The organism is Streptomyces anulatus (assembly GCF_000721175.1).
Classification (GTDB): Bacteria; Actinomycetota; Actinomycetes; order Streptomycetales; family Streptomycetaceae; genus Streptomyces; species Streptomyces anulatus_C.
In genome coordinates, this window is sequence record NZ_JOEZ01000005.1 from 1 (window position 1) to 57,390 (window position 57,390).

A 57,390-nucleotide genomic window follows, 5' to 3' on the forward strand; every position below is an offset into this window, starting at 1 on the left:
GACACGGCGTTCGTGATCGGACAGCTCCAGCGGCAACGGCTTCGGACCAGGCATCAGCCCACCCTACAACCGCGCGCGAACTAACGACTCAGGACACTAAGTACATCAGCGCTGATCACGGCCCCGGCCTGTTCATGCTTCAACGCCGACAAGGCCTTTCGGACGTCCCCTGCCAGTTTGCCGACGCTCTCGCCCGCCCGCGTCCAGGAAACCTTGCTCGATTGGACTCCCCCGAGGCCCCCATCAGAGTTCTCGCCCACCTGGTTGAGCCGCACCTGCACCGTGTGCCGCTCAGCGGCCTCGGCCTTGAGCTGTTCCCACTCGTCCCACGCCATCCCCGTACCCCCCTGACCCCATCGCGGCCCTCGAGCTCCTCAAAGGCAAGGCACACTCATGCACCGCCTCTGATTTTCCTCACTCGGACACACGTCGCACGACGAACGACCGAACATTGTCCAAACGTGGAGCATTGCCCAGGGCGACGAGGTCCCCGCGCACCAGCACCTCGTCACCCCGGCGGTGAGCCTCGGCGGCCTTCCCGTAGTCATGGTGGTCCAAGGTCATCCTGACGCGGCGAGGCCTGCTGTCGTCCCGGTCCTCGAAGTACCACGCGACCGTGACCGCACCCGCGCCGTAAGGAAGCTCGCGATGCAGGCGCACCACGGATCCCAGCAGCGTCATGTCCTTTCGGCCCAGCTCGCGCCCGTAGGTCCTTGGCCCCCGCGTCCAGGGTCGCGAGCTGGGGCGGGGCCAGCCTGATGCGACGGGTCGGCTGCTCCACCGGCAGGTCGGGGGACCATGTGAAGTCGAAGGAGAACCCCGGTCCGTCCTCCCCTCCGATCTTGACGAGCGCCTCGCAGAGATTGGCCGAAAGCCCGCCAAGAGCGAAGCGGGTGAAATCGGCCAACTCGTCATCCCGGATGCTGAGGTCGGCCGCCTCACGGGAGTCGTGGTCGAACAGGGAGCCCTGGGCCGGCCCTCCGGGCAGCGGGGTGTACACGGCGACGACGTAGCTGCCCACCCGCGTCTGGTCCAGCCGTACGGAGGACACGTGGTCCTTGACCACCTGGGTCTTGTTCGCGGGCTGGACGGGCTGGGGCTCGGGAGCGGCCTCGGCGGCCGCCGCAGCGGTCATCAGGTCGCGCAGTCCGGCCAGAGCGGGCACCAGCTCGACCAACGGCGCGGTCCCGGACGGGCCCGGCGGGGTCAGGCGGAGGAACTTCCAGTCGGCGGACGGCAGGAACATCTCCCGGAGCACTGGCGAGCCTTGCGTGCCGCGTGCGCAATCCCACCTCCCGCCGGGCAACCTCTCCGCCCCGATCCCCGTCTAACCCCCCGCAGGTACGGCTCGACCAGCCGCTGACCTGCGCACAGAGCCAGGGAGTACGCAGGCCAGGGCGGCCGGTCGCCCGCTGCGGGGGAAGCGGGAGCGGACGGGGTGCGCGGCGTGGTGGATCGATCTGTCCTGGCCCGGATACGGATGCCCCGGCGCGCCGTCCTCCTCGCGGCCGCCGCGACCGCCGCCACCGCCGGATGTGCCGTACCGGTCCCCAGGCGTCGGGGGCCGGTGCCGGACCCGGCCCCGGGCCTGGCCATAGCGAGCAGCCGGCAGGCGCTGCTGATGCAGGTGCTGGCACATCCCGACGACGATCTGTACTTCATGAACCCGGACACCCGTGAGGCCCTCGACGCGGGAACCCCGCTGGTCTGCGTCTACCTGACCGCGGGCGAGGCGGACGGCGTCAACAAGATCCCCGGCGCGCCCCGCCCGGCCCCCGACCGCGCCGCGTACTCCGCCTCCCGCCACCAGGGCCTGCGCCAGGCGTACGCCGAGCTGCTCGGACTCGACCGGTTCACCCCCTGGCAGAAGTCCGTGCTCACCCTGCACGGCGGCCACCGGGCCGAGCGAAACGTCCTGGCCGAGGGGGTGCGCCGGGTCGAACTGGTCTTCCTCAACACCGCGATGCACACCGGGCGCGGCCGCCTCGGGCTCCCCAGCCTCTGGCAGGACCGGCGGCTCGTGCTGCGTACCGTCGTCGCCGACGGCTCCCCGCTGGCGAAGGCTGGTTCGTATACGTACGACGGGCTCGTCGACGTTCTCGTGGGGCTCCTGGAGCAGTACCGGCCGACCGTCGTGCACACCCTCGACCCGGACCCCGACCTCCAGTTCAGCAGCGAGTACGAACGCCGCCGGGACAGCGAGCAGCACGGGTACTCCGACCACGCCGACCACACCGCGGCCGGCTGCTTCGCCTGGGCGGCGCTGATCCGCTGGGTGGCGACGACCACGGCGGCCGGGGAGCCCGTGCCCGGGTTCGTCGTCGCCTCCTTCCGGGGCTACTACAACCGGCACTGGCCCAGGAACCTGCCGCCCGAGGTGCTGGAGCGCAAGGCCGCCCACCTCGTCCCGTACGGCGGCGCGCCCGACTGGGAGTGCGGCAATGCCTCGGGATGCGGCGACTACAACGTCGGTGGCGACAGGCCCCTGACCAACCGCAAGGGGTGGGTCCGCTCCACCCACCACCGCTACCCGGGCCCCCGGCCCCAGGTCGCCTCCGGGGCCGGCGGCCGGCTCACCGCGTACGGGGTGCTGGGGCTGCGCGCCGTGCGGTGGCGCGAGAGCGCGCCCGGCAGCGGGGTCTGGGACGCGCCGGACGACCTCGGGGGCGGCCCGCTCGCGCCGGTGCTGGGGTCGGCGGTGACGGCGGACGGGCGGCAGTTGCTGTTCGGGCTGCGGTTCGCGGCGCTCGGCGGGCACGGCTCGGACAACCAGCGCGAGATCGTGGTGCTGGAGCAGCGCGCGCCGGACGGCCCCTTCCGCGCCTGGCGAGGGCTCGGCAACCCTGCCGCGGGCCGCGACCACGGCCGCCGCATCGGGATACCGGTCGCCGTCACCGCGCCGGACGGCCGCGTCCACCTCTTCGTGCGCAACGCGGAGAAGGGGCTCAGCACCCGGGTGCGCGAGGCGGCCACCGGCCGCTGGAGCGCCTGGCGCGACATGGGCGGCGGCGAGGTGCAGGACGGGCTCACCGCGGTCGTCGACACGGCGGGCCTCGTCCACGTGTACGCCGCCGGGCACCATGCCGTGCACCACTGGACCCAGGACGCCCCGGACACGGACGTCACCGCCCGTACCCAGCTCACCGGCTCCCCCGTCCCCGCGCACGCGCCCGGCGCACTCCCCGCGCCCGACGGGTCCGTGGAGCTGTACTACCGGCCGGCCGCGCGGGAGCGACTCGTCGCGGTACGGTCCGACCCCGCGCCCGCGCCCCACTTCGGCGGGTACGGTCCGGTGACCGCCGCCGCCTCACCGAGCGGCCCGGTCCTGCTCGGCCGGTCCGCGGAGGGCCGGATCCAGGTGCGTACCGCCGAGGGCACCGCCGTACGGTCCCGTGGCCCCGTCGCCCTGGACGGCGTCGCCCTCCACCTCGGGACGGCGGGCGGGCGGCCCGTCGTCGTGGGGTTCGGGCCGGACGGCGCCCCGTGGGCGTGGCGGCCGTAGAAGCGGCCGCTCTCGGCCCAACTGCCGCCCCATAACGCCGTGTTATGCCCAAACGTTAGTACCCCGGCCTCGTCGCGCTCGGGCACCCTGTTGCCCACCATCCCCCACGGACACGCACCCCCAGCGTGTCGCGCGAAACGAGGAACCATGCGTATATCCAGGCTCGTGCCCGCTGCCGCCGCCGCAGCGGCCTGCGTCATCGCCCTCTTCGCACCGTCCGCCTCGGCCGCCCCCGAGCCCCCGCTCCAGGACTCCCCGCCCCCGACCACGCAGATCATCGGCGGCGGCTACGCCCAGAACGCTCCATGGGCCGCGCGCCTCTTCTCCAACGGCAGAGAGACCTGTTCGGCCACGATCATCGCGCCGACCTGGATCCTCACCGCCCGCCACTGCGTCTCCGGCGGCGGCCTGTCGTTCCGCATCGGCAGCCTCGACCAGCACAGCGGCGGCGTGGTGGCCAACGGCGTCCAGACGTACAACCACAGCGCGGACATCTCCCTGGTACGTCTGGACCGCTCCGTGCAGACGACCTACTCCCGCCTCGGCCAGCCCGGCACGGTCCGCGTCGGACAGAACGTGCAGGTCTGGGGCTGGGGCGCCACCTCGCAGTGCGGCTCCGAGGCCAACTGCCAGTCCCGCTACCTGAAGGTGGCCAACGTGACGGTCACCGGCGGCTGCGGTGACGCGTACGGCGGCTCGGCGATCTGCGCCCGCCGCGGCGACGGCATCACGGCCGGCGGCGACTCCGGCGGCCCGATGACGTTGAACGGCATCCAGGTCGGCGTCGCCTCCACCAGCGACCGGCAGACCACGACGGCGTACACGAACGTCACCGCGTACCGGTCCTGGATCCAGTCGATCGCGGGCGTCTGACCGGCCCCACCGCCCGGGACGGCGGGCGCCTGACGGACCCGCCGTCCCGTGAACCGTAGGGCCCCCTTACCTCGCCGCCCTGAGGTACCGGGGCCCTACATCCATGAGGGCCCGGGCCATCCGTCCCGCCGCCGGAAACGCCGTGCCTCCGGCTCCGTACGCCCGAAGCTTTCGGACATGACGAGGGCCCCGCACCTCTCCCCGCATCATCAGTCCTCCGAAGGTCGGGATTCCCTCGGCTCCCAGAGGACCGGCAGCAAGAACGGTGAGAGCAGGCAGAACACCGCCGACGCTCCCAGAAGCGTGAGGCCGCCGCCGGAACGGAGAAACTCGGGCAGCAGGGCGCCCGGGGACACGCCGCCGAACCAGGACGCCAGCACCACCGCGAGGATCGTCACCCCCCAGTGGAAGACGAGACAGCGCAGCCGGTCGGAGAGCCGACGTGGTCGGACCCTCACATCGGCCGATATGAGGGCAGGCCACACAACGGGCGAGAAAGCGCAGTACAGCATGACCACGGCCATCGGAATCGGGGCCGCGGTCGCCAGTACGTCGAAGTATCCCTCGGTCTCCCCCCGCCCCCGCGCCTTCACTGTGTCGATGCCGCAGAAGAAGGCGTAGAGCGCCGCCGCCGTGCCCGCCACCGCGATGCGATTGGCGGGCCTGTTCCCGTTCCTCAAGGGTCTTCCTTCCTGCCTCAGGGCCGTGGCGCCACGGCCCCGAGGGGGTTTCGGGAGACATGACGAAGGGTCCCGCACCTCTCGCGAGGTGCGGGACCCTTCCTGCGGCTCAGCGAGCCACCAGGTCAGTGATGACCAAGCAGAGAACTACTTGATGATCTTGGTGACCTGGCCGGCGCCCACGGTCCGGCCACCCTCACGGATGGCGAACTTCAGGCCCTCTTCCATGGCGACCGGCTGGATCAGCGAGACGTCCATGAGGGTGTTGTCACCCGGCATGACCATCTCGGTGCCCTCGGGAAGGGTCACAACGCCCGTCACGTCCGTGGTACGGAAGTAGAACTGCGGGCGGTAGTTGTTGAAGAACGGGGTGTGACGGCCACCCTCGTCCTTCGACAGGATGTAGGACTGCGCCTGGAACTCGGTGTGCGGCGTGACCGAGCCGGGCTTGATGATGACCTGGCCGCGCTCGACGTCCTCGCGCTTGATGCCACGGAGGAGCAGACCGACGTTCTCACCGGCCTGGCCCTCGTCGAGCAGCTTGCGGAACATCTCGATGCCGGTGACCGTGGTGGTGGTCTTCTCGGTCTTGATACCGACGATGTCGACGGTCTCGTTGACCTTCAGGACACCACGCTCGATGCGGCCGGTGACGACCGTACCGCGACCGGTGATCGTGAAGACGTCCTCGATCGGCATGAGGAACGGCTTCTCGACGTCACGCTCGGGCTGCGGGATGGACTCGTCGACGGCCTTCATCAGGTCGAGAACGGTCTGGCCCCACTCCTTGTCGCCCTCGAGCGCCTTGAGCGCCGAGACCTTGACGACCGGAAGGTCGTCGCCCGGGAACTCGTACTCGGAGAGGAGCTCACGGACCTCGAGCTCGACGAGCTCCAGGATCTCCTCGTCGTCCACCATGTCGGCCTTGTTCAGCGCGACGACGATGTAGGGGACGCCGACCTGGCGGGCCAGGAGGACGTGCTCCTTCGTCTGCGGCATCGGGCCGTCGGTGGCCGCGACCACGAGGATGGCGCCGTCCATCTGCGCCGCACCCGTGATCATGTTCTTGATGTAGTCCGCGTGACCGGGGCAGTCGACGTGCGCGTAGTGACGCGACTCCGTCTGGTACTCGACGTGCGCGATGGAGATGGTGATACCGCGCTGGCGCTCTTCGGGAGCCTTGTCGATCTGGTCGAAGGCCGAGGCCTCGTTCAGGTCCGGGTACGCGTCGTGCAGCACCTTGGTAATGGCGGCCGTGAGGGTCGTCTTACCGTGGTCGATGTGACCGATGGTGCCGATGTTGACGTGCGGCTTAGTCCGCTCGAACTTTGCCTTCGCCACTGGGGTCCTCCTGAGTGGATCTGTACGCCTTGCTTCATCGGCGCCAGGTGATCTTTGCTGGGGTGCCGGCGCCGGGGGCATTCCGCACAGTGCTGACGCGCTGTGCGAGATGCCCGCCCGGCTCCGGTGACAAGCCTAAAGCGTGAGCTCGGGAGAGTTACTCGCCCTTGGCCTTCGCGATGATCTCCTCGGCGACGTTCCGCGGAACCTCGGCGTAGGAGTCGAACTGCATCGAGTAGCTTGCGCGACCCGAGGTCTTGCTGCGGAGGTCTCCGACGTAGCCGAACATCTCCGAGAGGGGCACGAGGCCCTTCACGACGCGAGCGCCGCTGCGCTCCTCCATGGCCTGAATCTGACCACGGCGGGAGTTGAGGTCGCCGATGACATCGCCCATGTAGTCCTCGGGCGTGGTGACCTCGACGGCCATCATCGGCTCGAGGAGCACGGGAGAGGCCTTGCGGGCACCCTCCTTGAACGCCTGCGAACCGGCGATCTTGAAGGCGAGCTCCGAGGAGTCGACCTCGTGGTAACCACCGTCGAGAAGGGTGACGCGGACGCCGACCATCTCGTAACCGGCCAGGATGCCGAACTGCATGGCTTCCTGAGCACCCGCGTCCACCGAGGGAATGTACTCACGGGGGATGCGGCCACCGGTGACCTTGTTGACGAACTCGTAGGAGGCGTCGCCACCCTCGATGGGCTCGAGGGCGATCTGCACCTTCGCGAACTGGCCGGTACCACCAGTCTGCTTCTTGTGCGTGAAGTCGATGCGCTCGACGGCCTTGCGGATCGTCTCGCGGTACGCGACCTGGGGCTTGCCGACGTTCGCCTCGACGCGGAACTCGCGCTTCATGCGGTCGACGAGCACCTCGAGGTGAAGCTCGCCCATACCACCGATGATGGTCTGGCCGGTCTCCTCGTCGGAGTGCACCTGGAAGGAGGGGTCCTCCTCCGAGAGGCGCTGGATGGCGACACCCAGCTTCTCCTGGTCACCCTTGGACTTCGGCTCGATCGCGACCTGAATGACCGGCGCCGGGAAGTCCATGGACTCCAGGATGACCGGGTTCTTGTCGTCGCAGAGCGTCTCACCGGTGGTGGTCTGCTTGAGACCCATGACGGCGATGATGTCGCCGGCGCCCACCGATGCGATCTCCTCACGCTTGTTCGCGTGCATGCGGTAGATCTTGCCGATGCGCTCCTTCTTGCCCTTGACGGAGTTCAGCACCGCGGTGCCGGCCTCCAGGCGACCGGAGTAGATCCGGACGAAGGTGAGCTTGCCCAGGTGCGGGTCGCTCGCGATCTTGAACGCCAGGCCGGAGAACGGCTCGTCGTCCGAGGGCTTGCGGGCGATGACCTTCTCCGGGTCCTTCACGTCGTGGCCCTCGATGGCCTCGACGTCCAGGGGGGAAGGCAGGTAGCGCACGACCGCGTCGAGCAGGGGCTGGACGCCCTTGTTCTTGAACGCGGTGCCACAGAACACCGGGGTGACGGTGATGGAGTCGGCACTGCCCTTGGACGCCAGGGTGATGCGGCGGATCGCCTCGTGCAGCTGCTCCTGGGTGGGCTCGTCGCCCTCCAGGTACAGCTCCATCATGGCGTCGTCGTTCTCGGCCACGGCCTCGAGGAGCTTGCCGCGCCATTCGGCGGCGGACTCCTTGAGGTTGTCCGGGATCTCGACGACGTTGTACATCTCGCCCTTGGCGGCCTCTTCGGGGTACACGAAGGCCTTCATCGACACGAGGTCGACGACACCCGTGAAGTCGGCCTCCGCCCCGATGGGGAGCTGCATGACGATCGGGGTCGCGCCGAGGCGGTCGATGATCATCTGGACGCAACGGAAGAAGTCCGCGCCGGTGCGGTCGAGCTTGTTGACGAAGCAGATACGCGGCACGCCGTAGCGGTCCGCCTGACGCCAGACGGTCTCGGACTGCGGCTCGACGCCGGCGACGCCGTCGAACACGGTGACAGCGCCGTCGAGGACGCGGAGCGAACGCTCCACCTCGACGGTGAAGTCGACGTGACCCGGGGTGTCGATAATGTTGATGGTGTGGTCAACATCGTTGAGCGGCCAGTGGCAGGTCGTCGCGGCGGACGTGATCGTGATGCCGCGCTCCTGCTCCTGCTCCATCCAGTCCATCGTGGCAGCGCCGTCGTGGACTTCACCGATCTTGTAGCTCACACCGGTGTAGAAGAGGATCCGCTCAGTGGTGGTCGTCTTCCCCGCGTCGATGTGGGCCATGATCCCGATGTTGCGGACCTTGGCCAGGTCAAGCGAAGTGGTGGCCATAAGGCTCAATCTTCTCTCGGTCTCGATGGGGGTAGCGACTACCAGCGGTAGTGCGCGAAGGCCTTGTTGGACTCGGCCATCTTGTGGGTGTCCTCACGCTTCTTGACCGAAGCGCCGAGGCCGTTGGAGGCGTCGAGCAGTTCGTTCATGAGGCGCTCGGTCATGGTCTTCTCGCGGCGGGCGCGGGAGTAACCGACGAGCCAGCGCAGGGCGAGGGTGGAGGCGCGACCGGGCTTGACCTCGATCGGCACCTGGTAGGTGGCGCCACCGACACGGCGGGACTTGACCTCGAGCGAGGGCTTGACGTTCTCAAGCGCGCGCTTCAGCGTGATGACCGGGTCGTTGCCGGTCTTCTCGCGGAGGCCTTCCATGGCGCCGTACACGATCCGCTCGGCGGTGGAACGCTTGCCGTCGAGGAGGATCTTGTTGATCAGCGAGGTGACAAGAGGAGAGCTGTAGACCGGGTCGATGATGACCGGGCGCTTCGGGGCGGGGCCCTTACGAGGCATTCTTACTTCTCCTTCTTGGCGCCGTAGCGGCTGCGGGCCTGCTTGCGGTTCTTGACACCCTGGGTGTCAAGGGAGCCGCGGATGATCTTGTAACGAACACCCGGCAGGTCCTTCACACGGCCACCACGCACGAGCACGATGGAGTGCTCCTGCAGGTTGTGTCCCTCACCCGGGATGTAGGCCGTGACCTCGATGCCGGAGGTCAGACGCACACGCGCGACCTTACGGAGCGCCGAGTTCGGCTTCTTCGGGGTGGTCGTGAACACACGCGTGCAGACACCACGACGCTGGGGCGAACCCTCGAGCGCGGGCGTCTTGTTCTTCTCGACCTTGTCCTGCCGGCCCTTCCGGACCAGCTGCTGGATCGTAGGCACTACTTCTCCGGTTTCTGTGTGCCGTTCGTGAAACTAACCTGGAACATCGCCGACCCACGCGGTCGGGTGTGTCGAATACTGCGGACTTCCGCCCTGAGGACGGGAGGGGCGCAGATTGCGGTGGCTACTGACGGACCCGCGATGCGGTTGAGGACACGCACACGAGCCCAGGCACACCCCAGGCACAAGGCTTGAGCGTACCTACCTCACGGAGCTGGGTCAAAACAAATGCGGTCCACGCGGACACGCCGGCCCCCCGGACCACCCGGGAAGGACCGCCAGACCGTCCGGCAGAGGGCATTCACGCTTGCCGGATCCCGGCAATCAAGCGGCGCGGAAACAGCGTGCTCACGCACTGCCGCCGTACCCCACCCTGCCGGAAACTGCGGTCAGCCGACCGCCGGGACCCCCGCGTTCCCTGTGCGGGGGCGCCTCTCGCGCTCACGGGCCGGGCCCCAGGTCCGGTGGACCCCGCCGGTGAAGGTCAGATGGCGCGGGGCCCTCGTACGGGGCGGCAAGCCCCCGCACACGCCGGAGGGCGGCCACCCCGTTGCGTACGGGGTGACCGCCCTCCGGCGTTCAAGCGAAAGCCACTCGCCTACTGGTTGTACGGACCGTAGTCGTAGTCCTCCAGCGGGACGGCCTGGCCGGAGCCGGTGCCGAACGGCGAGTAGTCGATGTCGTCGTAGCCGACGGCCGAGTACATCGCGGCCTTGGCCTCCTCGGTCGGCTCGACCCGGATGTTGCGGTAGCGGGACAGACCCGTACCGGCCGGGATGAGCTTACCGATGATGACGTTCTCCTTGAGGCCGATCAGGGAGTCCGACTTGGCGTTGATCGCCGCGTCGGTCAGGACCCTGGTCGTCTCCTGGAAGGACGCCGCCGACAGCCACGACTCGGTGGCCAGCGAGGCCTTGGTGATACCCATCAGCTGCGGACGGCCGGAGGCGGGGTGACCGCCCTCGGTGACCACACGACGGTTCTCGGTCTCGAACTTCGACCGCTCGACCAGCTCGCCCGGAAGCAGCTCCGCGTCGCCGGACTCGATGATCGTCACACGGCGGAGCATCTGCCGGATGATGATCTCGATGTGCTTGTCGTGGATCGACACGCCCTGCGAGTTGTAGACCTTCTGGACTTCGCCGACCAGGTGGACCTGGACCGCACGCTGGCCGAGGATGCGCAGCACGTCGTGCGGGTTGGTGGCACCGACGGTGAGCTTCTGGCCCACCTCGACCGGGTCGCCCTCGCCCACGAGCAGACGGGCACGCTTCGAGATCGGGAACGCCGTCTCGTCGCTGCCGTCGTCCGGGGTGACGACGAGCTTCTTGGTCTTCTCGGTCTCCTCGATCCGCACGCGGCCCTTGGCCTCGGAGATCGGGGCGACACCCTTGGGCGTGCGGGCTTCGAAGAGCTCGACGACTCGGGGCAGACCCTGGGTGATGTCGTCACCGGCCACACCACCGGTGTGGAAGGTACGCATCGTCAGCTGGGTGCCGGGCTCACCGATGGACTGGGCGGCGATGATGCCGACCGCCTCACCGATGTCGACCAGCTTGCCGGTGGCGAGCGAGCGTCCGTAGCAGAAGGCACAGGTGCCGACCGCGGACTCACAGGTCAGGACCGAGCGGGTCTTGACCTCCTCGACGCCGGCGCCCACCAGGGCGTCGATCAGGACGTCACCGAGGTCGACGTTGGCAGGCGCGATGACCTTGCCGTCCACCACGACGTCCTCGGCGAGCATGCGGGCGTAGACCGAGGTCTCGACGTCCTCCGTCTTGCGGAGCACGCCGTCGGCGCCCTTGACGGCGATCTTCAGCTTGAGGCCGCGGTCGGTGCCGCAGTCCTCCTCGCGAATGATCACGTCCTGCGAGACGTCCACCAGACGACGGGTCAGGTAACCCGAGTCGGCGGTACGCAGGGCGGTGTCCGCCAGACCCTTACGGGCACCGTGCGTGGAGATGAAGTACTCCAGAACGGTGAGGCCCTCGCGGAAGGACGCCTTGATGGGACGAGGGATCGTCTCGTTCTTGGCGTTCGACACCAGACCACGCATACCCGCGATCTGACGCATCTGCATCATGTTTCCTCGGGCGCCCGAGTCGACCATCATGAAGATGGGGTTCGTCTTCGGGAAGTTCGCGTTCATCGCCTCGGCAACCTCGTTGGTCGCCTTGGTCCAGATCGCGATGAGCTCCTGCGTACGCTCGTCCTTGGTGATCAGACCGCGCTCGTACTGCTTCTGGACCTTCTCGTCCTGCTCCTCGTAGCCCTTCACGATGGCCTTCTTGGCCTCGGGCACGACGATGTCGGAGACGGCCACGGTGACGCCCGAACGGGTCGCCCAGTGGAAGCCCGCCGCCTTCAGGTTGTCGAGCGTCGCCGCCACGATGACCTTGGGGTAGCGCTCGGCCAGGTCGTTGACGATCTCGGAGAGCTGCTTCTTGCCCACCGAGTAGTCGACGAACGGGTAGTCCTCGGGCAGCAGCTCGTTGAAGAGCGCGCGGCCCAGGGTCGTCCGCAGCCGGAAGGTGTCGCCCGGCTGGTACTCCGGCTCGCCTTCCTCGGCGACCGGCGGCACCCAGCCACGCGGCGGCATGGTGCCGACCGGGAAGCGGATGTCGACCTTCGCCTGGAGCGACAGCTCGCGGGCGTCGAAGGCCATGGTGGCCTCGGCCGTGGAGCCGAACGCGCGGTCCGTGCCCTTGACGTTGCGGCCCTCTTCGTCCGTGGTGAGGAAGAAGAGGCCCAGCACCATGTCCTGGGTCGGCATGGTGACGGGACGACCGTCGGCCGGCTTCAGGATGTTGTTCGAGGACAGCATCAGGATGCGGGCCTCGGCCTGCGCCTCCGCGGAGAGCGGCAGGTGCACGGCCATCTGGTCACCGTCGAAGTCCGCGTTGAACGCGGTGCAGACGAGCGGGTGGATCTGGATGGCCTTGCCCTCGACCAGCTGCGGCTCGAAGGCCTGGATGCCCAGGCGGTGCAGGGTGGGCGCACGGTTCAGCAGCACCGGGTGCTCGGCGATGACCTCTTCGAGGACGTCGTACACGACGGTGCGGCCACGCTCGACCATGCGCTTGGCCGACTTGATGTTCTGCGCGTGGTTCAGGTCCACCAGGCGCTTCATCACGAACGGCTTGAAGAGCTCCAGCGCCATCGCCTTCGGCAGACCGCACTGGTGCAGCTTGAGCTGCGGACCGACGACGATCACGGAACGCGCGGAGTAGTCCACACGCTTGCCGAGGAGGTTCTGACGGAAACGGCCCTGCTTGCCCTTGAGCATGTCGCTCAGGGACTTCAGGGGCCGGTTACCGGGACCGGTGACCGGGCGACCGCGGCGGCCGTTGTCGAACAGCGCGTCGACGGCCTCCTGCAGCATCCGCTTCTCGTTGTTCACGATGATCTCGGGGGCGCCGAGGTCGAGGAGACGCTTGAGGCGGTTGTTGCGGTTGATCACACGGCGGTACAGGTCGTTCAGGTCGGAGGTCGCGAAGCGGCCACCGTCCAGCTGCACCATCGGACGCAGGTCCGGCGGGATGACCGGCACGCAGTCGAGCACCATGCCCTTGGGCTTGTTGCTGGTCTGCAGGAACGCGGAGACGACCTTGAGGCGCTTGAGCGCACGGGTCTTCTTCTGGCCCTTGCCGGTACGGATGATCTCGCGGAGGCGCTCGGCCTCCTCGTCGAGGTCGAAGGACTCCAGGCGCTTCTGGAGCGCCGCGGCGCCCATGCAGCCGTCGAAGTACGTGCCGAAGCGGTCACGCAGCTCGCGGTAGAGCAGCTCGTCGCCCTCCAGGTCCTGGACCTTGAGGTTCTTGAAGCGGCTCCACACCTCGTCGAGGCGGTCGATCTCGCGCTGCGCACGGTCGCGCAGCTGCTTCATCTCACGCTCGGCGCCTTCGCGCACCTTGCGGCGCACGTCCGCCTTGGCGCCCTCGGCCTCCAGCTCGGCCAGGTCGGTCTCGAGCTTCTTGGCGCGGGCCTCCAGGTCGGAGTCGCGGCGGTTCTCGGTCTGCTGGCGCTCGACGGAGACGTGAGCCTCCAGGGACGGCAGGTCGCGGGTACGACGCTCCTCGTCCACGAACGTGATCATGTACGCGGCGAAGTAGATGACCTTCTCGAGGTCCTTCGGCGCGAGGTCCAGCAGGTATCCGAGGCGCGAGGGAACGCCCTTGAAGTACCAGATGTGGGTGACGGGAGCGGCAAGCTCGATGTGGCCCATCCGCTCACGACGCACCTTGGCGCGAGTGACCTCGACGCCGCAGCGCTCACAGATGATGCCCTTGAAGCGGACACGCTTGTACTTGCCGCAGTAGCACTCCCAGTCCCGGGTCGGACCGAAGATCTTCTCGCAGAAGAGTCCGTCCTTCTCGGGCTTGAGCGTGCGGTAGTTGATGGTCTCCGGCTTCTTCACTTCGCCGTGCGACCAGGTCCGGATGTCGTCCGCGGTGGCAAGGCCGATCCGCAGCTCGTCGAAGAAGTTGACGTCGAGCACTTGTCGTCAATCCCTCTTTCGGGGTCTCGTCTCAATCAATGGTCTGAACGGGTCCGGGGAGGGCCGGCCGCCTCGGGATGAGGCGGCCGGCCGGCCCGTCAGACCTCTTCGACGCTGCTCGGCTCGCGCCGGGACAGGTCGATACCGAGTTCCTCCGCCGCGCGGAAGACGTCCTCGTCCGTGTCGCGCATCTCGATGGACATGCCGTCCGAGGACAGCACCTCCACGTTGAGGCAGAGCGACTGCATTTCCTTGATGAGCACCTTGAAGGACTCGGGAATGCCGGGCTCGGGGATGTTCTCGCCCTTGACGATGGCCTCGTAGACCTTCACGCGGCCGGTCACGTCGTCGGACTTGATCGTCAGGAGCTCCTGGAGGGCGTATGCGGCGCCGTAAGCCTCAAGGGCCCACACCTCCATCTCACCGAAGCGCTGACCACCGAACTGTGCCTTACCACCCAGCGGCTGCTGGGTGATCATGGAGTACGGGCCGGTCGAACGCGCGTGGAGCTTGTCGTCGACCAGGTGGTGCAGCTTGAGGATGTACATGAACCCGACCGAGACCGGCTCCGGGAACGGCTCGCCGGAGCGGCCGTCGTACAGCTGGGCCTTGCCGGAGGGCTGCACCAGGCGGTCGCCGTCGCGGTTGGGGATCGTGGCCTGGAAGAGGCCGGTGATCTCGTCCTCGCGCGCACCGTCGAAGACGGGCGTGGCGACGTTGGTGCCGGGGGCGACCTGGTCGGCGCCGATGGACTGCAGGCGCTTGGCCCACTCGTCACCGAGGCCGGAGACGTCCCAGCCGCGGCTGGCGAGCCAGCCGAGGTGGATCTCCAGGACCTGTCCCGGGTTCATTCGGGACGGGACACCCAGCGGGTTGAGGATGATGTCGACCGGGGTGCCGTCCTCCAGGAACGGCATGTCCTCGATCGGCAGGATCTTCGAGATGACGCCCTTGTTGCCGTGACGGCCGGCGAGCTTGTCACCGTCGGTGATCTTGCGCTTCTGCGCGACGTAGACGCGGACCAGCTGGTTCACGCCCGGCGGCAGCTCGTCGCCCTCTTCGCGGTCGAAGACGCGGACGCCGATGACCTTGCCGATCTCACCGTGCGGCACCTTCAGCGAGGTGTCGCGCACCTCTCGCGCCTTCTCACCGAAGATCGCGCGGAGCAGACGCTCCTCGGGGGTCAGCTCGGTCTCGCCCTTGGGCGTGACCTTGCCGACGAGGATGTCGCCGGCGACGACCTCGGCACCGATCCGGATGATGCCGCGCTCGTCGAGGTCGGCGAGGACCTCTTCGGAGACGTTCGGGATGTCCCGGGTGATCTCCTCCGGGCCGAGCTTGGTGTCACGGGCGTCGACCTCGTGCTCCTCGATGTGGATCGAGGAGAGGACGTCGTCCTGCACGAGGCGCTGCGACAGGATGATCGCGTCCTCGTAGTTGTGACCCTCCCACGGCATGAACGCCACGAGCAGGTTCTTGCCGAGGGCCATCTCACCGTTCTCGGTGGCCGGTCCGTCGGCGAGCACCTGGTCGGCCACGATCCGGTCGCCCTCGGAGACGACGACCTTCTGGTTGACCGAGGTGCCCTGGTTGGAGCGCATGAACTTGGCGATGCGGTACGTGGTGTACGTGCCGTCGTCGTTCGTGACGGTGATGTAGTCCGCGGAGACCTCCTGGACCACACCGTCCTTCTCCGCCTTGAGGACGTCACCGGCGTCGGTGGCGCAGCGGTACTCCATGCCGGTGCCGACGAGCGGGGCCTCGGACTTGATGAGCGGCACCGCCTGCCGCATCATGTTCGCGCCCATGAGGGCACGGTTGGCGTCGTCGTGCTCCAGGAACGGGATCATCGCGGTGGCGACGGACACCATCTGGCGCGGCGAGACGTCCATGTAGTCGACGTCCGTGCCGGGCACGTAGTCGACCTCTCCGCCACGACGGCGGACCAGGACGCGGGGCTCGGTGAAGCGCAGCTCTTCGGAGAGCGTCGCGTTCGCCTGGGCGATGACGAAGCGGTCCTCCTCGTCGGCCGTGATGTAGTCGACGTCATCGGTGACCTGACCGTCGACGACCTTGCGGTACGGCGTCTCGATGAAGCCGAACGCGTTGACGCGGCCGTACGAGGCGAGCGAACCGATCAGACCGATGTTCGGGCCTTCGGGGGTCTCGATCGGGCACATGCGTCCGTAGTGGGACGGGTGCACGTCTCGGACCTCGAAGCCGGCCCGCTCACGGGAGAGACCACCCGGGCCAAGAGCCGACAGGCGGCGCTTGTGGGTGAGACCCGACAGCGGGTTGTTCTGGTCCATGAACTGCGACAGCTGGCTGGTGCCGAAGAACTCCTTGATGGAGGCGACGACCGGCCGGATGTTGATCAGGGTCTGCGGCGTGATCGCCTCGACGTCCTGCGTGGTCATGCGCTCACGCACGACGCGCTCCATCCGCGCCAGGCCCGTACGGACCTGGTTCTGGATGAGCTCGCCGACGTTGCGCAGACGACGGTTGCCGAAGTGGTCGATGTCGTCGGTCTCGACGACGATCTCCCGGCCGGACTCACCGGTCGTCTCGGTCTCACCGGCGTGCAGCTTGACCAGGTACTTGATGGTCGCGATGACGTCGTCGCTGGTGAGCACCCCGGCGTCCAGCGGCTCATCGGCGCCGAGCTTCTTGTTCACCTTGTAGCGGCCGACCTTCGCGAGGTCGTAGCGCTTCGGGTTGAAGTAGAGGTTCTCGAGCAGCGTCTGAGCGGCCTCGCGCGTCGGCGGCTCGCCGGGACGCAGCTTGCGGTAGATGTCGAGCAGTGCGTCGTCCTGGCCCTGGGTGTGGTCCTTCTCCAGGGTGGCGCGCATCGACTCGTACTCGCCGAACTCCTCCAGGATCTGCTCGGTGCTCCAGCCGAGAGCCTTGAGGAGGACGGTGACGGACTGCTTGCGCTTGCGGTCGATGCGGACACCGACCATGTCACGCTTGTCGATCTCCATCTCCAGCCAGGCACCCCGGGAGGGGATGATCTTGGCGGAGAAGATGTCCTTGTCGGACGTCTTGTCGATGGAGGAGTCGAAGTAGACACCCGGCGAGCGGACCAGCTGCGACACGACGACACGCTCGGTGCCGTTGATGACGAAGGTGCCCTTGTTGGTCATGAGCGGGAAGTCGCCCATGAAGACCGTCTGGGACTTGATCTCGCCGGTCTCGTTGTTGGTGAACTCGGCCGTGACGAAGAGCGGCGCGGCGAACGTGAAGTCGCGCTCCTTGCACTCTTCGATCGAGTTCTTCGGGGGCTCGAAGCGGTGGTCGCGGAACGTAAGCGACATCGACCCGGAGAAGTCCTCGATCGGTGAGATCTCCTCGAAGATCTCCTCCAGGCCGGACTTGGTGGGGACGTCTTGTCCACTGTCCAGAGCAGCCTCGACGCGAGCCTTCCAGGCGGCGTTACCGAGGAGCCAGTCAAAGCTCTCGGTCTGCAGCGCGAGGAGGTTCGGAACCTCGAGGGGCTCCTTGATCTTTGCAAAGGAGATGCGCAGCGGGGCGGTGCTGGCACCGTTGTTCGTATTCGCGGTCGAGGCGTTGCGCGAGGCGGCCAAGAGGGGGTCCTTCCGAGGGCTCGGACTCACTACGCGCGTACCGGTCCCACTCTGGCCACAGAGACAGACCGTTCCGAATCGGTCGCAATACGACCAGGTCGGAGGGGGTCGGTCATCGGTGCTTCAGCGTGGGCATGCCCCTGGTGACGGGCAGGAGGCAGCTAACAGGCAGCGCAAAGGGTCAGTGTAGCCAAGCGGCACACTGATGTCCAGTCGGGGTTCTCAGAGACCCACGTTGCTCTCAACAGCTGTTCTCAACACCTATGTCTAGCCCTAGCCCTCGCGCGGGGTGCGCTCTTCTTTACTGCCCTCTTCACTCTCGATCCATGCCTCGGATACGGATCGAAGTGATGACGCGTCCTGAGAATTGCGCGCCGCGTCCGGTTCGTCAAGGCCCGCCGGTCCGATCGGACCTCCAGGCGTCCTCACCAGCCACCCCCGTGGTGCCCGCAGGGCGCCTCTGAGCGGCCCGCGAGAGACGCACGGCGAAGATCACCCTACTCGTCGTCGGCGGAAGAGCAAGGCACCCGCCACGGGCACGCCGAAGGGCGACCACCCGGATGGGTGATCGCCCTTCGGTGAGGAGATGTCACCGCCTTACGGCGGGGACTGCCTCGGGAGAGTCAGAGGACTCTCGAAGTCACTTGACCTCGACGGAAGCGCCGGCGCCCTTGAGGGACTCGGCAGCCTTCTCGGCGGCCTCCTTGGCGACCTTCTCGAGGACCGGCTTCGGGGCGCCGTCGACGAGGTCCTTGGCCTCCTTCAGACCCAGCGAGGTCAGCTCACGCACGACCTTGATGACCTGGATCTTCTTCTCGCCGGCACCGGTGAGGATGACGTCGAACTCGTCCTGCTCGGCCTCGGCCTCGGCCGGGGCGCCGCCCTGGGCGGGACCGGCGACGGCGACGGCCGCGGCGGCGGTGACGTCGAACTTCTCCTCGAAGGCCTTCACGAACTCGGAGAGCTCGATGAGGGTCATCTCTTCGAACTGCGCGAGCAGGTCGTCCTGGGACAGCTTCGCCATGATAGGCGTCCTTCCACTATTCGGCAGGTGCCGGATGTATATGTCGGCGGGCGTACGTGGAGCCCGCTGGACCGCTGAGCGAAATTACTCGGCGGCCTCGGCGGGAGCCGGAGTACCGGCACCGCCCTGCTCTTCCTTCTTGGCACGAAGAGCTTCCGCGGTGCGGACGAACTTCGACGGCAGGGCCTGGAAGACCTGCGCCGCCTGCGTCTGCTTGCCCTTGAAAGCACCGGCCAGCTTGGAGAGCAGAACCTCGCGGGACTCGAGGTCCGCGAGCTTCTTGATCTCATCGGCGGACAGCGCCTTACCGTCAAGGACACCGCCCTTGATGATGAGGTTGGGGTTGTCCTTGGCGAAGTCACGAAGACCCTTCGCCGACTCCACCGGGTCACCGGTGACGAAGGCAACCGCCGTCGGACCCGAGAACAGGTCGTCCAGCGTGTCGATCCCGGCCTCGTTGGCCGCAATCTTGGTCAGCGTGTTCTTCACCACGGCGTACTGGGCGTTCTCACCGAGCGAACGGCGCAGCTCCTTGAGCTGTGCCACGGTGAGACCCCGGTACTCGGTCAGCACGGCGGCGTTCGAGCTGCGGAACTGGTCCGTCAGCTCGGCTACCGCGGCAGCCTTGTCGGGCCTTGCCATGAGCGTCGGCCTCCTTCCGGGTGATGAGGACCGCTCAGAAGGGGCCGGGAAAGACGAAACGCCCCAGCACAAGTGCCAGGGCGCGGCTCGACCGAACTGAGTCCGGGAGCGTTCCACAGTCACCTGCGCAGGTCGTCCGATCTAGCGGAACCTTCGGTCACCGTCCCTCTGACGAGGCACGGCGACGACCAGCGGTCTTTGGCTTCTTGGTGAGACTACGCGACCGGATGCGGGACGGGCAAATCCGTCCCCGATCGTCCCTTGCGGGAGGTGTCAGGAGGTGCCGCCCGGGGTACCGCCCTGCTTCAGCAGCTCCTTGAAGTCCACGGTGTCCGAGGCCGCCGGCTTCTCGGAGGGGACCTCGGTGCCGTAGTCGCTGTAGAAGAGCGTCGAGTTGAACGCGCCGGTCTTCATCTCGCCGCGCTCGGTCTTCTTCACCAGCAGGTCGTTCTCGTCGACCCAGATGTCGACGGTCTGGGTGGTCACCCCGGCCAGCGCGAGCTGCTCCTTGAACGCGGCCAGCTGCTTCGCGTCCAGGTTGCTGTTCTTCGCGGTCAGCTCGGCCACGTCGACCGTGCCGGAGTAGTGCGTCGCGGGGACCCCGCGGACGTCCTCCTGTCCGACCTTCTTCACATCGCCGGAGGCCAGGAGCGACTTCACCCCCTGCTCGGGCGTGCTGTTCTGGATCTGGTCCTTCATGACGTCGCCGGAGGCGCCGCCCAGCTCGGCGAGGTCCTTGTAGGAATACCGGATCCAGTGCTTCCCGCCGGTGTTGGCCGCCATGGCGTCGCCCATGTTGGCGTAGTACTCGTCCTTGAAGTAGCGGGCCTGGACCGATCCGTCACCGCCGGCCTTCTTCAGGGCGTCGCCCATGGTGCCGCCGGTGTACGTGATGGTCAGCGCGCCGGAGAGGCCGTCGGCCCAGCCGATGGCCCCGGACTGCTTCATGGACATGGCGCTGCCCATCTCGGTGGTGCCCTCGACCTTCGCGGACTGGGCGCCGCCGGTCTTCTGCTGCACCTGCTTCAGCGCGGCCACAGGGCTCGCCTTGGAGACGGAGCCCGCCTTGTCCTTGCCGGAGCCGCTGGAGCTCCCCGAACCGTCGGAGCCACTGCAGGCCGCCATCGACGTCAGTGCCGCCGCCGCGGCCAGAGCCGTACCCATGCGTCGTGCCGTGCTCGTCCTCATGTACCCGTCCACCCCTCGTATCGTCCGTCGTCCCCCGCACAACAGTGGCACAGGGCACTGACAGACATTGCTGCTTACGGATACGAGGACGGGCCCCGCACCTCGAAAGGTTGCGGGGCCCGTTCACACAGAGCACGCGTACGACGCGGCTACCGGGTGAGCACAGCGGCTCAGACGGAGGCCGGGTCCTCCTCGACGAGGAGGTTGCGGGTGCGGTTGGCGTCCAGCGGGATGCCGGGGCCCATCGTGGTGGCCAGCGTGGCCTTCTTGATGTAGCGGCCCTTGGCGGCGGACGGCTTCAGACGGAGGATCTCGTCCAGCGCCGCTGCGTAGTTCTCCACCAGCTTGGTCTCGTCGAACGAGGTCTTGCCGATGATGAAGTGCAGGTTCGAGTGCTTGTCGACGCGGAACTCGATCTTGCCGCCCTTGATGTCGTTGACAGCCTTCACGACGTCGGGGGTGACGGTGCCGGTCTTCGGGTTCGGCATCAGACCACGCGGACCGAGCACGCGGCCCAGGCGGCCGACCTTGCCCATGAGGTCCGGGGTCGCGACGACGGCGTCGAAGTCCAGACGGCCCTTCGCCACCTCGTCGATGAGCTCGTCGGCGCCGACGATGTCGGCTCCGGCGGCTTCCGCGGCCGCTGCACGGTCACCGGTCGCGAAGACCAGGACCCGGGCGGTCTTGCCGGTGCCGTGCGGGAGGTTCACGGTGCCGCGGACCATCTGGTCGGCCTTGCGCGGGTCGACACCCAGGGCAAAGGCGACCTCGACGGTGCTGTCGAACTTCGTGGAGGCGGTGTCCTTGGCGATACGGACGGCCTCGAGCGGGGCGTAGTTGCGCTCCCGGTCGATCTTGGCGTCCGCAGCGCGGAGGTTCTTGCTGCGCTTCACTTCTACTCCTGTGGTTTCAGAGTGTGGAGTCGTGGTGCGGACCAGCGCTTGGTCCTACCACTGGGGTTACGGGGCTGAATCAGCCTTCGACCGTGATGCCCATGGAGCGGGCGGTGCCGGCAATGATCTTCGACGCGGCGTCGAGGTCATTGGCGTTCAGGTCGGGGAGCTTCGTCGTGGCGATCTCGCGGACCTGGGCAGCCGTCAGCTTGGCGACCTTGGTCTTGTGCGGCTCGCCGGAGCCCTTGTCCACACCCGCGGCCTTGAGGATCAGCTTGGCGGCCGGCGGAGTCTTCGTGATGAAGGTGAAGGAGCGGTCCTCGTAGACCGTGATCTCCACCGGCACGACCATGCCACGCTGCGACTCGGTCGCGGCGTTGTAGGCCTTGCAGAACTCCATGATGTTGACGCCGTGCTGACCGAGCGCGGGGCCGACCGGCGGGGCCGGGTTCGCCGCACCGGCGTTGATCTGGAGCTTGATAAGCCCCGTGACCTTCTTCTTCTTGGGAGGCATTGCTCTCTCCGGGTCCTATGAGAGTGTTTCGCCGCCGATTCCGGTCATCCGGATGGAGGCATACCGCACAACGATAACGGGTATAGCTGTGCGACCAAAAACCCAGCAGGTCAGAGCGGCTGCGAAGCCCCTCTGACCTGCTGGGTAGGCATGTGTCCAGAAACCGGCGGGAAGTGCTAGTTCTTCTGGATCTGGTCGAAGCTGAGCTCGACCGGGGTCTCGCGGCCGAAGATCTCGACGAGGCCCTTGACCTTCTTCGAGTCGGCGTTGATCTCGTTGATCGTGGCCTGCAGCGTGGCGAACGGGCCGTCGGTGACGGTGACCGAGTCGCCGACCTCGAAGTCCAGCACCTGGACCTCGACCTTGCGGGACGGAGCCGGCTTGCCCTCGGCCTCGGCGGCCTCGCGGGCGGCCTTCTCCTCGGCCTCCGGGGCGAGCATCTTGACGATCTCGTCCAGGGTCAGCGGGTACGGGTCGTAGGCGTTGCCCACGAAGCCGGTGACGCCCGGCGTGTTCCGCACGACGCCCCAGGACTCGTTCGTCAGGTCCATGCGCACCAGCACGTAGCCGGGGAGCTTGTTCTGCCGGACGTTCTTGCGCTCGCCGTTCTTGATCTGGACGATTTCCTCTTCAGGCACCTCGGCCTGATAGACGAACTCCTCCACGTTCAGCGAGACGGCGCGCTGTTCCAGGTTGGCCTTCACGCGCTTCTCGTAACCGGCGTACGTGTGGATGACGTACCACTCGCCGGGGAGAGTGCGGAGCTCCTCGCGCAGGGCGGTGACGGGGTCGACGGGGGCGGCCGGCTCGGCCTCTTCCTCGTCGGCGCTCTCGTCGTCGGCCTCGGCCTCGACCGCCTCGGCGGCCTCTTCCTCGACGGCTTCGGCGGCTGCTGCGTCTTCGTCGGCCTCGACGTTCACAGCGTCCTGCTCGGCGGGCTTGCCCGCGGCGAGGTCGGCGGCCTCGGCCTGGTCCGGGTCCACGGAGTCAGCAGCCTCAACGATGTCGAGCTCGTCCTTGGCGGACTCGAAGGCGCCAGCCTCGGGCTCGACGGCGTCGTTCAGGTTCGGGTCAGACACGATGGCTGCTTCTTCCTGGATACAAAGGGTGGAACGTGCGAAAGGGGCGCCGGGTCGGACGCCTTCCGCGAGATCAGCCGAAGACGTACTTGATGACCCGGGCGAAGCCCATGTCAAGAACGGTAACAAGACCGATCATGATGACGACGAACACGATCACCACGGAGGTGTACGTCGTCAGCTGGCTACGCGTCGGCCAGACAACCTTACGGAGTTCGGCGACGATCTGGCGGTAGAACAGCGCGAGACGGCCCAGAGGGCCCTTCTTGCCGCGCTTGCCGCCCTTCCGGGTCTTCTTCTTCGACTCGGGAGCTTCATCCTCAGCATCAGGCATGTCGATGGAGCCCACGGCGTCCGTCACGCTACTCACCTGATTCCGGGTCGTGGCCGTGCCGCGCCCGGTGGAGCCGCACGGCTGTGCAATGAAGTACGTACATGCGCACACATCCTGGCGAAGGAGTGTGTAGCAGGGCCGGAGGGACTTGAACCCCCAACCGCTGGTTTTGGAGACCAGTGCTCTACCAATTGAGCTACGACCCTTTGTGGTTTCCACCAACCTACCGCATCTTTCCCGGTGACCGGGTGCGGAGACGGTGCGGCTGGTGAAGGCCAACGACAGGTGAGTGTACGTGTTCAGGGCCGCCGCGTCGAACAGACAACAACCGACCGGTCCTGTCCGGATGCCGTCCAGGTCCTGTCCGGTCCCTGAAACCCCTGTGCCGACGGCTTTCGCGGTCTGGGAGCATGGGGCCATGAGCGCTGCAACTTCACCGTCCGAGCGCCGGGTTTCCGCCCGCATCGGTGCGATCTCCGAGTCCGCGACCCTCGCCGTCGACGCCAAGGCCAAGGCCCTCAAGGCAGCCGGGCGTCCGGTGATCGGCTTCGGGGCCGGCGAGCCCGACTTCCCGACGCCCGACTACATCGTCGACGCCGCGGTCGAGGCCTGCCGCAACCCGAAGTACCACCGCTACACCCCGGCCGGCGGGCTCCCCGAGCTCAAGGCCGCCATCGCAGAGAAGACGCTGCGCGACTCCGGCTACGAGGTCGACGCCGCCCAGATCCTGGTGACCAACGGCGGCAAGCAGGCCATCTACGAGGCCTTCGCCGCGATCCTCGACCCGGGCGACGAGGTCATCGTCCCCGCCCCCTACTGGACCACCTACCCCGAGTCGATCCGGCTCGCCGGCGGTGTCCCGGTCGAGGTCGTCGCCGACGAGACCACCGGCTACCGGGTCTCCGTCGAGCAGTTGGAGGCCGCGCGTACCGAGAAGACCAAGGTCGTCCTGTTCGTCTCGCCGTCCAACCCGACCGGCGCCGTCTACAGCGAGGCCGACGCCGAGGCCATCGGCCGCTGGGCCGTCGAGCACGGCCTGTGGGTGATGACCGACGAGATCTACGAGCACCTCGTCTACGGCGACGCGACGTTCACCTCGCTCCCGGCGATCGTCCCCGAGCTGCGCGACAAGTGCATCGTCGTCAACGGCGTCGCCAAGACGTACGCGATGACCGGCTGGCGGGTGGGCTGGATCATCGGCCCGAAGGACGTGGTGAAGGCCGCGACCAACCTCCAGTCGCACGCCACGTCCAACGTCTCCAACGTCGCCCAGATCGCCGCGCTCGCGGCCGTCTCCGGCCCGCTGGACGCCGTCGCCGAGATGCGCACCGCCTTCGACCGCCGCCGCCGGCTCATCGTGCGGATGCTCAACGAGATCGACGGCGTGTTCTGCCCGGAGCCCGAGGGCGCGTTCTACGCCTACCCCACGGTGAAGGACCTGCTCGGCAAGGAGATCCGCGGCAAGCGCCCGGCCACCACCGTCGAGCTGGCCGCCCTGATCCTGGACGAGGCCGAGGTCGCCGTCGTACCCGGCGAGGCCTTCGGCACCCCGGGGTATCTGCGCCTGTCGTACGCCCTGGGCGACGACGACCTCATCGAGGGCGTCTCGCGGATCCAGAAGCTGCTGGGCGAGGCCAAGGCCTGACCGTCACGGAAGCTGCTCACGAAGAGTGCCCCGGCCGCTGGAATCCCCACCGGCCGGGGCACTTTTTTGTTCGAGCCCCCCTCCGTAGGGGAAAGCGGCTACCGCTCAGGCCCGCCCGTGCGGCAGGATCTTCCGATGGAGCGTGATGTACGTCTGTTGCCCAAGGCCCACCTGCACCTGCACTTCACCGGGTCGATGCGGCCCACCACCCTGCTCGAACTCGCCGACAAGTACGGGGTCCATCTCCCGGACGCCCTGACCGGCGGTGAGCCGCCCAAGCTGCGGGCGACCGATGAGCGGGGCTGGTTCCGCTTCCAGCGGCTCTACGACATCGCCCGGTCGTGTCTGCGGTCCCCGGAGGACATTCACCGCCTGGTGCGCGAGAGCGCCCAGGAGGATGTCGCGGACGGCTCCGGCTGGCTGGAGATCCAGGTCGACCCCACCTCGTACGCCCCGCTGCTCGGCGGGCTGATCCCGGCCATCGAGATCATCCTCGACGCCGTGGACAGCGCCGCCCGGGACACCGGCCTGGGCATACGCGTCGTGATCGCCGCGAACCGGATGAAGCACCCGCTGGACGCCCGGACCCTGGCACGCCTGGCCGTGCGGTACGCCGACCGGGGGGTGGTCGGGTTCGGGCTCTCGAACGACGAGCGGCGCGGCATGGCCCGCGACTTCGACCGGGCCTTCGCCATCGCCCGGGAGGGCGGCCTGCTGGCGGCCCCGCACGGCGGGGAGCTCGCGGGCGCCGCCAGCGTGCGCGACTGCCTGGACGACCTGGACGCCTCGCGCATCGGCCACGGGGTCCGGGCGGCCGAGGATCCCCGGCTGCTGGCGCGGCTGGCCGAGCGCCAGGTGACGTGTGAGGTCTGCCCGTCCTCCAATGTGGCGCTCGGCGTGTACGAGAAGGCCGCGGACGTACCCCTGCGCACCTTGTTCGACGCGGGTGTGCCGATGGCGCTGGGCGCGGACGACCCGCTGCTGTTCGGCTCGCGTCTTGCCGCGCAGTACGACCTGGTCCGCCGCGACCACGGCTTCACCGACGCGGAGCTGGCCGAGCTGGCCCGCCAGTCGGTGCGCGGATCGGCGGCCCCCGTCGACGTACGGGAGAAGCTGCTGTCCGGGATCGACGACTGGCTGGCTAGCTGAGCCCGGAGGGCTGCGGGCCGATCCCGCCCAGCAGCGTCCGGGCGAGTGAGGCGGCGAAGTCGTCCAGGGACTGCGGGGGCATGCCGCCGGGGAGCGAGGTGTAGGCGAAGGCCCGCTGGGCGCAGGCGCCCAGCAGCAGGGAGGCGGCGGCGTAGGTGTCCACGTCGGCCCGGACCCGACCCGCACCCTGTTCGGCGCGGAGGTAGGCGTCGAGCTGCTGGATCGGCCGTTGGGGCCCGGTTCCCAGCTCCTGCATGCCCTGCTCGTGGCGGCTCTTGAGCTGGGGCTCGGCGTACAGCGACGCGGCCATGGGGAAGGTCTGCTCGTAGAACAGGGCGGCCTGTCGGGCGACGTCGGTGAGGTTGCCCTCCACGCTGCCCTCGCCGGCGGTCAGGTCGCCGAGCAGGTTCCCGAGCCGGGGCAGCCGCTCCGCGAGAACGGTGACGAACAGCTCCTCCTTGCCGGTGAAGTACTTGTAGAGCGCCGCCTCCGAGCAGCCGGCCGCCTTGGCGATCTCCTTGGTGGTGGTCCGGGCGAGGCCGATGGAGAGCATCAGCCGGTGCGCCGCGTCGACGATCCGGACACGGGCGGGCTTCTGGTCCATGCGTGCTCCAACGGGCCGTGACCCGGAAATCTTGACGACCGGGCGGGAAACCACCCATCCTAGAGGTTAGTGAACACTCACCCACCGAGGGGTGCATGATGAGAATCACCGTCTTCGGAGCGACAGGCGGCATCGGCAGGGAGATCGCCGGTCAGGCGATCGCGGCGGGCCACGAGGTGACGGTCGTGGTCCGGGACCCGGACCGGCTCCCGGAGCCGCTGGATCGCGCGGCGCCGCACGCAGTCGTGCGGCTGGACGATCCGTCGGCGGTGCGGGCGGCGGTGGCGGGGCGGGACGCGGTGCTCTCGGGGCTGGGTGCGCGCGGCCGGAAGCCGAACGGCGTCGCCGAGCGGCTCACCGGGAAGATCCTGACGGCGATGGAGGCCGAGGGAGCGCGGCGGCTGCTGGTGGTGAGCGCCGCGCCGGTCGGGCCGCAGCCGGAGGACGATCCGCTGGTCGACCGGCTGATGCGCAAGGCGGTCGGGGCGGTCCTGGCGGAGGTGTACGCCGATCTCGCCCGGATGGAGGCGGCGTTGGCCCGCAGCGCCACGGACTGGACCGCGGTGCGTCCGCCGAGACTGACGGACGGGCCGCGTACGGGTGCCTACCGGCGGGTCGTGGGCGGTACGCCACGCAGCGGCCGGACCATCTCCCGGGCGGATGTGGCGCACGCGATGCTCGCGTTGATCGACGACCCGGCGACCGTGCAGCAGGGCGTGGGCGTCGCGTACTGACCGCGGACGTTGCTACAGGCTGACGCCGACCGTCACCGGCTCGTTGACCAGGGTGACGCCGAAGGCCGCGTGGACCCCGGCGACGACCTCGCGGGCCAGGGCGAGCAGGTCCTCGGTGGTGGCCGCGCCCCGGTTGGTGAGGGCGAGGGTGTGCTTTGTGGAGATCCGGGCGGGGCCGTTGCCGTAGCCCTTGGTGAATCCGGCCCGGTCGATCAGCCAGGCCGCCGAGGTCTTGGTGCGGCCGTCCTCGGCGGGGAAGGCGGGGGGCGTCACGTCCGGGCCGAGGTGCTCGCGGACCCGGGTGAGGAAGTCCTGGAACGCGGCCGGTTCGAGGATCGGGTTGGTGAAGAAGGACCCCGCCGACCAGGTGTCGTGGTCCTCCGGGTCCAGCACCATGCCCTTGCCGGCGCGCAGCCGCAGCACGGTCTCGCGGGCGGCCGGCAGCGGGACGCGGTCGCCCTGTTCGACGCCCATGGACCTGGCCGTTTCGGGGTACTTGAGGGGCGCGGAAAGCCCGGCCGCCTCTTCCAGCTCGAAACGGACACGCAGCACCACGAAGCGGTCGGGTTCGGACTTGAAGCGGCTGTGACGGTACGAGAACGCGCACTCCGTGTTCGGAATGGTCACGGTCTCCTGAGTGTGCCGGTCGTAGGCGACGACCTCCGTGATGGTGGAGGACACCTCCTGTCCGTACGCGCCGACGTTCTGGATGGGTGTCGCGCCCGCGGATCCGGGGATGCCCGCCAGGCACTCGATGCCCGCGAGGCCCGCCGCGACGGTCCGGGCGACGGCGTCGGTCCACACCTCACCGGCCGCCAGCTCCAGGGACGTACCCGAGAGCGCGAAGCCCTTCGTGGCGATCCGCAGCGCGGTGCCGTCGAAGCCCTTGTCCCCGATGACCAGGTTGGAGCCGCCACCGATCACCAGCAGCGGGGTGCCGCTCGCGTCGGCCTCGCGCACGGCGGCGATCACCTCGGCGTCGGTCGTGGCGGTCAGCAGCCGGGCGGCGGGGCCGCCGAGCCGGAAGGTGGTCAGGGGGGCGAGGGGGGCGTCGTGGAGTTCCTGCACGGGGACAAGAGTACGGTCCGTGGCCCCGCCGCTCGTGCGGGGCCACGGACCGTACGCCGGAGTCCGGCGGCCGGGACGGCCACCGCGCCGGTACGTCTCAGGCGAGCCGGACCACGGCCCGGGACATCCCCAGCACCTTCTTGCCGTCGCACATGGCGACCAGGTCCACCCGGACCAGGTTGTCGTCCAGCTTCGCCGCGACCTTGCCGCTGACCTCGATCAGCGCGCCCTTGTCGTCGTCGGGCACGACGACCGGCTTCGTGAAGCGCACCCCGTAGTCGACGACCGCGCCCGGGTCGCCGGCCCAGTCCGTGACCACCCGGATCGCCTCGGCCATGGTGAACATGCCGTGTGCGATCACATCCGGCAGCCCGACCTCGCGCGCGAACCTCTCGTTCCAGTGGATGGGGTTGAAGTCACCGGAGGCGCCCGCGTACTGCACGAGCGTGGCCCGCGTCACCGGGAACGACTGCGCCGGCAGTTCCGTCCCGGCCTCGACCGACCCGTAAGAGACCTTCGCCGTCATCACGCCTCCTCGGCAGCGCGCGCCACCAGCTTCATCAACGTCGTGACCACCAGTTCGCCGGCCTCGTCGTGCACATCCCCGCGGACGTCCAGGATGTCGTTGCCCGCGAGGGACTTGATGCCCTCGATCGTCGAGGTGACCGTCAGCCGGTCCCCCGCCCGCACCGGACGCACGTACGAGAACTTCTGGTCCCCGTGGACGACCCGGCTGTAGTCCAGGCCCAACTGCGGGTCCTGCACGACCTCTCCGGCGGCCCGGTAGGTGATCGAGAAGACGAACGTGGGCGGCGCGATCACATCGGCGTGACCGAGCGCACGGGCCGCCTCCGCATCGACGTACGCCGGATGGGTGTCGCCCACCGCCTCGGCGAACTCGCGGATCTTCTCCCGGCCGACCTCGTACGCCGGAGTGGGCGGATAGGTCCGCCCCACGAAGGACTGGTCGAGCGCCATGAGCTCGCAACCTCCTGATGAAAGACGAATAAGGGCACGCCCCCGTGCGGGGAACAACCCCATACAACGACACGAGGCCGCCCCCAAAGGGGACGGCCTCGTGTACGAGCCTGATTCAGCGCGTTTCGCGGTGCGCGGTGTGCGAGTTGCAGCGCGGGCAGTGCTTCTTCATCTCAAGACGGTCCGGGTTGTTACGCCGGTTCTTCTTGGTGATGTAGTTCCGCTCCTTGCACTCCACGCAGGCCAGCGTGATCTTCGGGCGGACGTCGGTGGCAGCCACGTGAGTGCTCCTTGGACGGACGGTGGACGGATGAACGCATGAAAGGGTAGCCGATCGAAGGACCGACCCAGCAATCGGCTACCGTTAGTAGCGGTGACCGGACTTGAACCGGTGACACAGCGATTATGAGCCGCTTGCTCTACCGACTGAGCTACACCGCTTTGATGAATGAGTCACCCCGCCGAAGCGGGGCTTCCCGATCACCAGAGCCCCAATGCGGAATCGAACCGCAGACCTTCTCCTTACCATGGAGACGCTCTACCGACTGAGCTATTGGGGCGAGCGATGAAGACATTACACGGTCCCCCACCGGTTGCCCAAATCCGTTTGTTCCGCACGCTCCGGCCCCCTCCCCGGGGCCACCCACACCCCCTGATCAGGCCTTGATCCAGCCCGTGTCCGACTCCGGACCGGGCCCGGCCGACCACCGACGCAGGCGCACCGGTACGACTATTCCGCTCCTCCCGGACGACGCCCCCGCACGCCCCTAGGGTGTGGTCACTCCGTGTGATCTCGCACCCTCCCAGGAGCGCGATGCCTGACAGCCAGCCACGGCGGCCCGACGACAACGCGCCCGACAGCGCCGACGCGGCCACCACCGCCGACACCCCCGCCCTCGTCCTCAGCGGCGCCCGCCTCGCCGACGGCCGGGCCGTCGACGTACGCCTGAGCGGCAGCCGGATCGAGGCCGTCGGCACCGCGGGCAGCCTCACCGCCCGCGGCCCCCGCATCGACCTCCGGGGCTATCTCCTGCTCCCCGCCCCGGCCGAAGCCCACGCCCACAGCGACACCGCCCTCACCGCGGACAGCGCGGGCCCCGACAGCCCGGGCCCCGCCTCCCACCACGCCGAGGACATCCAGCGCCGCGCCACCGAGGCCGCGCTCCTCCAGCTCGGCCACGGCGCCACCGCCCTGCGCACCCATGTCCGCGTCGGCGACGTCCAGGGCCTCGTCCCCCTCGAAGCCGTCCTGCAGACCCGGCGCGCCCTGCGCGGCCTCGCCGAGGTCATGCCCGTCGCGGTACCCCGGCTCCTCACCGGCATCGCCGGAGCGGACGGCCTCGCGATGCTCAGGGACGCGGTGAAGATGGGCGCGGCCGCCGTCGGCGGCCGCCCCGACCTCGACCCGGACCCAACGGGCTACACCGAAGCCGTCCTGGAGATCGCCGCCGAGCACGGCTGCCCCGTGGACCTGCACACCGACGGCGACGACCCCGGCCGCCTGGCACGGCTCGCCGCGATGGCCGCCGGCCTGCGTCCCGGTGTCACCCTCGGCCCCTGCGCCGGCCTGGCCCATCTGCCCCTGGACACCGCCACCCGCGCCGCCGACCAGCTCGCCGCCGCCGGGATCACCGTGGTCTGTCTGCCCCAGGGCGGCTGCGCCGGTGCGGAGCGCCGTACGACCGCCCCCGTACGCCTTCTGCGCTCCGCCGGCGTGCGGGTCGCGGCGGGCAGCGGCGCGCTGCGGGACACGGCCAATCCGGTCGGCCGCGGCGATCCGCTCGAAGCCGCCTATCTCCTCGCATCGCAGGCCGGGCTACGCGCCGAACAGGCGTACGCCTTGGTCTCCACGACCGCCCGTGCGGCCCTCGGCCTTCCTGACGTACGCGTCGAGGCGGGCTTCCCCGCCGAACTCCTCGCGGTACGCGGCGAACGGCTCTCCGCGGTGCTCTCACTCGCCTACAGCCGCATCGTCATCCACCGGGGCCGGATCGTCGCCCGCACCAGCGCCGTGCGTGAGTACTGCGACTCCGACTCCGACGCCACCACCGGCCTCGGCGGCCTTCCGCGCCAAGGACGACCCGACTCCGCTTCCGGGCCCAGGAACTGAGCGGGAGCCCGTCCGCGGGCGTACGGTCGGAGGTATGCGCATTGTCATCGCAGGTGGACACGGACAGATCGCACTGCGGCTGGAGCGGCTGCTCGCCGCACGCGGGGATGAAGCCGTAGGGATCATCCGCAACCCCCAACAGAGTCAGGACCTGACCGAAGCCGGCGCCCAACCCGCCGTGCTGGACCTCGAATCGGCCACCGTGGAGCAGACCGCGGAGGTGCTGCGCGGCGCGGACGCGGCCGTCTTCGCGGCGGGCGCGGGGCCGAACAGCGGTACCGCCCGCAAGGACACCGTCGACCGCGACGCGGCCGTGCTGTTCGCCGACGCGGCCGAGGCGGCGGGCGTCCGCCGCTACCTCGTCGTCTCCTCGATGGGCGCCGACCCCGACCACCCAGGCGACGAGGTCTTCGACGCGTACCTGCGGGCCAAGGGCGCCGCCGACGCCGACGTACGTTCCCGCACCGCGCTGGACTGGACGATCCTGCGCCCCGGCATGCTGACCAACGACGCGGGCACCGGGCAGGTCCTCCTGGCCGCCTCGACGGGCCGTGGCCCGATCCCCCGCGACGATGTGGCGGCCACGCTGCTGGAACTGCTGGACACCCCGGCGACGGCCGGTCTCACCCTCGAAGCGATCTCCGGGAACGTGCCGGTGATGGTGGCCGTGAAGGACGTCGCGGGCAACTGATCCGCGCCCGGACAACGAAGAAGCCCCCGACCGGAAGAACTGGTCGGGGGCTTCGCTCGCGTGGCGGCGCCAGGGTTCGAACCTGGGTAGGCTGAGCCGGCAGATTTACAGTCTGCTCCCTTTGGCCACTCGGGCACACCGCCTCGAACGACGCGTTGGATCTCGTGATGAGCTCCTTGGCGACGACGTAAACAATACCTGATGGCCAGGGGTGCTCCGCCACCTGATTGATCAGCGGCCGGAGGAGGCGGTGGTGGCTAGGCTTGCGCTGTATCCCCAGCATTCGACGCAAGGAGCCACACGTCATGGCCGACTCCAGTTTCGACATCGTCTCGAAGGTCGAGCGGCAGGAGGTCGACAACGCCCTCAACCAGGCCGCCAAGGAGATCTCCCAGCGTTACGACTTCAAGGGCACGGGCGCCTCGATCTCGTGGTCGGGCGAGAAGATCCTGATGGAGGCGAACGGCGAGGAGCGCGTCAAGGCCATCCTCGACATCTTCCAGTCCAAGCTGATCAAGCGCGGCATCTCGCTGAAGTCGCTGGACGCCGGTGAGCCGCAGCTCTCCGGCAAGGAGTACAAGATCTTCGCCACGATCGAGGAAGGCATCTCCCAGGACAACGCCAAGAAGGTGGCGAAGATCATCCGCGACGAGGGCCCGAAGGGCGTCAAGGCGCAGGTCCAGGGTGACGAGCTGCGGGTCAGCTCGAAGAGCCGGGACGACCTGCAGGCCGTGCAGGCGCTGCTGAAGGGGCAGGACTTCGACTTCGCGGTGCAGTTCGTGAACTACCGGTGATCAACTGCTGCGATCCGCACGGGCGTTGCCTGATCGCTTGAGCCGAGCTGAACCGAGTTGAGCACAAGGGGGCACACCGCCGAGGCCGACCTCGACGGCGTGCCTCCTCGTGTCTCCGGCCCGGGGCGCGGGGGCGATGTCCGAATACCGCCGGTGACAGTGCGGCACGTGGGCGCAGACTGGCGGTACGGACCGGGAGAGTGAGCAGGCATGACGACGACGGTGTACGCGCGGGTGGAGAGCCCGTTGGGCGAGTTGTTGCTGGTCGGTGAAGCGGCGCCGGACGCGACCGGAGGCACCGGCGTCCGGCTGCTCTCGCTGTCGATGCCCGGTCAGAAGGGCGGCGCGGTCGTCCAGGACGGCTGGCGGTACGCCCCTGAGGCGTTCGCGGGGGTCGCCCGGCAGTTGGAGGCGTACTTCGCGGGGCGCTCGACGCGGTTCGACGTGCCGTTGGCCGAGGGGACGGGCACGGAGTTCCAGCGGCGGGTCTGGGCGGTGCTTGAGTCGATCCCGTACGGAAGCACGGCGTCGTACGGGGAGGTCGCGGCAGAGGTCGGAGCCTCGGGCGCGGGGGTGCGGGCCGTGGGCACGGCGATCGGGCGCAATCCGTTGCTGGTCGTGCGGCCGTGCCACCGGGTGATCGGGGCGGACGGGGCGCTGCGGGGGTACGCGGGCGGGCTGGAGCGGAAGAAGCTGCTGCTGGGGATCGAGGGCGGGGCGGGCTGAGCCGTGACGCATGGGCTCCCGCCGTCCTCGGACGGTCTGTTCCGGCGGCCGCGGAGGGTGGTCGCGCCGGGTGCCGTCCACGTGCCGGAGTGGCTGTCGCTGGAGCGGCGGGCGGAGTTGGTGGCGGCGTGCCGTCGGTGGGCGCGGGGGCCGGTCCCGTTGCGGCACACGGTGCTGCCGGGCGGCGGGGTGATGTCGGTGCGGACGGTGTGCCTGGGGTGGCACTGGCAGCCGTACCGCTACGCCCGTACGGCGGATGATGTGAACGGCGCCCGGGTGGCCGCGTTCCCGGAGTGGCTGGGCGCTCTGGGGCGGGCGGCGGTGGCCGAGGCGTACGGGGACGAGGAGGCGGCGGAGGCGTTCGCGCCGGATACCGCGCTGATCAACTTCTATGACGACGCCGCGCGGATGGGGATGCATCAGGACAAGGAGGAGCGGTCGAGCGCTCCTGTGGTGTCGTTGAGCATCGGTGCGACGTGTGTGTTCCGCTTCGGGAACACGGAGGGGCGTGGACAGCCTTACACGGATGTGGAGTTGGCGTCCGGGGATCTGTTCGTCTTCGGCGGGCCGTCGCGTTTCGCGTTCCACGGGGTGCCGAAGGTGTGTCCGGGACCGGCCGACCCGGCCGCCGGGCTGCGGGCCGGCCGGTTGAACCTGACGTTGCGGGAGACCGGGATGGCATCACGGGACGCACGGTAGGGCGGTGTGCGCCGGCCGCTCGCGGGCCCCGGTGCGAGCCTCCGGGTCAGCGGCGTTCGCGGGAGTTGCCGAACAGCAGCCGGTAGGCGATGAGCAGCACCAGAGCGCCGGCGATGGCCGCGATCCAGGTCGCGGTGTCGTAGAAGTCGTTGCTGATGGGGCGGTCGAGGAACTGGCTGGAGAGCCAGCCCCCGACGAAGGCCCCGGCTATGCCTATGAGAGTGGTGCCGATGATGCCTCCCGGGTCGCGTCCCGGGAGGAGGATTTTGGCTACGACCCCGGAGATCAGCCCAAGAATGATCCAACTGATGATGCCCATGTCGCTGCACCTACCCCTTGCGTCGTCTTGGAACCCAAGACGCGGTGGGCAGGTGTTCGGTTGCCAGGAGCCCGGAACTGCCAGGTCAGCGGGTGGCGAAGGGCTGGTCGGTGCGGACGATCTCCTTGCCGAAGGGCATGAGGGAGACGGGGATCAGCTTGAAGTTGGCGATGCCGAGGGGGATGCCGATGATCGTGATGCACAGCGCGATGCCGGTGGTGATGTGGCCGAGGGCGAGCCACCAGCCGGCGAGGATCAGCCAGAGGACGTTCCCCGCGCAGGAGGGCGAGCCGGCGTCCCGGCGGTCGACGACGGTGTAGCCGAAGGGCCAGAGGGCGTAGACGCCGATCCTGAAGGCGGCGAGCCCGAAGGGGATGCCGATGATGGTGATGCAGAGCAGGAGTCCCGCGACCAGGTAGCCGAGGAACATCCAGAATCCGCAGAGGATCAGCCAGATGACGTTCAGGATGGTTTTCACGGGCGATGACCTGCCATCTGTTCTAGTCGGGCGATGCGATCCGCCATCGGCGGGTGGGTGGAGAACATTCTCGCCGTCCCCTGGCCTGGGCGGAACGGGTTCGCGATCATCATGTGGCTCGCGGTCTCGATCCTCGGCTCGGGCGGCAGCGGGAGCTGTCTCGTCCCGGCGTCGAGCTTGCGCAGGGCACTGGCGAGAGCCAGCGGGTCGCCGGTGAGCTGGGCTCCGGAGGCGTCGGCCTCGTACTCGCGGGAGCGGCTGACGGCGAGCTGAATGACTGAGGCGGCGAGCGGCCCCAGGATCATGATCAGGAGCATGCCGAGGAGGCCGGGTCCCTCGTCGTCGTTGGAGCGGCCCACCGGGATGAGCCAGGCGAAGTTGACCAGGAACATCACGACGGAGGCGAGGGCTCCGGCGACGGACGAGATGAGGATGTCCCGGTTGTAGACATGGCTGAGCTCGTGGCCGAGGACGCCGCGCAGCTCGCGCTCGTCGAGGATCTGGAGGATGCCCTCGGTGCAGCAGACGGCGGCGTTGCGCGGGTTACGGCCGGTGGCGAACGCGTTGGGCGCCTGCGTCGGGGAAATGTAGAGGCGCGGCATGGGCTGACGGGCCGCCGTGGAGAGCTCGCGGACGATGCGGTAGAGCTGCGGCGCCTCGAATTCGCTGACGGGGCGGGCGCGCATGGCACGCAGGGCGAGCTTGTCGCTGTTCCAGTACGCGTAGGCGTTGGTGCCGACGGCTACCAGGAGCGCGACGACGAGGCCCGTACGTCCGAAGAAGCTGCCGATGACGATGATGAGTGCGGACAGTCCCCCGAGGAGTACGGCGGTCTTCAGCCCGTTGTGCCGGCGGTGCACGGTACGCCCTCCAAGTGGTGCAGCAGGGGAACCCTTTGCATGGTGGTGCTCCACTCCCCAGTGGAGCCTCCTGTACTGGTCAACGCCAGGCGAAAGGAGCTAGTTCCCTTGTGCGTGCGGCCGGAGGGCGGGGGGCGTGCCGATTGTTCACGCCGGTCGGACCCCCGGCCCCGTACGGAGTGGCGCTGGGCCGTACGGGTGGCGGGGCGTCATCGTGGTGCGAGGGTGGATCGGTTCGACGGTGGGTCGGTGCCGCTGTGCGGTCGGTGCCGCTGTGCGGTCGGTGCCGCTGTGCGGTCAGTGCTGCTGTGCGGGGAGCTTGGCGAGGGAGAGTGCCTCGGGGTCGGGCTCGACCTCGCTGGTGCAGTGGCCGCAGCGGGAGGCGACGGCGGGGATCTCGCTGAAGCAGCGCGGGCAGTCGCGGAGGGCGGCCTTGATGTCGACGGCCTCTTCCTGCTCCTTGGTGAAGCGGTTCTGCACCTTGGCCATGGGAACGACGACGCAGAAGTACAGCACCGCGGCGGTGATCAGGAAGGCGATGGCGGCGCTGATGAAGAGGCCGTAGGGGAAGACGACGCCGTCGATCTTGTAGGAGGCCTTGCTGAAGTCTCCGGTCCCCCGGGTGGCGAGGCCGATCAGCGGGGTGATGAAGGCGTTGCTGAAGCCCGTGACGACGGCGGTGAACGCGGCCCCGACCGCGAGACCGATCGCCATGGAGATGACGTTCCCGCGCAGGATGAAGTCCTTGAACCCGTTCAGCACTGCTCTCTCTCCTCTTGTTCCTGACACGTCAACGCCGATTTCGTGACGTATGCAGCCAAGACCTTGCCCTGTGGCGAGGGCCGCGGGCAAACCGATCTTGCGGGCCCGGGAGGGCTCAGAACAGGCTCACGGAGGCGAAGCGCAGGACGGCCTGCGGGACCCCGGAGAGCAGGATTCCGGCGGTGGCGGTGAGGAGGACCGCCGCGGTGAGGGGGGCGGGGGCGCGGAATCGGCGCGCCGGGGCGGAGGCTGCGGCGCCGGTGGCCGCCCCGGCCGCTGCCGGGGTTGCGTCCGGCGTACGGAAGAGGATCGCGGTCCACTGAAGGTAGTAGTAGAGAGCGATCACCACGTTGACGGCCATGACGACGGCGAGCCAGCCGAGGCCCGCGTCGACCGCCGCGGAGAAGACGGTGACCTTCGCGAAGAGCCCGATGATGCCGGGCGGCAGTCCGGCCAGGCAGAGCAGGAAGAAGCCGAGCGCCAGGGCCGCGAGGGGCCGGGTGGTGTACAGGCCCCGGTAGTCGGAGAGCCGGTTGCCGGGGTGCGTACGGGCGACGAGGGCGGCGACCGCGAACGCGCCCAGGTTCACGACGGCGTACATGAGGGCGTACGCCACCGTGGAGCCGATCTGCTCACCGGTGGAGTACGCGGCGGCGGCGATCGGGACCAGGAGGTAGCCGGCCTGGGCGACCGAGGACCAGGCGAGGAGGCGGACGGCGCTGCGGGCACGGGAGGCGTTCTGGCGGAGGGCCGCGACGTTGCCGACGGTCATGGTGAGCGCGGCGAGGACGGCGAGTGCGGGCCCCCAGACGTCGGCATAGGAGGGGAACGCGATGACGGTCACCAGGATGAGCCCCGAAAACCCGACGGCCTTCCCCACGACGGAGAGGTAGGCGGCGATCGGGAGGGGCGCGCCGACGTAGGTGTCGGGGACCCAGAAGTGGAAGGGCGCGGCGGCGGTCTTGAAGGCGAAGCCGACGAGGGTGAGGGCCACACCGGTCTTGGCGAGGGTGTCGAGCACCGGGGGCACGTCGTCGAGGCGGGCGGCGATCTCGGTGAGGTGCAGGGTGCCGGTGGTCGCGTACACGAAGCTGACGCCGAGCAGCATGACGGCGGTGGCGACGACGGAGGAGAGGAAGAATTTCAGCGCGGCCTCGGAGGAGCGCCGGTCGCCGCGCTTGATGCCGACGAGGGCGAACGCGGGCAAGGAGGCGACTTCGAGGGCGACGACGAGCGTGGCGAGGTCGCGGGAGGCGGGAAGCAGGGCGGCCCCGGCGGCGGAGGCCAGGAGCAGGAACCAGTACTCCCCCGCCGGCAGTTTGCGGGTGTCGTCGAGCGAGAGCAGGACGGTGAGGAACGCGCCGCCCAGGACGAGGGCCTGGATGACGACGGTGAAGTGGTCGGCGGTGTAGCTGCAGGCCTGTGCGCCGGTGTTGACGCAGAAGGTGGACCGGTCTCCGGCGCGCAGGGGGATCAGGAGCGCCAGGGCGGCGGCGAGGGCGGTGAGGGCGCCGTAGCCGAGGAGCTGTTTGCGGTGCGCGGGCAGGAACAGGTCGGCGACGAGGACGATCAGGGCGGCCAGCGCGGTGAGGGTGGGGGGCGCGATGGCCAGCCAGTCGATGGACTGGACGACGCTGGGGGCGTCGGCCGCGATGGTGTGCTCGATGAGGCTTCCTGCGGTGGTGCCGATGTCCGCGGTCACGACTTGCCTCCTGCGAGGAGCTGCTGCACGGCCGGGTCGGTGAGGCCGAGGAGGACGGCGGGCCAGAGGCCGGCGAGGACGGTGAGCGCGGCGAGCGGGGTCCAGGTGACGGCTTCGTACGTCTGGATGTCGGCGAGCTGCGGGGTGGTGGTGGCCGGCCGGGCTCCGGCGGCCCCGGACGGCTGGGGGCCGGCCGCCGCTTGCGGAGCGCGGTCGTCGGGCGACAGCCGGGAGTGGGGTGTGTGCTCACCCATGCAGACGCGGCGGACGACGATGAGCATGTACGCAGCGGTGAGCAGGGTGCCGAACGCCCCGATGGCCATGAAGGTGCGGAACGCGGGGCGGCTGAGGCCTTCGGCGGGGCTGTACGCGCCGAACAGGGTGAGCATCTCGCCCCAGAATCCGGCGAGTCCGGGCAGGCCGAGCGAGGCGACGGCGGCGAAGGCGAGCAGCGCGCCGAGGCGGGGGGCCCGGCCGTAGAGGGCGGCCCCGGTCGCTCCGGCGAGGGTGTCGAGGTCGGCGGTGCCGTAGCGGTCCTTGACGGCGCCGACCAGGAAGAACAGCAGGCCGGTGATGAGGCCGTGGGCGATGTTGGCGAAGAGCGCGCCGTTGACTCCGGTGGGGGTCATGGTGGCGATGCCGAGCAGGACGAAGCCCATGTGGCCGACGGACGAGTAGGCGATGAGCCGCTTGAGGTCGCCCTTGGCGCCGGTACGGGCCAGGGCCAGGCAGGCGAGGGATCCGTAGACGATGCCGACGACGGCGAACGCGGCGAGGTAGGGCGCGAAGGTCCGCATACCGTCGGGGGCGATGGGGAGCAGGATCCGCACGAATCCGTACGTTCCCATCTTCAGCAGGACGCCCGCGAGGAGCACCGACCCGACGGTGGGGGCGGCGGTGTGGGCGTCGGGGAGCCAGCTGTGCAGGGGCCACATCGGGGTCTTCACGGCGAGGCCGAGACCGATCGCGAGTACGGCGATGACCTGCACGGATGTGGTGAGGCCCCGGCCGTTGTCAGTGGCGAGTGCCACCATGTCGAAGGTGCCGCTCTTCAGCCCGACGAGGAGGAGGCCCAGCAGCATGACGACCGAGCCGAGCAGGGTGTAGAGGATGAACTTCCAGGCGGCCGCCTGCCGTTGGCCGCCGCCCCAGCGGGCGATGAGGAAGTACATCGGGATGAGGACCATCTCGAAGGCGAGGAAGAAGAGCAGCAGGTCGAGGACGGCGAAGGTGGCGAGGGTGCCGGACTCCAGGACGAGGACGAGGGCGACGAAGGCCTTCGGTGAGGGGCCCGCGGGCAGCTTGAAGTAGCTGTACAGCGCGCAGAGGAAGGTCAGCAGCGCGGTCAGGACCAGGAGGGGGAGCGAGATGCCGTCGATGCCGAGGTGGATGCGGACGTCGAGCGCCGGGATCCAGCTGATGTCGGTGGTCGCCTGCATCGTGGCGGGGTGGTCGTGGTCGAAGCCGACGGCCAGGACGATCGCGGCGATGAGGACGGCGCCGGTGACGGTCACGCCGTGGCGGAGCACGGCCTGGTCGGGGCTCTTCCCCCTGAGCCCGGGCGGGGCGGGGAGCAGGGCCGCGACGGCGCCGAGGAGCGGGGCGACGACGATGAACGCCAGAAGGAACTGCATCACGGACGCACTGATATCGATCACGGTCACGACCCCGCGTTGACGTTGGCGAAGACGACGGCGGCGATCGCCAGGACGAGGGACCCGGCGAGCAGGGCGCCGGCGTAGGTCTGCACGTTGCCGGTCTGGGCCCGGCGGACGGCGGTGCCGAGGAGGCGGGTGACGGCGCCCGATCCGTTGACGTAGGTGTCGACGACCTCGCGGTCCAGGAAGCGGACGAGGCGGGCGGCTCCCTGGACCGGCCGGACGAACAGCGCCGTGTACAGGACGTCGAGGTGGAAGCCGGTGACCGCGTGGCGGTGGAGCGGGCCCAGGAGGAGTCGTCCCGGGTCGGCCGGGTCGGAGGCGTCCGCGATGGTGCCGTAGACGGCGGTGTGGGACGTCATGGCCTCGGCTTCGACGAGGGCGGGTTCGGCACCGGGGTGGGCGACGACGGCGCCGATGGGGTTGCGGGCGGCGAGGGCGGTGGTGTGCCGCCAGGCGCCGTAGGTGACGAGCCCGCCGACGAGGCCGACCCCGGTGGACAGGACGGCCGTGGTGAGGGACGGGGTGAGGGCGTGCCCGTCGAACCAGTCGCCGATCGCACCGGCGGTGAGGCCGAGGCCGATGGTGGGGACGGCCAGGATCCACAGGACGGAGGTCATGGCGACGGGCTGCCGGCCGTGGTCGGGCACTTCGGCCCCGCGGCCCCGGAAGGCGAGGAGCCAGAGGCGTACGGCGTAGGCGGCGGTGAGGACGGCGGCCAGGAGCCCGGCGATCAGGATCGTCCAGCCCGCGGCGGCCGGGGCGACGGTCCGGTCCCCGAGGGCCGTGTGCTCGGCGGCGACGAGGACGGCTTCCTTGGAGAAGAAGCCGGCGAACGGTGGGATGGCGGCCAGTGCGAGGAGGGCGACGGTCATCGTCCAGTAGGCGTCCGGGATGCGGCGGGCGAGGCCGCCCATCCGGGACATGGCGGCCAGTGAGTTGGTGCCCGCGGCGTGGATGACGACGCCCGCGGCGAGGAAGAGGACGGCTTTGAACGCGCCGTGCGAGATCAGGTGGAAGACGGCGGCGCCACGGTCGCCGACGGCGAGGGCGCCCGACATGTAGCCGAGCTGGCCGATGGTCGAGTAGGCGAGGACGCGTTTGATGTCGTCCTGGGCGAGGGCGGCGAGCCCGGATCCGATCATCGTGACGGCGGCCATCACGGCGAGGACGACGAGCGCAGCGCCGGAGGCCGCGAAGACGGGCAGCAGGCGGGCCACGAAGTAGATGCCGGCGGCGACCATCGTCGCGGCGTGGATGAGCGCGGAGACGGGGGTGGGGCCGGCCATCGCGTCCGGTAGCCAGGTGTGCAAGGGGAACTGGGCCGACTTGCCCGCGACGCCCGCGAGGAGCAGCAGGGCGATGAGAGTGGGGTGATCGAGTCCGCCGGTGCCGACGGCCGCGAGGATCTTGGTGATCCGGAAGCTGCCGGTGTCGGCGGCGAGCGCGAACAGCCCGACCAGGAAGGGGACGTCGCCGAGCTTGGTGACCAGGAAGGCCTTGAGGGAGGCGGCCCGGGCCTCGGGCGTCTCCCAGTAGTGGCCGACGAGGAAGTAGGAGCAGATGCCCATGACCTCCCAGCCGACCAGGAGCACCATCAGGTCGCCGGAGTAGACGACCAGGAGCATCGCGGAGGTGAAGAGGGAGACGAGGGCGGCGTAGGAGGGGTAGCGGGCGTCGTCGCGGAGGTAGGCCGTGGAGTAGAGCTGTACGCAGGTGGCGACGACGGCGACGAGGACGGCGACCAGGACGGCGAAGCCGTCGAGGTGCAGCGCCAGGTCGATCGGGACCGAGCCGGTGGGTGTGAGCTGGGTCGCGGCGTCGATGGCCCGGCCGCCGCCCTGGCGGACGGCGACGATCACGGCGAGAACGGCCGCGGTGAGGGTCGGAATGATCGCCAGCGGGCGGACGAAGCCGGGGGCGGTGCGGCCGACGGCGAGCCCGGCGAGCGCGCCGAGGAACGGGAGGAGGGGTACGAGGGCGGCGAGAGTCGTGGTGGTCACGTGGTGGCCTCTGCCTTCTTCGTCTTCCCTGAGTTCTCGTCGTTCCCGTCGTCCTTGTTCCCTCCGCCGTGGGGCAGCTCGGCGTTGTCCGCCTCTGCGTCGTCGGGGAGCGTCTCGGCTTCGTCGGTCTCGGCGGTGTCGCGGAGCCGGTCGATGTCGGAGCTGCCCCGGTTGCGGTAGACGGCCAGGACGATCGCGAGTCCGATGCCGATCTCGGCGGCGGCGATGGCGATGGTGAAGAGCGTGAGGGCCTGGCCGGAGTGGAGGGTGTCGCGGAGCCAGACGTCGAAGGCGACGAGGTTGAGGTTGACGGCGTTGAGCATCAGCTCGACGGACATCAGGACCAGGATCGCGTTGCGGCGGGCGAGGACGCCGTAGAGGCCGACGCTGAAGAGGAGGGCGGCGAGTACGGCGGGATAGGCGAGGTGCATCAGCTCTGCTCCTCCTTGGCCGTGCCGTTCGTGCCGGGGCGGACCGTGGTGTCCGTGTCGCGTCTGCGGGACAGGACGATCGCACCGACGAGGGCGGCGAGCAGCAGGACGGAGAGCGCTTCGAAGGGCAGGACCCAGTTCCGGAACAGGAAGGCGCCGGTGACTTCGGTGGAGCCCTGGGCCGGCCCGTCGAGCTCGATCCAGGTGGTGCGGAAGGCGTCGGCCACCACCCAGACGAGGGCCGCCGCCGTGGCGGCGGCCACCCCGAGGGCGACCCACCGGTTGCCCGAATCGGCGTCCGGGGAGCGGCCGATGGGGGCCCGGGTGAGCATCAGGCCGAAGAGGAGGAGAACGACGATGGAACCGACGTAGATCAGCACCTGCACCCAGGCGATGAACTCCGCGGTGAGCAGGAGGTACTCGACGGCCAGTCCGCCGAGCGCCACGACGAGCCAGAGCGCTGCGTGCACCAGCTGCTTGGTCGTGACGGTGATGACGGCGGCGCCGAGGGTGGCGAGACCGACGAGGAGGAACGCGATCTCCACGCCGGACGGTGAGAGGAACCCGGGGTGGTCGCCGGCGGCTGCGATGAACACGGGAGGCGCGGTGTGAAGCGTCACGAGGTCCCTCCCTGCTCGTCTTCCTCCGGCTCTGCCTGCTGTGTCTTTTGTGCCTGCTCCTCCTGTGCACGCTGGGCTGCGAGCTTGTCCGCGGTCTTGCGGGCGGCGGCGATCTCCTTCGGCTCCTCGGCCGCGGGGTCGAGGGCGGGCGGCTCCGGCACGGTCCACATCCACTCGCGGAGCTTGTCGCGCTCGTGGGTGAGTTCGTGGATGTCCGTCTCCGCGTACTCGAACTCGGGCGACCAGAACAGCGCGTCGAAGGGACACACCTCGATGCAGATGCCGCAGTACATGCACAGGGAGAAGTCGATGGCGAAACGGTCGAGCACGTTCCGGCTGCGCTCACGGCCACCGGGGGCGGCGGGCGGCGACGTCTCCTTGTGGGAGTCGATGTAGATGCACCAGTCGGGGCACTCACGGGCGCAGAGCATGCAGACCGTGCAGTTCTCCTCGAACAGCCCGATGACGCCGCGGGAGCGGGGCGGGAGTTCCGGCTGGGTGTCCGGGTACTGCGCGGTGACGGTCTTCCTCGTCATCGTGCGGAGGGTGACGGCAAGGCCTTTGGCCAGGCCGGATCCAGGGATCGGGGTCATCAGTTGATCGCCACCTTCACGATGCCGGTGAGCGCGATCTGCGCGAGGGCGAGCGGGACGAGGGTGGTCCAGGCGAGCTTCTGCAACTGGTCCTCACGAAGGCGCGGGTAGCTGACACGCAGCCAGATGACGACGAACGCGAGGAGGGCGGTCTTGAGGAGGGTCCAGAGCCAGCCGAGTCCGTCGGCGCCGAACGGGCCGTGCCAGCCGCCGAGGAAGAGGACGGTGGTCAGGGCGCACAGGATGACGATGCCCGCGTACTCGGCGAGGAGGAACAGGGCGAAGCGCAGACCGGTGTACTCGGTGTACGCGCCGAAGATGATCTCGGAGTCGGCCACGGGCATGTCGAACGGGGGGCGCTGGAGTTCGGCGAGACCGGCCACGAAGAAGACCAGGGCGCCGACGATCTGCCAGGGCAGCCACCACCACTCGAAGGCGTCGAGGATGCCGGTGAGCGAGACCGTACCGGCCGCCATGGCCACGGAGGCGGCGGTCAGGAGCATCGGCAGCTCGTAGGAGAGGAGTTGCGCGGCGGTACGGAGGCCTCCGAGCAGCGAGAACTTGTTGGCGGAGGCCCAGCCCGCCATGAGCGAGCCGAGGACGCCGATGCCCATGACGGCGAGCACGAAGAAGATGCCCGCGTCGATGACCTGGCCGACCGCGCCGTCGCCGGGGCCGACGGGGATGACCACGAGGACGAGGAGGTACGGGAGGAGGGCGACGGCGGGGGCGAGCTGGAAGACGCGGCGGTCGGCGGCGGCCGGGACCACGTCCTCCTTCTGCGCGAACTTCACGCCGTCCGCGACGAGCTGGGCCCAGCCGTGGAAGCCGCCTGCGTACATGGGGCCCAGGCGGCCCTGCATGTGGGCCATCACCTTGTGCTCCGTCTGGCCCACGAGGAGCGGGGCGACCAGGAACACGACGAAGATGACGGCCAGGCGGAGGGCGACGTCGAGAGCGTCGTTCACTCGGGATCGCCTCCGGCGGGGTGGTCGGGGGTGGGCTTGTCGGGGGCGGGTTCGTCAGGGGCGGGGGTGGGCTCGTCCTTGGGGGCGGGCTCGCCTTCGGACTCGGCGGCCTCGCTGGGAGTGGAGGGTTGCCCGGGGGCGGGGCCGCTGCGCGGGGCTTCTGCCCTGCCCGCCGCTTCCCGAACCGGGGGCTCCGCCCCCGTGCCCCCGCTGCTCGAACGCCGGAAGGGCTGAGAAGACGCGTCCGGAGACCCGGCCTCCGGGCCGCCAGGGCTTTCCGCGCGCGCAGAGGGCTCGGGCGGCTGCGCGGAGCCGCTCGCCTCCGGGCCCTCCGGTTCGTCGAAGGCCGGTCGGGCGTCGTGCCACGGGGCGTCCGTGCTGCGCACCCGGGGCGGCGGCCCCGAGGTGTCCCCGGGCGCGTCGGGCTCCGGGCGCTGGCTGGCCGAGCCCTCGGACGCCGACCGGGAACGGCGCGGGCGGGTCGTCGGGGGTGCGTGCGGGGGCGTGGTGACCGTCGGCTGTGCGGTCGTCGAAGGCGCCTCCGGGGATGCGGATGCCTCCGGCGTCGCGGGGGCGTTCGTGCCGGTGGCCGCGGAGGCGTTCGCGCCGGACGCCGTGGGGGCCTCCGCGCCGGGCACCGTGCGTTGTGCCGCCGAGCCCTCGCCCGCGGTGCGGGTGCGGCGGGGCGGGCGGTCGGCCGCGGGGCGGGCGGCTCGGGCCGGACGGGCGGCGACCGGGGGGAGTTGGCCCTTCAGGGGGCCCCATTCGTTCGGGTCGGGGACCCCGGGCGGGAGCATCGCGCGACGCTTGGGACCGGTGTGGCCCTCCGCCGGCTCCCCCGGTTCCTTCGCCCCGGGCCAGGCCTTGGCGACACGTGCGGCCAGGACGAAGTCCTTGCGCAGCGGGTGGCCCTCGAAGCCTTCCGGCAGCAGCAGCGGTACGAGATGGGGGTGGCCCTCGAACGCGACGCCGAACATCTCGTGCGTCTCACGCTCGTGCCACGCGGCGCCCGCGTAGACGTCGATGGCGCTGGGCAGCACCGCCGCGTCGTGCGGCACGGTCGTCCTTACCATCAGACGCCGCACCGTACCCGTGCCCAGTGCCGCGACATGGGCGCAGACGCGGAAGCCGACGCCCGGTTCGTCCACGGCGCTGAGCCAGTCGAAGTAGCTGCATCCGAGTTCGTCGCGGGCGGTCCGCAGCGCGGTGAGCCAGGCGGCGGCGGGGACGTCGACGGTCAGCAGGTCGTACGCCGACTCCGCCGCGGCCTCGTCGCCGAACAGGTCGGTGACCGCGTCCGGCAGCCGGTCGTAGGCCTCGGCCGCGGTTTCGGCGTGCTGGTCGTGTTCGCTCATCGCTGCCCCTCCCCCGGAGTCGATGTCCCTGTCGAGGCCGGCTTCGGAGTCGGCGCGGCGACCAGGCCGCTGCGCAGGGCCTCGGTGGACGGGCCGCCGCCCGTCGCCCCGGAGGCGTACCGCTCGGCGAGGGATTCGCGCGCGATCTTCTCCTGGAGCTTGAGGATGCCCTGGAGCAGCGCCTCGGGCCGGGGCGGGCAGCCGGGTACGTACACATCGACGGGGATGATCTGGTCGACGCCCTTGGTGACGGAGTACGAGTCCCAGTAGGGGCCACCGCAGTTGGAGCAGGCGCCGAAGGAGATGACGTACTTCGGTTCGGGCATCTGCTCGTACAGCCGCTTCACGGCCGGGGCCATCTTGTCCGTCACCGTGCCGGACACGATCATGAGGTCGGCCTGACGGGGGCCGGGCGCGAACGGGATCACGCCCAGCCGGATGAAGTCGTGGCGTGCCATGGACGCGGCGATGAACTCGATGGCGCAGCAGGCGAGTCCGAAGTTGAAGACCCAGAGGCTGTAGCGGCGGCCCCAGTTGAGGACGACCTTCATCGGCTCCGGTGCGAGCCGGGAGAGCACGCCGAGGCGCTTCGGCTCCGGGAGGAGGACCGGGTCGGACGAGGGCGGGGTCGCGGGCTGCTGGGACGCGGGGGTCGGCCGGCTCGTCAGGCCCATGCGAGGACGCCCTTCTTCCATGCGTAGAGCAGTCCCACGGCCAGGAAGCCGAGGAAGATGAACATTTCGACCAGGGTCGTCGCCCCGTATCCGGGCGCCGCGAACACCGTGGCCCACGGGAACAGGAAGATGGAGTCGACCGCGAAGATCACGTACAGGAACGCGTAGACGTAGTAGCGGACCTGGGTGTGCGCCCAGCCCTCACCGACCGGGTCGACGCCGCATTCGTAGGTGAGGAGCTTCTCCGGGGTGGGGACGACGGGGCGGAGCAGTCGCCCGGCTCCGAAGGCCACGGCGACGAACAGGACACCGACCAGGGCGAGCAGGCCGATGACCGAGTAGCTCTGGAAGTACTCCGAGGCGAGTGCGGTGGGTCCGTCCACCGGGCGGCCGGACACGCCGGTCATGCCTGCCACGTCGGTCACGTCGGTCACGTCGGTCACGTCCGCCCTCGCTCCTTCGTCGTCCGCATCTGTCCCGCGCACCTGTTCTGTACGCACGGGAGTCTAGGGCCTGTTAAACGGAGCGTAAGCAGCCGCGTCGGGCATCGGGTGGGGTTATCCCTACTTCACCCCACCCATGAGCCCCATGGTGTGCGCGGGTGCGGCCCGGCAGGCTGTGGGTATGACCATGAGCCCTTCCCTGCCGGACCCCGACCGGCTGCCGCCCGCCCGCATCGCCCTTGACCGGTGGACCTGGCGGGAGGTCGCGTATCTGCTCGCCAATCTGCCGTTGGCCGTCGTGGGGTTCGTCTACACGGTCCTGGTGATCGCCGTCGGGGCCGGGCTCTCCGTCACGGTGATCGGTCTGCCCCTGCTGGTCGGCGGGCTCCAGGGCTCCCGGCTGCTGGGCCGGCTGGAGCGGCGGCGGGCGCGGGGGATGCTCGGCGTACGGGTCGAGGAGCCGAGTCCGCTGGCGCGCGGCCACCGGGACCAGGGGTTCTTCGCCCGGCTGTTGGCGGGGCTGAAGGACCCGGTGGGCTGGCGGGCGTTGCTGTACGGGTTCATCCGGCTGCCGTGGGGGGTGCTGACGTTCGCGGTGACGCTGGTGAGCCTGTTCGTCCTGTGGCCGGTGCTGCCGTTCATCACGCGGGGGCTGACGACGGTGGACCGGGCGATGGCGCGCGGACTCCTGTCGCCCTCGGACGAGCTGGAGCGGCGCATCGCCGAGCTGGAGTCGGACCGGGGCGTGGTCGTGGACACCGCCGCCGCCGACCTGCGCCGGATCGAACGCGACCTGCACGACGGCGCACAGGCCCGCCTGGTCGCCCTCGCCATGGGGCTCGGCCTCGCCAAGGAGAAGCTCACCGACGACCCCGAGGCCGCGGCCCGCATGGTGGACGAGGCGCACGGCGAGATCAAGGTCGCCCTTCAGGAGCTGCGCGATCTGGCCCGCGGCATCCACCCCGCCGTCCTCACCGACCGGGGCCTGGACGCCGCACTCTCCGCCATCGCCTCCCGCTGCACGGTCCCGGTCAAGGTGTCGGTGGGGCTTCGGGGGCGTCCGGCGGAGGCGATCGAGGGCATCGCGTATTTCACCGTCTCGGAGCTGCTCCAGAACATCAGCAAGCACAGCGGCGCGCGGTCGGCCTCCGTCGACGTGTGGCGTTCGGCGGACCGGCTGATGCTCCAGGTCACGGACGACGGCGGAGGCGGGGCCCGGATGGGCGGCGGATCGGGGCTGGCGGGGCTCGCCGAGCGGCTCGACGCGGTCGACGGGGTGTTCGTCCTGGACTCGCCGGAGGGCGGGCCGACGACGGTCACCGCCGAGCTGCCCTGGCGCGACCGGGCTGCGGCCTGACCGGTTGTACGGCTGCCCGCCCCGGGGGTGAATTGCCTGGCTGCGCCGGCTGCCCCGGGCGTGGCCTCGGCCTGCCTGACCGCCCCCTCCCGGGGGTGGGGAAAACCCCCGGTCGCATACGGAGAGGGACCTCATGGTGCGGAAGGCCGCCGGCCAGCACCCTTGAGGGAGAACGGTCCGTGGTGACGGGCCGCCTCCGCGCCATCGCGGCGCACGCCCCACGCACAGCCCACTGAGAGACTGAGACAGAGACGGACGGGGACTCATGGCCACGGCATACGGACCGGACACGCGGGACCGGGAGCATCAGGGTTCCGGCCCCGGCTTCGGGGCGAAGACCCCGGCGAAGCACTTCCTCCCGGCGCCGCTGCGTGCACCGCTGGAGGTCCGCGCCTGGCGCGAGCTCCTCTACGCGCTGCTGAGCTTCCCGCTCAGCACGGTGATGTTCGTCTTCGCGGTCACCATGACGTCGATGAGCGCGGGCCTGCTGGTCACCTTCATCGGGATACCGGTCCTCGCGGCCGGTCTCGCCGTCTGCCGGGGCTTCGGTGCGCTGGAGCGGCACCGGGCGCGCGGGCTGCTGCGGGTCGAGGTGGCGGATCCGGAGCGGGTGCGGGGGAAGACCGGCGGCCCGATGTCCTGGATGGGCGCGGTCCTCAAGAGCGGGGTGTCCTGGCGGCACCTGCTGTTCACGCTGCTGCACTTCCCGTGGGCGACGTTCACGTTCGTCGTCGCGATCACGTTCTGGACGTACGGCCTGGCGGCGCTGACGTACCCGCTGTGGTTCTGGCTCTTCCCGGTGTTCGGGGGGCAGGACGGCCTCCAGCTGTACGGGGACCGTACCCACCGGGAGTATCTGGACTCGCCGGGCGAGCTGGCGGTGACCGGGGCGCTGGGCCTGGCGCTGGTGCTCGCGGCACCGTGGATCGTGCGGGGGCTGCTGACGGTGGACCGACTGATGGTCACCGGTCTGCTGGGCCCGTCCCGGCTGGCCAGCCGGGTCTCCGAGCTGGAGTCGGACCGGGGCGTGGTCGTGGACACCGCCGCCGCCGACCTGCGCCGGATCGAACGCGACCTGCACGACGGCGCGCAGGCCCGCCTGGTCGCCCTCGCCATGGATCTGGGTCTGGCGAAGGAGAAGCTCACCGACGACCCCGAGGCCGCGGCCCGCATGGTGGACGAGGCGCACGGCGAGGTGAAGGTGGCCCTTCAGGAGCTGCGCGATCTGGCCCGCGGGATCCACCCCGCCGTCCTCACCGACCGGGGCCTGGACGCCGCGCTCTCCGCGATAGCCTCCCGCTGCACCGTGCCCGTGACGGTCGAGGTGGATCTGGACTCACGGCCCGCGCAGGCGATCGAGGGCATCGCGTACTTCACGGTCTCGGAGCTGCTCCAGAACATCAGCAAGCACGCCCGGGCGACCCGGGCCACGGTCGACGTGTGGCGGGCGGCCGACCGGCTGATGCTCCAGGTCACGGACAACGGCCGAGGCGGGGCGTCGTCGGCCTCGGGCGGCGGCCTGGCCGGGTTGACGGAGCGGCTGGACGCGGTGGACGGGGTCCTTGTGGTCGACTCCCCGGCCGGCGGTCCGACGACGGTCACGGCCGAGCTGCCCTGGCGCGGCTGACCGGACGCGAATCCGCCCCGTCCTCGTACGCCCCGTCGCCCGGCCCCTCGGCCGGGCGACGGGGCGTACGAGGACGGGGCGTACGAGGCGGGGCGTGCGGCGGTGTGCCGTGGTCCTCGCACAGCGCTGCGTAGGTCTCTTCGTCAGGCTCTTCGACCGGTCCGCTCGGGTTATCCACAGGGCCCCCATCCGGGTCCCGGTCCTGGGATGCTTGAGCGGTCGGGGCGTGCTGCGCGGTGGTCGGGCGTGGTGCGTGCGGGGTCGCGGAGAACGCGGCGTATTCGGAACAGTGGGGGACTCGCAGTCGTGGAGAACGTGGAGAACAGGGTGCGCGTGGTCATCGCCGAGGATTCGGTCCTGCTCCGGGAGGGGCTCACCCGTCTGCTCACCGATCTCGGGCACGACGTGGTCGCGGGGGTCGGGGACGCGGAGGCGCTGCTCAAGACCGTGGCGGAGCTCGGCGCCCAGCAGGCGCTTCCCGATGTGGTGGTCGCCGATGTGCGGATGCCGCCGACGCACACCGACGAGGGGGTGCGCGCGGCGGTGCGGCTGCGGAAGGACTACCCGGGCATCGGGGTGCTGGTCCTCTCCCAGTACGTGGAGGAGCAGTACGCCACCGAGCTGCTGGCGGGCAGCAGTCGCGGGGTGGGGTATCTGCTGAAGGACCGGGTGGCCGAGGTCCGCGAGTTCGTGGACGCCGTCGTCCGGGTGGCGCAGGGCGGGACGGCGCTGGACCCGGAGGTGGTGGCGCAGTTGCTGGGCCGCAGCCGGAAGCAGGACGTGCTGGCCAGGCTGACGCCGCGCGAGCGGGAGGTCCTCGGTCTGATGGCCGAGGGCCGGACGAACTCCGCCGTCGCCCGGCAGCTCGTGGTGAGCGACGGGGCGGTCGAGAAGCACGTCAGCAACATCTTCCTGAAGCTGGGGCTCTCGCCCAGCGACGGCGACCACCGGCGTGTCCTCGCCGTGCTGACCTACCTGAATTCCTAGCAATCTGACACATTGTCAGATACTCCGAAGCCGGAGGCGAGCGCGGGCCCCGGCGACCACCCGCCGGAAGCGCGCCGGGGTGCGTTGCGCAGGTCCGGGGGTGCCCGGCGAGCGCCGGACGGGCTCCCCTGTCAGGGGAGAGTCACAGGAGAACCAAGAAGAGGACACAAGGGGAGACCAAGGGAGGCCTAGGACCAAAGACTCAGAGTGCGGCCGCCTTCGTCCCACGATCGAGAGGCTCACGAAAGGTGACAAACCTTACTGAAAGGGTGTCTCAAAACAGCGTCCACCATATGATCGGTCCCTGGGGGGCCACCTACGCGGACGTAGGGTGGCCTCTGGGATCGCCGGCTGGCCGGACGGTTCCGAACCGCCGCCCCAAGGGAGGTCCAGTTCAGTGACGAGCCAGGTCAGTAGCGCGGCAGAAAAGGCCGATGAGGCCAATGACGCCGTCCTCGGGGGGCAGCGAGCCCCCCTGTCAGGTACGACGGGAACCACGGGCGGCGACGGGAAGGAGATCCGTCGCCTGGACCGGGTGATCATCCGCTTCGCGGGCGACTCGGGTGACGGTATGCAGCTCACGGGTGACCGGTTCACCTCGGAGACCGCTTCCTTCGGCAACGATCTCTCCACCCTGCCGAACTTCCCGGCCGAGATCCGGGCCCCCGCAGGCACCCTGCCGGGGGTCTCTTCCTTCCAGCTCCACTTTGCCGATCATGACATTCTGACCCCGGGCGATGCCCCCAACGTCCTGGTCGCGATGAACCCCGCCGCGCTGAAGGCGAACATCGGCGACGTACCGCGCGGCGCGGAGATCATTGTGAACACCGACGAGTTCACCAAGCGGCCGATGGCGAAGGTGGGGTATGCGACCAGTCCGCTGGAGGACGGTTCGCTGGAGGCCTACAACGTCCATCCGGTGCCGCTGACGACGCTGACGCTGGAGGCTCTGAAGGAGTTCGGGCTTCCCCGCAAGGAGGCCGAGCGGTCCAAGAACATGTTCGCGCTGGGTCTGCTGTCGTGGATGTACCACCGGCCGACCGAGGGGACGGAGACGTTCCTGCGGGAGAAGTTCGCCAAGAAGCCGCAGATCGCCGAGGCGAACGTGGCCGCTTTCCGGGCCGGGTGGAATTTCGGTGAGACGACCGAGGACTTCGCGGTCTCCTACGAGGTCGCCCCGGCCTCGCACGCCTTCCCCACCGGCACCTACCGCAACATCTCGGGGAACCTCGCCCTGTCCTACGGCCTGATCGCCGCCGGACAGCTGGCGGACCTGCCGCTCTACCTGGGGTCGTATCCGATCACCCCGGCCTCGGACATCCTGCACGAGCTGTCCCGGCACAAGAACTTCGGTGTGCGGACCTTCCAGGCCGAGGACGAGATCGCCGGGATCGGTGCGGCGCTCGGTGCGGCGTTCGGCGGAGCGCTGGGCGTCACGACGACGTCCGGCCCCGGGGTGGCGCTGAAGTCGGAGACGATCGGGCTAGCGGTCTCCCTGGAGCTGCCGCTGCTGATCATCGACATCCAGCGCGGCGGACCGTCCACCGGGCTGCCGACCAAGACCGAGCAGGCCGATCTGCTCCAGGCGATGTTCGGGCGCAACGGCGAGGCCCCGGTCCCGATCGTGGCCCCGCAGACCCCGGCCGACTGCTTCGACGCCGCGATCGACGCCGCCCGGATCGCCTTGACGTACCGGACTCCGGTCTTCCTGCTCTCCGACGGCTACCTCGCCAACGGTTCCGAGCCCTGGCGCATCCCGGAGACGGCGAGCCTGCCCGATCTGAAGACCGCCTTCGCCACCGGCCCGAACCACACCCTGGCCGACGGCACCGAGGTCTTCTGGCCCTACAAGCGCGACCCGCAGACCCTGGCCCGCCCCTGGGCCATTCCCGGGACGGCCGGCCTCGAACACCGCATCGGCGGGATCGAGAAGCAGGACGGCACCGGCAACATCTCCTACGACCCGGCCAACCACGACTTCATGGTCCGCACCCGCCAGGCGAAGATCGACGGCATCGAGGTCCCCGACCTCCAGGTCGACGACCCGGCCGGGGCGGCCACGCTGGTGCTCGGCTGGGGGTCGACGTACGGGCCGATCACCGCCGCCGTACGCCGGCTGCGCGCCGCGGGGGCGCCCATCGCCCAGGCCCATCTGCGCCATCTCAATCCCTTCCCGAAGAATCTCGGCGAGGTACTGAAGCGCTACGACAAGGTCGTCGTGCCGGAGATGAACCTGGGCCAGCTCGCGATGCTGCTGAGGGCTAAGTATCTGGTGGACGCCCACAGCTACAACCAGGTCAACGGAATGCCGTTCAAGGCCGAGCAGCTCGCCACGGCCCTCAAGGAGGCCATCGATGCCTGACACCGACGAACTGCGGCACAACGAGCTGCTGCAGCTGGTGCCCAAGGCCGAGGCGAAGCAGTCCATGAAGGACTTCAAGTCCGACCAGGAAGTGCGCTGGTGCCCCGGCTGCGGCGACTACGCGGTCCTCGCCGCCGTCCAGGGGTTCATGCCGGAGCTGGGTCTCGCGAAGGAGAACATCACCTTCGTCTCCGGCATCGGCTGCTCCTCCCGCTTCCCGTACTACATGAACACCTACGGGATGCACTCCATCCACGGCCGCGCCCCGTCCATCGCGACCGGGCTCGCCACCTCCCGCCGCGATCTGTCGGTGTGGGTGGTCACCGGTGACGGCGACGCGCTCTCCATCGGCGGCAACCACCTGATCCACGCCCTGCGGCGGAACGTCAACCTGAAGATCCTGCTGTTCAACAACCGGATCTACGGGCTGACGAAGGGCCAGTACAGCCCCACCTCCGAGATCGGGAAGATCACCAAGTCGACGCCGATGGGGTCGCTCGACGCGCCCTTCAACCCGGTGTCCCTCGCCCTCGGCGCGGAGGCCACGTTCGTGGCGCGGACGGTCGACTCCGACCGCAAGCACCTCACGAGCGTGCTGCGCGCGGCCGCCGAGCACTCGGGCACGGCGCTCGTGGAGATCTACCAGAACTGCAACATCTTCAACGACGGCGCGTTCGAGGTCCTCAAGGACAAGGAACAGGCCGCCGAGGCCGTCATCCGCCTCGAACACGGGCAGCCGATCCTCTTCGGCTCCCAGGAGCCCAAAGGCGTCGTCCGCGACCCGGCCACCGGTGATCTGCGGGTCGTGGCCGTCACGGAGGAGAACCGCTCGCAGGTCCTCGTCCACGACGCGCACGCGGAATCGCCCACGACAGCGTTCGCACTGTCGCGGATCGCCGACGCGGACACCCTGCACCACACCCCGATCGGGGTGCTGCGCAGCGTCGAGCGGCCCGTCTACGACACGCTGATGTCGGACCAGCTGGACGCCGCCGTCGAGCGTGACGGCAAGGGCGACCTCGGCTCGCTCCTCGCGGGCAACGACACCTGGACGGTCATCGGCTGAGCCGAGCGAGGACCGTACCCGCGCCACCACGCGCGCCGCCCGGGGCCCGGGCCCGATCCCCACGGGATCAGGCCCGGGCCTCGCCGTATGCCCACGCCGAAGGATCAGGCCCGGGCCTCGTCGTATGCCTCGCGTGCCGTCTGCACCGCGCCCACCTGGCGTTCGGTCCAGCGGGCGAGCGCCCACACCTGTTCGGCGGCCTCGATGCCGAGCGGCGCCTCATCCTCCGACCGGCCCCCGTCGCACACAGCACCGTCATGAGTGTCATGAGTGTTTCCGTGAGACGGCTATGACATGAGGCCCTTCCGGCGCTACCGTCGTGCCGTCGGCGGATCCGCCGGCGTGGGCGGGCCGGGAGGGCACGTGGAGGGCAAGAACGAACAGCGGACAGGCCTGCTGTACGGAATCGGCGCATACGGGATGTGGGGCGTCGTCCCCCTCTTCTGGCCGCTGCTGAAGCCGTCCGGGGCGATCGAGATCCTCGCCCACCGGATGGTCTGGTCGCTCGGCTTCGTCGCCATCGCCCTGCTGGCCGTACGCCGCTGGGCCTGGATCGGCGAACTGGCCCGCGATCCGCGCAAGCTGGGCCTCATATCGGTCGCGGCGGCGACCATCACCGTCAACTGGGGCCTCTACATCTGGGCCGTGAACAACGGCCAGGTCGTCGAGGCCTCGCTCGGCTACTTCATCAATCCGCTGGTCACCATCGCCATGGGCGTCCTGCTGCTGGGCGAACGCCTGCGCCCGGTGCAGTGGGCCGCGGTCGCCACGGGACTGGTCGCCGTCCTCGTCCTGGCGATCGGTTACGGCAAGCCGCCCTGGGTCTCGCTGGTGCTGGCGTTCTCCTTCGCCACGTACGGCCTGTTGAAGAAGAAGGTGAACATGGGCGGCCTGGAGTCCCTGGCCGCCGAGACCGCCGTGCTGTTCGTGCCCGCGCTCGGCTTCCTGCTCTGGCTGGCCGCCACCGGCGAGTCGACGTTCACGGCCGGGGGCGCGGGGCACGGGTTCCTGCTCGCGGCGACGGGGATCGTCACGGCGGTCCCGCTGATCTGCTTCGGCGCGGCGGCGGTCCGGGTGCCGCTGTCCACGCTGGGGCTGCTCCAGTACCTGGCCCCGGTCTTCCAGTTCGGGCTGGGCGTCCTCTACTTCCACGAGTCGATGCCGCCCGAGCGGTGGGCCGGGTTCGCCCTGGTCTGGCTGGCACTGTCGATGCTGACCTGGGACGCGTTGCGGTCCTCGCGGCGCAACCGGGCGCTGGCGCTGAAGCTGCTGGCGACGGCGGCCGCCGCGCCCGCGGCCGTGGCTCCGGATCCCACGTCCACCGCTCCGGACCCCGCACAGGCCCCGGACACCATGCAACAAAAGATTACCTAGTTGCTTTTCTTACTTGGTTACGTTTCTCTGGTCCTGGATGGACGGCTGGAGAGCGTGACCGAAGGAGAGGCATGGGCATGGGCATGGGCATGGGCATGACCGACGTACTCATCGTGGGCGCGGGGCCCACCGGGCTGGTGCTGGCCTGCGATCTGGCCCGGCGCGGAGCGGCCGTACGGATCGTGGACCGGTCCCCCGCGCCGCCGCACACCTCGCGCGCCAAGGGGCCCAACCCCCGGTCGCTGGAGATCCTGGACGATCTCGGGGTTGCCGAGGAGGTGCTCGCCGCCGGTTCGGCCCCGCTGCCGATGCTCAAGTACCGCGGCCGCCTCCCGGTCGCGGAGGCCGATCCGTGGGCGGACTCCGCGCCGTCCCCGGACGCCCCCTACGACCGGGGGTGGCTGATCGCCCAGTGGCGGCTGGAGGGGATCCTCCGCGACCGGCTGGCCGGGTACGGCGTCCGCGTCGAGCCGGGCCGCGAGGTCGTGGGGCTGGCGCAGGGGCGGGACGGGGACCACGGCGACGGCCACGGCGACGGGGGTCGTGTCGACGTCACGTTCGCCGATGGGCCGGCCGGGCGGGCGCGGTACGTCGTCGGCTGCGACGGCGCCCACAGCTCCGTACGGAAGCTGCTCGGCATCGGGTTCGAGGGGACCACCGCCGAGGACCAGGTGATGGTCTGCGGCGATGTGGACCTGGCCGAGGGCGCCCTGGACCGTACCCACTGGCACCAGTGGTTCGACGAGGACGGCGCGGTGATGCTCTGCCCGATCCCCGGTACGCGGACGGGCTGGTGGTTCCAGGCCGGGCCGGAGCGGGACGGGCGGGGGCGGCCGCTCACGCCCACCGCCGACGGGTTCCGGCGGCTGCTCGCCCGCCACACCGCACTGCCCGGCGAGGACCTGACGCGGGCCGAGCTGCTGTCGACGTACCGGGTCAACGTGCGGATGGCGGACCGGTTCCGCGCGGGGCGGGTCTTCCTCGCGGGCGACGCGGCGCACGTGCACGCCATCGCGGGCGGCCTCGGGATGAACACCGGCATCCAGGACGCGTTCAACCTGGGCTGGAAGCTGGGCCTGGTGCTCGCCGGTCGCGCGGACGCGACCCTGCTGGACACGTACGAGGAGGAGCGGCTCCCGGTGGCCGCCCGCACCCTGGACCTCACATCGGAGCGGCTACGGGCCACGCTGGAGGCGATCCGCCGGCCCGGCGGCGGCCTGGACGCGGCGAT

Annotated in this window: 51 protein-coding genes, 4 tRNA genes and 1 pseudogene (1 of these 56 only partly in view); 17 read left to right on the plus strand and 39 right to left on the minus strand. The window is 69.6% G+C overall.

Annotation, left to right across the window (positions count from 1 at the left end; genetic code table 11):
- Positions 1–544: 544 nt before the first annotated feature.
- A complete protein-coding gene (locus tag IG90_RS0106480) occupies positions 545–1,246 on the minus strand; it encodes a hypothetical protein (RefSeq protein WP_124264584.1) in 702 nt (233 codons plus the stop codon).
- Positions 1,247–1,480: 234 nt separating this feature from the next.
- On the opposite strand from IG90_RS0106480, the gene IG90_RS0106485 reads away from it, so the two are divergent.
- Both IG90_RS0106485 and IG90_RS0106490 read left to right on the plus strand, forming a co-directional pair.
- On the plus strand, positions 1,481–3,502 hold the full coding sequence (locus IG90_RS0106485; RefSeq protein WP_030578899.1) for a PIG-L family deacetylase: 2,022 nt from the start codon (positions 1,481–1,483) through the stop codon (positions 3,500–3,502).
- Between the two features lie 147 nt (positions 3,503–3,649).
- The gene (locus IG90_RS0106490; RefSeq protein ID WP_030578901.1) at positions 3,650–4,375 is read left to right on the plus strand and encodes a S1 family peptidase; all 726 of its coding nucleotides are present in this window, start codon (positions 3,650–3,652) and stop codon (positions 4,373–4,375) included.
- Between the two features lie 209 nt (positions 4,376–4,584).
- On the opposite strand, the gene IG90_RS0106495 is transcribed toward IG90_RS0106490, so the two are convergent.
- The 15 genes from IG90_RS0106495 to IG90_RS0106565 form a co-directional block, all read right to left on the minus strand.
- The gene (locus IG90_RS0106495) at positions 4,585–5,055 is read right to left on the minus strand and encodes a hypothetical protein (RefSeq protein ID WP_157846300.1); all 471 of its coding nucleotides are present in this window, start codon (positions 5,053–5,055) and stop codon (positions 4,585–4,587) included.
- 147 nt (positions 5,056–5,202) lie between these two features.
- Positions 5,203–6,396, minus strand: coding sequence for an elongation factor Tu (gene tuf, locus IG90_RS0106500; protein WP_007445914.1), 1,194 nt, complete (start codon positions 6,394–6,396; stop codon positions 5,203–5,205).
- A gap of 157 nt (positions 6,397–6,553) precedes the next feature.
- Positions 6,554–8,683: an elongation factor G gene (gene fusA, locus IG90_RS0106505; protein WP_030578907.1), complete on the minus strand. Its 2,130-nt coding sequence runs from the start codon at positions 8,681–8,683 to the stop codon at positions 6,554–6,556.
- A gap of 38 nt (positions 8,684–8,721) precedes the next feature.
- Entirely contained in the window at positions 8,722–9,192 is a 471-nt protein-coding gene (gene rpsG / locus IG90_RS0106510; protein WP_003966970.1) for a 30S ribosomal protein S7, read from the minus strand.
- A gap of 2 nt (positions 9,193–9,194) precedes the next feature.
- Positions 9,195–9,566, minus strand: coding sequence for a 30S ribosomal protein S12 (gene rpsL, locus IG90_RS0106515; protein ID WP_003948652.1), 372 nt, complete (start codon positions 9,564–9,566; stop codon positions 9,195–9,197).
- 598 nt (positions 9,567–10,164) lie between these two features.
- Entirely contained in the window at positions 10,165–14,064 is a 3,900-nt protein-coding gene (locus tag IG90_RS0106520) for a DNA-directed RNA polymerase subunit beta' (protein WP_030578909.1), read from the minus strand.
- 98 nt (positions 14,065–14,162) lie between these two features.
- Positions 14,163–17,648, minus strand: coding sequence for a DNA-directed RNA polymerase subunit beta (rpoB, locus tag IG90_RS0106525; RefSeq protein ID WP_030578911.1), 3,486 nt, complete (start codon positions 17,646–17,648; stop codon positions 14,163–14,165).
- A gap of 640 nt (positions 17,649–18,288) precedes the next feature.
- Positions 18,289–18,672, minus strand: a complete 384-nt coding sequence (rplL, locus tag IG90_RS0106530; protein ID WP_030578913.1) for a 50S ribosomal protein L7/L12 — start codon at positions 18,670–18,672, stop codon at positions 18,289–18,291.
- A gap of 84 nt (positions 18,673–18,756) precedes the next feature.
- Complete coding sequence (rplJ, locus tag IG90_RS0106535; RefSeq protein ID WP_003966997.1) at positions 18,757–19,314, minus strand: 50S ribosomal protein L10; 558 nt, start codon at positions 19,312–19,314, stop codon at positions 18,757–18,759.
- A gap of 273 nt (positions 19,315–19,587) precedes the next feature.
- Positions 19,588–20,502: an SCO4651 family lipoprotein gene (locus tag IG90_RS0106540; RefSeq protein WP_030578915.1), complete on the minus strand. Its 915-nt coding sequence runs from the start codon at positions 20,500–20,502 to the stop codon at positions 19,588–19,590.
- A 170-nt stretch (positions 20,503–20,672) separates the two neighbouring features.
- Positions 20,673–21,395 carry a 50S ribosomal protein L1 gene (rplA, locus tag IG90_RS0106545; RefSeq protein WP_007445923.1) on the minus strand — a complete coding sequence of 241 codons (723 nt, stop codon included), beginning with the start codon at positions 21,393–21,395 and terminating at the stop codon, positions 20,673–20,675.
- Positions 21,396–21,474: 79 nt separating this feature from the next.
- Positions 21,475–21,909, minus strand: coding sequence for a 50S ribosomal protein L11 (gene rplK, locus IG90_RS0106550; RefSeq protein WP_010058817.1), 435 nt, complete (start codon positions 21,907–21,909; stop codon positions 21,475–21,477).
- Between the two features lie 176 nt (positions 21,910–22,085).
- A complete protein-coding gene (gene nusG / locus IG90_RS0106555) occupies positions 22,086–22,988 on the minus strand; it encodes a transcription termination/antitermination protein NusG (protein ID WP_030578918.1) in 903 nt (300 codons plus the stop codon).
- A 73-nt stretch (positions 22,989–23,061) separates the two neighbouring features.
- Positions 23,062–23,349, minus strand: coding sequence for a preprotein translocase subunit SecE (secE, locus tag IG90_RS0106560; RefSeq protein ID WP_030578921.1), 288 nt, complete (start codon positions 23,347–23,349; stop codon positions 23,062–23,064).
- 106 nt (positions 23,350–23,455) lie between these two features.
- A tRNA-Trp gene (locus tag IG90_RS0106565) sits at positions 23,456–23,528 on the minus strand.
- Between the two features lie 212 nt (positions 23,529–23,740).
- Here IG90_RS0106565 and IG90_RS0106570 point away from each other — a divergent pair.
- Positions 23,741–24,967 carry a pyridoxal phosphate-dependent aminotransferase gene (locus tag IG90_RS0106570; RefSeq protein WP_030578924.1) on the plus strand — a complete coding sequence of 409 codons (1,227 nt, stop codon included), beginning with the start codon at positions 23,741–23,743 and terminating at the stop codon, positions 24,965–24,967.
- Between the two features lie 135 nt (positions 24,968–25,102).
- The gene (locus tag IG90_RS0106575) at positions 25,103–26,116 is read left to right on the plus strand and encodes an adenosine deaminase (RefSeq protein WP_030578928.1); all 1,014 of its coding nucleotides are present in this window, start codon (positions 25,103–25,105) and stop codon (positions 26,114–26,116) included.
- On the opposite strand, the gene IG90_RS0106580 is transcribed toward IG90_RS0106575, so the two are convergent.
- Positions 26,109–26,720 (minus strand): TetR/AcrR family transcriptional regulator, encoded by a 612-nt coding sequence (locus IG90_RS0106580; RefSeq protein ID WP_030578931.1) that lies wholly within the window; start codon positions 26,718–26,720, stop codon positions 26,109–26,111. The genes IG90_RS0106575 and IG90_RS0106580 overlap by 8 nt on opposite strands.
- A gap of 98 nt (positions 26,721–26,818) precedes the next feature.
- Between IG90_RS0106580 and IG90_RS0106585 the strand changes: the two genes are divergently transcribed.
- Positions 26,819–27,454 (plus strand): NAD(P)-dependent oxidoreductase, encoded by a 636-nt coding sequence (locus tag IG90_RS0106585; protein WP_030578934.1) that lies wholly within the window; start codon positions 26,819–26,821, stop codon positions 27,452–27,454.
- A gap of 12 nt (positions 27,455–27,466) precedes the next feature.
- Here IG90_RS0106585 and IG90_RS0106590 read toward each other — a convergent pair whose 3' ends face one another.
- From IG90_RS0106590 to IG90_RS0106615, 6 genes are all read right to left on the minus strand, one after another.
- A complete protein-coding gene (locus IG90_RS0106590; RefSeq protein ID WP_030578937.1) occupies positions 27,467–28,522 on the minus strand; it encodes a UDP-N-acetylmuramate dehydrogenase in 1,056 nt (351 codons plus the stop codon).
- Positions 28,523–28,619: 97 nt separating this feature from the next.
- Positions 28,620–29,048 carry a MaoC family dehydratase gene (locus tag IG90_RS0106595; RefSeq protein WP_030578940.1) on the minus strand — a complete coding sequence of 143 codons (429 nt, stop codon included), beginning with the start codon at positions 29,046–29,048 and terminating at the stop codon, positions 28,620–28,622.
- On the minus strand, positions 29,048–29,500 hold the full coding sequence (locus IG90_RS0106600) for a MaoC family dehydratase N-terminal domain-containing protein (RefSeq protein WP_030578943.1): 453 nt from the start codon (positions 29,498–29,500) through the stop codon (positions 29,048–29,050). Before IG90_RS0106600 ends, IG90_RS0106595 begins: the two co-directional genes overlap by 1 nt.
- A gap of 115 nt (positions 29,501–29,615) precedes the next feature.
- Entirely contained in the window at positions 29,616–29,780 is a 165-nt protein-coding gene (gene rpmG / locus IG90_RS0106605) for a 50S ribosomal protein L33 (protein ID WP_003956487.1), read from the minus strand.
- An 88-nt stretch (positions 29,781–29,868) separates the two neighbouring features.
- Positions 29,869–29,941 (minus strand) — tRNA-Met (locus tag IG90_RS0106610).
- Positions 29,942–29,987: 46 nt separating this feature from the next.
- Positions 29,988–30,060 (minus strand) — tRNA-Thr (locus IG90_RS0106615).
- Positions 30,061–30,314: 254 nt separating this feature from the next.
- On the opposite strand from IG90_RS0106615, the gene IG90_RS0106620 reads away from it, so the two are divergent.
- Together IG90_RS0106620 and IG90_RS0106625 are read left to right on the plus strand one after the other, a co-directional pair.
- Complete coding sequence (locus IG90_RS0106620; protein WP_030578946.1) at positions 30,315–31,610, plus strand: amidohydrolase family protein; 1,296 nt, start codon at positions 30,315–30,317, stop codon at positions 31,608–31,610.
- Between the two features lie 34 nt (positions 31,611–31,644).
- Positions 31,645–32,301 (plus strand): SDR family oxidoreductase, encoded by a 657-nt coding sequence (locus tag IG90_RS0106625; RefSeq protein WP_030578950.1) that lies wholly within the window; start codon positions 31,645–31,647, stop codon positions 32,299–32,301.
- A gap of 61 nt (positions 32,302–32,362) precedes the next feature.
- On the opposite strand, the gene IG90_RS0106630 is transcribed toward IG90_RS0106625, so the two are convergent.
- Positions 32,363–32,444, minus strand: a tRNA-Tyr gene (locus tag IG90_RS0106630).
- A gap of 162 nt (positions 32,445–32,606) precedes the next feature.
- Between IG90_RS0106630 and IG90_RS0106635 the strand changes: the two genes are divergently transcribed.
- The 3 genes from IG90_RS0106635 to IG90_RS0106645 all read left to right on the plus strand — a co-directional run bounded on the left by IG90_RS0106635 (position 32,607) and on the right by IG90_RS0106645 (position 34,520).
- Positions 32,607–33,095, plus strand: coding sequence for a YajQ family cyclic di-GMP-binding protein (locus IG90_RS0106635; protein WP_006126857.1), 489 nt, complete (start codon positions 32,607–32,609; stop codon positions 33,093–33,095).
- Positions 33,096–33,305: 210 nt separating this feature from the next.
- A complete protein-coding gene (locus IG90_RS0106640; RefSeq protein ID WP_030578955.1) occupies positions 33,306–33,821 on the plus strand; it encodes a methylated-DNA--[protein]-cysteine S-methyltransferase in 516 nt (171 codons plus the stop codon).
- A gap of 57 nt (positions 33,822–33,878) precedes the next feature.
- Positions 33,879–34,520 (plus strand): alpha-ketoglutarate-dependent dioxygenase AlkB family protein, encoded by a 642-nt coding sequence (locus IG90_RS0106645; protein ID WP_233435943.1) that lies wholly within the window; start codon positions 33,879–33,881, stop codon positions 34,518–34,520.
- Between the two features lie 46 nt (positions 34,521–34,566).
- Here the strand turns inward: IG90_RS0106645 and IG90_RS0106650 are convergent, their stop codons facing one another.
- The 14 genes from IG90_RS0106650 to IG90_RS0106715 form a co-directional block, all read right to left on the minus strand.
- The gene (locus IG90_RS0106650) at positions 34,567–34,839 is read right to left on the minus strand and encodes a GlsB/YeaQ/YmgE family stress response membrane protein (RefSeq protein WP_030578961.1); all 273 of its coding nucleotides are present in this window, start codon (positions 34,837–34,839) and stop codon (positions 34,567–34,569) included.
- A gap of 85 nt (positions 34,840–34,924) precedes the next feature.
- The gene (locus IG90_RS0106655; RefSeq protein WP_030578964.1) at positions 34,925–35,317 is read right to left on the minus strand and encodes a YccF domain-containing protein; all 393 of its coding nucleotides are present in this window, start codon (positions 35,315–35,317) and stop codon (positions 34,925–34,927) included.
- The gene (htpX, locus tag IG90_RS0106660; protein WP_030578967.1) at positions 35,314–36,177 is read right to left on the minus strand and encodes a zinc metalloprotease HtpX; all 864 of its coding nucleotides are present in this window, start codon (positions 36,175–36,177) and stop codon (positions 35,314–35,316) included. The genes IG90_RS0106655 and htpX overlap by 4 nt, the downstream gene beginning before the upstream one ends.
- A 297-nt stretch (positions 36,178–36,474) precedes the next feature.
- Positions 36,475–36,939 (minus strand): large conductance mechanosensitive channel protein MscL, encoded by a 465-nt coding sequence (gene mscL / locus IG90_RS0106665; protein ID WP_030578969.1) that lies wholly within the window; start codon positions 36,937–36,939, stop codon positions 36,475–36,477.
- Positions 36,940–37,054: 115 nt separating this feature from the next.
- Positions 37,055–38,641 (minus strand): NADH-quinone oxidoreductase subunit N, encoded by a 1,587-nt coding sequence (locus IG90_RS0106670; RefSeq protein ID WP_030578973.1) that lies wholly within the window; start codon positions 38,639–38,641, stop codon positions 37,055–37,057.
- Positions 38,638–40,305 (minus strand): NADH-quinone oxidoreductase subunit M, encoded by a 1,668-nt coding sequence (locus IG90_RS0106675; RefSeq protein ID WP_030578977.1) that lies wholly within the window; start codon positions 40,303–40,305, stop codon positions 38,638–38,640. Before IG90_RS0106675 ends, IG90_RS0106670 begins: the two co-directional genes overlap by 4 nt.
- Entirely contained in the window at positions 40,302–42,302 is a 2,001-nt protein-coding gene (locus IG90_RS0106680; protein WP_030578981.1) for an NADH-quinone oxidoreductase subunit 5 family protein, read from the minus strand. Before IG90_RS0106680 ends, IG90_RS0106675 begins: the two co-directional genes overlap by 4 nt.
- Positions 42,299–42,733: an NADH-quinone oxidoreductase subunit NuoK gene (gene nuoK, locus IG90_RS0106685; RefSeq protein WP_030578984.1), complete on the minus strand. Its 435-nt coding sequence runs from the start codon at positions 42,731–42,733 to the stop codon at positions 42,299–42,301. The genes IG90_RS0106680 and nuoK overlap by 4 nt, the downstream gene beginning before the upstream one ends.
- Positions 42,733–43,353: an NADH-quinone oxidoreductase subunit J family protein gene (locus tag IG90_RS0106690; protein WP_030578988.1), complete on the minus strand. Its 621-nt coding sequence runs from the start codon at positions 43,351–43,353 to the stop codon at positions 42,733–42,735. The genes nuoK and IG90_RS0106690 overlap by 1 nt, the downstream gene beginning before the upstream one ends.
- Positions 43,350–43,946, minus strand: coding sequence for a NuoI/complex I 23 kDa subunit family protein (locus tag IG90_RS0106695; RefSeq protein WP_030578991.1), 597 nt, complete (start codon positions 43,944–43,946; stop codon positions 43,350–43,352). The genes IG90_RS0106690 and IG90_RS0106695 overlap by 4 nt, the downstream gene beginning before the upstream one ends.
- Entirely contained in the window at positions 43,946–44,914 is a 969-nt protein-coding gene (locus tag IG90_RS0106700) for a complex I subunit 1/NuoH family protein (protein ID WP_030578994.1), read from the minus strand. The genes IG90_RS0106695 and IG90_RS0106700 overlap by 1 nt, the downstream gene beginning before the upstream one ends.
- Complete coding sequence (locus IG90_RS0106705; protein WP_030578997.1) at positions 44,911–46,269, minus strand: NADH-quinone oxidoreductase subunit C; 1,359 nt, start codon at positions 46,267–46,269, stop codon at positions 44,911–44,913. Before IG90_RS0106705 ends, IG90_RS0106700 begins: the two co-directional genes overlap by 4 nt.
- Positions 46,266–46,943 (minus strand): NADH-quinone oxidoreductase subunit B, encoded by a 678-nt coding sequence (locus IG90_RS0106710; protein ID WP_030578999.1) that lies wholly within the window; start codon positions 46,941–46,943, stop codon positions 46,266–46,268. Before IG90_RS0106710 ends, IG90_RS0106705 begins: the two co-directional genes overlap by 4 nt.
- Positions 46,934–47,350: an NADH-quinone oxidoreductase subunit A gene (locus IG90_RS0106715; RefSeq protein ID WP_051860042.1), complete on the minus strand. Its 417-nt coding sequence runs from the start codon at positions 47,348–47,350 to the stop codon at positions 46,934–46,936. Before IG90_RS0106715 ends, IG90_RS0106710 begins: the two co-directional genes overlap by 10 nt.
- Before the next feature lie 217 nt (positions 47,351–47,567).
- Here IG90_RS0106715 and IG90_RS0106720 point away from each other — a divergent pair, with 217 nt between their 5' ends.
- The 5 genes from IG90_RS0106720 (at position 47,568) to IG90_RS0106740 (ending at position 54,785) form a co-directional block, all read left to right on the plus strand.
- Entirely contained in the window at positions 47,568–48,743 is a 1,176-nt protein-coding gene (locus IG90_RS0106720) for a sensor histidine kinase (RefSeq protein ID WP_030579003.1), read from the plus strand.
- Between the two features lie 265 nt (positions 48,744–49,008).
- Positions 49,009–50,370: a sensor histidine kinase gene (locus IG90_RS0106725; protein WP_030579006.1), complete on the plus strand. Its 1,362-nt coding sequence runs from the start codon at positions 49,009–49,011 to the stop codon at positions 50,368–50,370.
- Between the two features lie 327 nt (positions 50,371–50,697).
- The gene (locus IG90_RS0106730; RefSeq protein WP_030579009.1) at positions 50,698–51,357 is read left to right on the plus strand and encodes a response regulator transcription factor; all 660 of its coding nucleotides are present in this window, start codon (positions 50,698–50,700) and stop codon (positions 51,355–51,357) included.
- Positions 51,358–51,754: 397 nt separating this feature from the next.
- Positions 51,755–53,719 carry a 2-oxoacid:acceptor oxidoreductase subunit alpha gene (locus IG90_RS0106735; RefSeq protein ID WP_030579012.1) on the plus strand — a complete coding sequence of 655 codons (1,965 nt, stop codon included), beginning with the start codon at positions 51,755–51,757 and terminating at the stop codon, positions 53,717–53,719.
- Positions 53,712–54,785, plus strand: coding sequence for a 2-oxoacid:ferredoxin oxidoreductase subunit beta (locus tag IG90_RS0106740; RefSeq protein ID WP_030579015.1), 1,074 nt, complete (start codon positions 53,712–53,714; stop codon positions 54,783–54,785). The genes IG90_RS0106735 and IG90_RS0106740 overlap by 8 nt, the downstream gene beginning before the upstream one ends.
- 104 nt (positions 54,786–54,889) lie before the next feature.
- Here IG90_RS0106740 and IG90_RS41625 read toward each other — a convergent pair.
- A pseudogene (locus IG90_RS41625) lies at positions 54,890–55,000 on the minus strand (winged helix-turn-helix transcriptional regulator); the annotation flags it as partial.
- Positions 55,001–55,148: 148 nt separating this feature from the next.
- Here IG90_RS41625 and rarD point away from each other — a divergent pair.
- Entirely contained in the window at positions 55,149–56,159 is a 1,011-nt protein-coding gene (rarD, locus tag IG90_RS0106750) for an EamA family transporter RarD (RefSeq protein ID WP_030579018.1), read from the plus strand.
- An 89-nt stretch (positions 56,160–56,248) separates the two neighbouring features.
- Positions 56,249–57,390, plus strand: the 5' portion of a protein-coding gene (locus IG90_RS0106755; protein WP_209443551.1) for an FAD-dependent oxidoreductase. Its footprint extends 556 nt past the window's final position; only the first 1,142 of its 1,698 coding nucleotides appear in the window; it begins with the start codon at positions 56,249–56,251; its stop codon lies beyond the right edge, outside the window.

Coding starts and splice junctions, on each gene's coding strand:
- IG90_RS0106580 (WP_030578931.1), bottom strand. CDS start 26,720: ATGGACCAGAAGCCCGCCCGTGTCCGGATCGTCGACGCGGCGCACCGG.
- IG90_RS0106625 (WP_030578950.1), top strand. CDS start 31,645: ATGCGCATTGTCATCGCAGGTGGACACGGACAGATCGCACTGCGGCTG.
- IG90_RS0106720 (WP_030579003.1), top strand. CDS start 47,568: ATGACCATGAGCCCTTCCCTGCCGGACCCCGACCGGCTGCCGCCCGCC.
- fusA (WP_030578907.1), bottom strand. CDS start 8,683: ATGGCCACCACTTCGCTTGACCTGGCCAAGGTCCGCAACATCGGGATC.
- IG90_RS0106600 (WP_030578943.1), bottom strand. CDS start 29,500: ATGGCGCTCGACCAGTCCTTCGTGGGGCGGACCTATCCGCCCACTCCG.
- IG90_RS0106635 (WP_006126857.1), top strand. CDS start 32,607: ATGGCCGACTCCAGTTTCGACATCGTCTCGAAGGTCGAGCGGCAGGAG.
- IG90_RS0106480 (WP_124264584.1), bottom strand. CDS start 1,246: ATGTTCCTGCCGTCCGCCGACTGGAAGTTCCTCCGCCTGACCCCGCCG.
- IG90_RS0106695 (WP_030578991.1), bottom strand. CDS start 43,946: ATGACCCCGATCCCTGGATCCGGCCTGGCCAAAGGCCTTGCCGTCACC.
- IG90_RS0106705 (WP_030578997.1), bottom strand. CDS start 46,269: ATGAGCGAACACGACCAGCACGCCGAAACCGCGGCCGAGGCCTACGAC.
- IG90_RS0106620 (WP_030578946.1), top strand. CDS start 30,315: ATGCCTGACAGCCAGCCACGGCGGCCCGACGACAACGCGCCCGACAGC.
- rplJ (WP_003966997.1), bottom strand. CDS start 19,314: ATGGCAAGGCCCGACAAGGCTGCCGCGGTAGCCGAGCTGACGGACCAG.
- IG90_RS0106715 (WP_051860042.1), bottom strand. CDS start 47,350: ATGACCGGCGTGTCCGGCCGCCCGGTGGACGGACCCACCGCACTCGCC.
- rpsG (WP_003966970.1), bottom strand. CDS start 9,192: ATGCCTCGTAAGGGCCCCGCCCCGAAGCGCCCGGTCATCATCGACCCG.
- IG90_RS0106490 (WP_030578901.1), top strand. CDS start 3,650: ATGCGTATATCCAGGCTCGTGCCCGCTGCCGCCGCCGCAGCGGCCTGC.
- IG90_RS0106595 (WP_030578940.1), bottom strand. CDS start 29,048: ATGACGGCGAAGGTCTCTTACGGGTCGGTCGAGGCCGGGACGGAACTG.
- IG90_RS0106640 (WP_030578955.1), top strand. CDS start 33,306: ATGACGACGACGGTGTACGCGCGGGTGGAGAGCCCGTTGGGCGAGTTG.
- IG90_RS0106485 (WP_030578899.1), top strand. CDS start 1,481: ATGCCCCGGCGCGCCGTCCTCCTCGCGGCCGCCGCGACCGCCGCCACC.
- rplK (WP_010058817.1), bottom strand. CDS start 21,909: ATGCCTCCCAAGAAGAAGAAGGTCACGGGGCTTATCAAGCTCCAGATC.
- IG90_RS0106575 (WP_030578928.1), top strand. CDS start 25,103: ATGGAGCGTGATGTACGTCTGTTGCCCAAGGCCCACCTGCACCTGCAC.
- IG90_RS0106540 (WP_030578915.1), bottom strand. CDS start 20,502: ATGAGGACGAGCACGGCACGACGCATGGGTACGGCTCTGGCCGCGGCG.
- IG90_RS0106710 (WP_030578999.1), bottom strand. CDS start 46,943: ATGGGCCTGACGAGCCGGCCGACCCCCGCGTCCCAGCAGCCCGCGACC.
- IG90_RS0106725 (WP_030579006.1), top strand. CDS start 49,009: ATGGCCACGGCATACGGACCGGACACGCGGGACCGGGAGCATCAGGGT.
- IG90_RS0106570 (WP_030578924.1), top strand. CDS start 23,741: ATGAGCGCTGCAACTTCACCGTCCGAGCGCCGGGTTTCCGCCCGCATC.
- IG90_RS0106740 (WP_030579015.1), top strand. CDS start 53,712: ATGCCTGACACCGACGAACTGCGGCACAACGAGCTGCTGCAGCTGGTG.
- nuoK (WP_030578984.1), bottom strand. CDS start 42,733: ATGCACCTCGCCTATCCCGCCGTACTCGCCGCCCTCCTCTTCAGCGTC.
- IG90_RS0106585 (WP_030578934.1), top strand. CDS start 26,819: ATGAGAATCACCGTCTTCGGAGCGACAGGCGGCATCGGCAGGGAGATC.
- IG90_RS0106650 (WP_030578961.1), bottom strand. CDS start 34,839: ATGGGCATCATCAGTTGGATCATTCTTGGGCTGATCTCCGGGGTCGTA.
- rplL (WP_030578913.1), bottom strand. CDS start 18,672: ATGGCGAAGCTGTCCCAGGACGACCTGCTCGCGCAGTTCGAAGAGATG.